A 48523-nucleotide genomic window follows, 5' to 3' on the forward strand; every position below is an offset into this window, starting at 1 on the left:
CGGCAAGGGCATTACCGGGAAAGCCTCTGCCGAGCATGGCTCGGCACAAACTGATGCTGTACGGGGAGAGCCTCTGCCGAGCATGGCTCGGCACTACCGGGCCTCAGAACGACAAACCTTCAGCGCTGGCCTCGGCCGCTTCGATCGTGTTCTGCATCAGCGTGGCCACCGTCATCGGGCCAACGCCACCCGGTACCGGGGTGATCCAGCTGGCCCGCTGCGCTGCTGCCTCAAAGCCGACATCGCCAACCAGCCGGCCATCTTCCAGACGGTTGATGCCAACGTCGATCACCACCGCGCCCGGCTTCACCCATTCACCTGGAATCAGCTGCGGAATACCCACCGCCACGACCAGGATGTCAGCGTTGCGCACAGCCTGTTCCAGCACGTCCTTGGGGGTGAACTTGTGGCAGCTGGTCACCGTGCAACCGGCGATCAACAGTTCCAAGCCCATCGGCCGGCCGACATGGTTGCTGACCCCGACGATAGTGGCGTTGCGGCCGCGTACCGGCTGGTCGGTATGACCGAGCAGCGTGGTGATGCCACGCGGCGTGCACGGGCGCAGGCCGAACTCGCGCAGCACCAGATGACCGACATTCTGCGGGTGGAAGCCGTCCACGTCCTTGCGCGGGTCGATGCGCTGGATCAGGCGGTTGGCATCGGGGATGCCCGGCAGCGGCAGCTGGATCAGGATGCCGTGGATCTTGGGATCAGCATTGAGCTGATCGATCAGATCCAGCAACTGCGCCTCACTGGTGCCTTCCGGCAGGTCGTAGTCGAAGGCTTCAATGCCTACCTTCTCTGCCGCGCGGCGTTTATTGCGCACGTACACCGAGGACGCCGGGTCGCCGCCCACCAGCACCACCGCCAGACCGGGACGGGTACCGCCAGCGGCCAGGCGGGCGTCGACGCGCACCTTCAAATCGTCGAGCAGTTCCTCGGCGATACGGCGGCCATCAAGGATGCGGGAGGTCTGCAGGGAGGCGTCGGCGAGGACTGTCATGGGGTATGGCGGTGAACACGGGGGCAGCTATTGTCCCTGATTCCGGTCAGCGCCACACCTTGTCATGACCCTGACGCTCCAGCTGAATCGGCAGCAGCGGGCTCCCCTGCCCCGGCAATGGCATCAGGATTGAGCGGACGCGCTTCACGCCGCGGCGTCGTGAACGGTGTCGGCGTCGGTGCTCCGGGCGTATTGCGATACATCAGGCCGGTGTCGGCCTGCAGCCCGCCGCCCGCCATTTCCAGCTCGAAGCGCTCAGCGTCACGGCGGCGGATTTCGCGCGCGACCACGTCGGCCTCGTCTTCATCCACACCCAGCTGCATCAGTGCTGCGCGACCAAACTCCACCGCCGACTCGAAGGTCTCGCGGATCTGGAAATCCACCCCCGCGTGTATCAGCGACAGCGAATGCTCGCGGTCAAACGAACGCACCAGCAACTTGGCCAGCGGGAACTCATGCCGCACCAGCTCCACGATACGATCAGCTGCGACACGATCATCCACGCAGACGGCAATTGCGCGAGCGGTTTCAGCACCGGACGCGCGCAGCACATCCAGTCGCGTGCCATCGCCGTAATAGATCTTGAACCCGAACCGGGTGGCGCTGCGGATCATGTCGATATCGTTGTCGATGATGGTCACGTCAACATCGCGCGCCAACAGCGACTGGCTGGACACCTGACCAAAGCGCCCGAAGCCGATCACCAACACGCTACCAGTGAGCCCATCGGCTGCATCCACGTCATCGGTGGAAACCTGCCCTTCCTTCACCAACAGCCGGTAAACCAGCATGCACAGCGGCGTCAGCGCCATCGACAGCACCACGACGGCGGTGAGGTTGGCGTTGACCTTGGCATCGATCACACCAGTGGTCGCAGCGGCGGCAAACAGCACGAAGGCGAACTCACCGCCCTGTGCCATCAGCACACCCCGATCCAGCGCCTGGCGATGATCACTGCCCATCACCCGCGCCACGCCGTAGATGCAGACCGCCTTGGCCAGCATCATCGCCGGCACCAGCAGCGCGATCACCTTCCAGTTGGCCGCCACCACCGACAGATCCAGCGCCATACCCACGCTGAGGAAGAACAGACCCAACAGGATGCCGCGGAACGGCTCGATATCGGCTTCGATCTGATGGCGGAAGGTGGATTCGGACAGCAGCACACCGGCCAGGAACGCGCCCATCGCCATCGACAGCCCGCCGAGCTGCATCAACAGCGCCGCACCCAACACCACCAACAACGCCGCCGCCGTCATCACCTCACGCGCCTTGGCAGCAGCAAGAATGCGGAACAAGGGATTGAGCAGGTAGCGCCCGACCAGCACCAGGCCAACGATGGCGCCAGCACCGATGGCGATGCTCGTCCAACGCGAGCCTTCGTGCGCGCCGATCTGTGCCGGTGCCATCCACGCCACTACCGCCAACAGCGGCACGATCAGCAGGTCCTCGAACAGCAGAATGGAAACAATCTTCTGCCCGGATGGCAGGGTCAGGTCGCCGCGCTCACCCAGCAACTGCATCACCACCGCGGTGGAGGTCAACACGAAACCAGCGGCGGCGATGAAGGCTATCTGCGGGCGGTAACCGAAAAGGATGGCGACGCCGGTCAGCACCAGCGCACAGGTCACGATCTGCGCCGTACCCAGGCCAAAGATCTCGCCGCGCAGGCTCCATAGGTGCGACGGCCGCATTTCCAGGCCGATCACGAACAGGAACATCACCACGCCCAGCTCGGCCACATGCAGGATGGCCTGCGGATCGGAGAACCAACCGAAGCCGAACGGGCCGATGGCCAAGCCGGCAACGAAGTAGCCCAGCACCGAGCCCAGCCCAAGCCGCCTGAACAAGGGCACAGCCACCACCGCAGCGCCAAGCAGGGCAACTACCTTTACCAGTTCCTGTGAGGATTCCGCCGCCATGCCGCACCGCCTTGTAGTCGTGTAGGCGCACGATAAAGCAAAAAACCCGCAGAACCGCTCATTCCCCTACGCTTGTTCAACTCAAGTGGAATGCGAACAGAATGCGGCGTAATCGATATAGCCGGGGAATGGCACGCCGGGCGCGCACAACGGGCAGGCCGGATCGGCATGCACGCGGGTTTCGCGGAAGCGCATTTGCAGGGCATCAAAACGCAGCAAACGTCCCGTCAACGGTTCGCCGATATCCAGCAGCAGCTTCAACACCTCGGTCGCCTGCATCACCCCCGCCAGCCCCGGCAGCACGCCCAGCACACCGGCCTCGGAACAGTTGGGGGCGAATTCAGGCGGCGGCGGCTCAGGGAACAGGCAGCGGTAACACGGCGCCACGCCGCGCTGGCGGCCCGCATCAAACACGCTGACCTGCCCATCGAAGCGCTCGATGGCGGCATAGACCAAGGGCTTGGCGTGCTTGATGCAGGCATCGTTCAGCAGGTAGCGCAGTGGGAAATTGTCCGAACCATCCAGCACCACGTCCACGTCCTGCAGCAGGACATCGATATTGGCCGAGGTGACCCGCTCGGCAACCGCTTCGACGTCGATATGCGGATTCAAGGCCAACAGGCGGTCCCGCGCCGAGTACACCTTGGCTGTGCCCAAGGCCGCTTCGGTATGGACGATCTGCCGTTGCAGGTTGCTGCGCTCGACCACGTCGTCATCGACGATGCGCAGCCTGCCAACCCCCGCTGCGGCGAGATAGAACGCTGCCGGAGCGCCAAGCCCACCCGCACCCAGCACCAGCACCCTGGATTGTTGCAAACGGCGCTGGCCAGCTTCGCCCACCTGCGGCAGCAGCAGATGGCGCGAGTAGCGGTCGTAGAAGTCGCGCTCTCCTGCATCCAGCATGGGCTGGACCAAGGGCAAACCCGCAGTCCGCCAGGCAACCGTGCCACCACATACCGAAGACAGGTCGGTGTAGCCGGCATCCTGCAGCGCCAGCGCGGCGTCGGCCGAGCGCTTGCCGCTCTGGCAGATCAGCAGGATTTCGCGTTCGGGGGCTGACAGGTGCTGCGCAGGGCTCGCAAGCAGCTCCGCCTTTGCTATGCCGATTGCGCCTTCGGCCATGCCACCTGCGCGCTCGTGCGCCTCGCGCACGTCGATCAGCAATGCGCCACCTGCGTGGCGGGCACGGGCCTGTTCCGGGGTCAGTTCGCGAATGCTCATGGCTGGATTATCGGCCAAACGGGAGCCAAGGGAGGAACGGCTTTGGGCTTTGGGCTTTGGGCTTTGGGCTTTGGGCTTTGGGCTTTGGGCTTTGGGCATTTTTTAGCTCGTCATTCCCGCGCAGGCGGGAATGACGAAATCACTTAGTGGGAACGTCGGCCGAATCGAACGCCCTACCCCACTCAATACACCAAAAACAAAAGCGGCCTTTCGGCCGCTTTTGTCTACATCACCCAGTACGCTTGAACCGCGCCCCTGGCATGAATCACTTCCTGCCCTTGACGTGCTTCATCAGACGCCGCTTGGCCTTGACCTGACGGTCCGTCAACACGTTCTTCTTGCCCTCGTACGGGTTGGCACCCTCACGGAACAGGAAGGTCACCGGCGTACCCACCAGCTTGAAGCGCTTGCGGAAGAAGTTCTCCAGGTAACGCTTATACGAATCCGGCAATTCCTTCAGGCGCGTACCGTGCACGATGAAGGTCGGTGGATTGCTGCCGCCCGGATGCACATAACGCAGCTTGGAAACGTGACCACGGATGCTCGGCGGCGGGTTGGTCTCATAAGCCACTTCCAGCGCCTTATTGACCTCGGCCGTACTGAACTCATGCGTCGCCGAGGCATGCGCCCGGTGAATCGCCTTGAACAACTCGCGCAGGCCCGAACCATGCAACGCGGAAATCCGCACGTTCTCGGCCCACGGCACGAAGCCCAGCTTCAGCGACAACAGGGTTTCAGCCTGTTGCTTGTCGTACTCGCTCAAGCCGTCCCACTTGTTGATCGCAATGACCAGGGCGCGGCCAGCATCCAGCACTGCACCCAGCACGCTGGCGTCCTGATCGGTCACGCCTTCATGGGCGTCCAGCATCAGCACCGCCACCTGGCACTGCTCGATCGAGCGCAGCGTCTTGACCACGCTGAACTTCTCGACCACTTCGTCCACGCGCGACTTGCGGCGCAGACCGGCGGTATCGATCAAACGGTACAACTGGTCATCGCGCTCCAGATCCACCGCGATCGAATCGCGGGTGGTGCCAGGCACTTCCGAGGCGATCATCCGCTCCTCACCGAGGATACGGTTCACCAGCGTCGACTTGCCCACGTTGGGGCGGCCAACGAAGGCAATGCGGATGCGGTTCGGATCGTTGTCCAAGGTCTCGGCCGTGCCTTCTTCCGGCAGGCGGCCGACAATCTCTTCAACCAGATCATCGATGCCCTGCCGGTGCGCGGCGGAGACAGTCAGCATCTCGCTGAAACCATAACGGGAAAACTCCGAACGAACGGCATGTTCGTCCGTACCGTCGATCTTGTTGATCAACAGCAGGGTAGGCCGCGCAAGCTTGCGCAGCCAAGACAGGATCTCGTCATCCAGGGCCGACGTGCCATCACGCGCGTCAACAACAAATACGATCAGATCCGCCTCACCGGCGGCGGCACGGGCTTGGCGCGCAGTGGCGCCAGCCAGCCCTTCCTCTTCACCGGCGATACCACCGGTATCGACGATCAGGAAGGGATTGTCCTCATCTAGACGGCAAACACCGTAATTGCGATCGCGGGTAACACCCGGCTGGTCGTGCACCAGCGCATCGCGCGTACGGGTCAACAGATTGAAAATGGTGGACTTACCGACGTTCGGTCGTCCAACCAGGGCGACCAAAGGCAGCATCGCTATGACTCCTTATTGGGCCAACCGGAATGCGGTCAGCTTTCCATCAACGTTCTGCACCAGCAGGATGCCGTCAGCGACGACCGGCTGCGCCAGCAGAGCATCACCACCGCTCTTCTCACGCGCTGCCAGTTCGCCATCGCTCAACCGCAGCCAATGCAGATATCCCTTGTAGTCCCCCACCACGGCATAGTCACCCTGGATGGCGGCACCGGTCAGCGAGCGGCGCGCCAGCGCCTGCTGTGACCACATTGCCGAGCCGGAGGTCTTGTCCAGCCCGTACACCACGCCCTTGCCATCGGTGACCACGACATTGCCCGAGGACACCGCAACACCACCACCACCGCCGTGGTCACGCGACCACATCGGGCGACCGGTCGGGCCTTCAATGGCCATGGTTTCGTTCTTGAAGCTGGTCACAAACAGCGTATTGCCTTCCAGCACCGGTGCGCCATCGATGTCAGCCATGCGCTCCAGTTCGGTACGGCCTTCCGGCGTACCCACCATCTGTTCCCACAGCGGACGACCATCCTGCATCGACAGTGCGGCGACGGTGCCGTCGTCATTGCCGATGAACAGCACGCCTGGGCCGGTCACGACCGGCGCGTTGCCGCGCACGGTCAAGGACGGCAGTTCCTGCGAATTGAACCAGCGCTGTTCGCCGGTAGCTGCGTCCAGCGCGGTGGTGCGGCCATCGTTGCTGCGCACGAACACCAGGCCCTGGCCAACGGCCGGCGCGGCAATCACTTCGCCGGTGACCTTGGACTTCCACTTTTCGCTGCCATTGGCCGCGTCCAGCGCAATCACCTGCCCGTCCAGCGTGCCGATAACCACCAGGCCATCGCCAACACCCGGACCACCGGAAAGGCGCAGCTTGGGCTTCTTCTTTTCCTTGGCCGGGCTGTACTCCCAGACCTGCTTGCCAGTCTGCAGATCCAACGCATGCACGCCACCCTGCACTGCAGCCGCGTATACGCGACCATCTGCCACCACCGGCGCCTGACGCAGGCCGATACGGCCCTCGCCCTTGCCAACGTTTGCCGACCAGATCTTGTTGACCTTGGCCGTCGGCTCGAACTTGGTCAGCTCAGCCGGCTCCAGTGCCTTCTTGGCCTCTGCATCCTTGCCCGCAAACCAACCCTTGACCGTCGAACAGCCGGTCAACGCCATTGCCATCAAGGCGATGCCTGCAACTTGCTTGAACTTCATCAATTCTTCTCCGCTGCAGGATCAGCCACGGTGCCGCCGGCGTCCATCAATTTGGTTTCCAGCAAGCGGCGCTGCGGTGCAGCCACGTCCAGCTTGGCCAGCGCTTGGGTGTACAGCTCGCGCGCTTCATCACGCTTGTTCTGCGCCATCAGGGCGTCAGCACGGATCTCCAGACCCGCGCTGTCGTCAGCCTTGCCCAGCAGGGCCGCTGCGTCCTGCGGTTTGCCGGTTTCAATCAGCAGGCGTGCAATGCGCTGGTCGATCAGGGCCTTGAATTCACCCTCGGTCTTGAGCGCGCGCAAGGTCTTGATGGCGTCGTCATACTTGCCCGCTTCAACCTGGGCCTTGGCCAGTTCCAGCGAGGCCAGGTCAGCATAGATGCTGGCCTTGCTACCACCCAGCGCTGCAACCTCCTTGGCCGCCTCGTCCAGATTCTTGGACTGGAGGCTGCGAGACACGGCTTCGTAACGGACGTTGGCATCGGCAAGCTTGCCGACCTGCTCTTTCTGCCACCACTGCCAACCGGCAATAGCACCAATGCCGAGAACTACTCCGCCGATAATCCCGGCGCCATTCTTGCGCAGCCACGTGCGGACACGTTCGCTTTGTTCGTGCTCGTCGAGCAGGTCGTCAATCGCCATGCGTACTCTCGCTCACCCTGGCGGGGAGCCTTGTTGTTTTGTTCGACGCCTGGTTTCAGTGCGAAACCGGCGCCACGGAGCCTTCAGAGGATACCGTAAAGCGGGCCACATTGCCGCGCTTGTACGGCGCCAGGTCGACGTTACCCGTCGCCTGCTGAACCTCGACCTCGGCCGCATTGCCCAGCACCATGCGCCCCACCTGACCTGCTGTGAAGCTACGACTCTCGCCAGCGCGTATCAGGGCTTTTTCGACGGTTGTGCCGTCCGGGGCGGAGATTTCCACCCAGCTGTCGCCCTTGAAATTCAGGGTCAGCGCCGACGGGGCGGCAGCAGCAGCCGGACGCGCCATGGGGGCCATGGAGGCGATGTAAGGGCCGGCATCTGCGACCGGCGCCGGCGCCGCTACCGGCGCCTGAACAGGCGCCACTGACTGGCCAGCGGCAGCGGCGGCAGGAACCGGTACCGCATCCAGCGAAGCCGTACTCGGCGGGGCACTATTGGAATTGCCACTGATCACATACCAGACAGGCACCGCCAGTACGGCCGTTATCACCACATACACCGCACGACGCCCGATATTTTCGGCCGCACGCTTCAACCGCGGGGTATGGGTATGACTGACCAGCTTGGGCGGCTCGACCGGCGCGATCCGCGCCTGTTCCAGCAAGCCGCCCAGATCAACCTTCAGCAGGCGCGCGTAACTGCGCAACTGACCGCGCACGAATACCGATGCACCCAAGCGCGACCATTGCTCGGCTTCGAGCGCAGCAACCACCTGCTGCGGCATGCGCAACTGGGCGGCAACCTGATCCAACGACAAACCGGCAGCCTCTCGCGCCCTGCGCAGCTGCTCACCACAACCCACTACACCATCTAAAGCATTTACACCCGGATCATTGATCACAATGCGTCAGCCTTGGGGATTCGAGGTTGCTGGCGAAGGAAACTCTTCGCGCAACCGCTGCTGGAACCGACCGGCAGCCGTCCTGTCGCCGAGTCGCTCTTCAATCTGAATGGCAAGTTGTAACACGGAAACCGTGGCCGGCGCAGCCGCCAAACGCCGCTGGTAGAAGGCTCTGGCTTCAAAATAACGACCGTGCAGCACTTCATTACGGGCCATGGCCTCCAGCGCATAGGCATTGTCAGGCGCCAATTCCAGTGCCTGGCGAAGATTGTCCTCGGCACGTTCGCGCTGCCCGGCATCCAGTGCGCAGCCGCCAGCATTTGCCAGGGCATCGGCACGCCCGCCATAGCTCGGATCAGCCAAGGCCCGATCAAACCAGACCAAGGCCTCTGCCGGGTGACCACTGCCACACAGCCAGGCCCCGTAGTTATTGAGCACATCGCCCTGCTGCGGAGCCAGATCGACGGCCTTGCGGTAAAGCGCACCTGCCGCCTCGGCGTTGCCCTTCTGCCCCTCGATCACCGCCTGCATGGTGTAGGCGTCAGGCAATCCAGACTCCAGCTTCTGCGCTGAGCGCGCGAACTGCAGCGCCTCGTCCAGCTGGCCGCGCCCCAGGCGATCACCAGAAAGGCGCAGAAGCTCCTGGTAACGCATCCGCTTGTGCGCGGTTTTGTCCTGCTTGACGCTGTAGTCCGGCGCCATGATCTGCGGGCGGTCGATCGTGAGTTTGTCCGGCACGCACCCTGCACTGAGCAAGAGCAGGACCAACAGCAGCAGCCAGCGATCAGGCGACCGCATCACCGCCATCCTGTTCCTGCAGCAGGCGATTGAACTCAGCTTGGCGACGGGTGCGATCCATCACCTGGCCCTTGAGCTGGCCACAGGCGGCGTCGATGTCGTCGCCACGGGTACGGCGCACCATCGTCAGCACCTGCGAGTCAAGCAGGATCTTCTGGAAGGCGCGGATCTGTTCCTCGCCCGAGCGCTCATAGCGCGTGCCGGGGAACGGATTGAACGGAATCAGATTGACCTTGCCCGAGTCCTTGGCCTGCACGGCGTTGTCGAACTGACGCATCAGCCGCGCCAGCTGGCGGGCGTGCTCAGGCTGGTCGTTGATGCCCTTCATCAGCGTGTATTCGAAAGTCACCGAGTCGCGCTTCTTGTTGCCGCGCAGGTAACGCGCGCAGGACGCCATCAACTCGGCAATCGGGTATTTCTTGTTGAGCGGCACCAGCGTCTCGCGCAGCTCGTCGTTCGGCGCATGCAGCGACACCGCCAGCGACACATCGCTCTCCACCGAGAGACGATCGATCTGCGGCACCAGGCCCGAGGTGGACAGGGTCACGCGCTTGTTGGCCAGGCCGTAGCCCAGGTCATCGCGCATGATGCTCATGGCGCGGATGACGTTGTCGAAATTCATCAGCGGCTCGCCCATGCCCATCATCACCACGTTGGTGAGACGGCGCATCTGGTGCGGCACATTGCCCAGGTGACGCGCAGCGATCCACACCTGGCCGATGATCTCGGCGGTGCTCAGGTTGCGATTGAAGCCCTGGGTAGCGGTTGAGCAGAACGTGCAGTTCAGCGCGCAACCAACCTGCGAGGACACGCACAGCGTGCCGCGGGTTTTGTCCGGGATATAGACGGTTTCGATGGCGTTCTTGCCATCCACGCCCATCGCCAGCAACCACTTGTGGGTGCCGTCGGTCGAGGGCTTGTCGAACACGATGTTCGGGACGACGACCTCGGCATGCTGCTGCAGCTTTGCGCGCAGCGACTTGCCGAGGTCGGTCATCTGGTCGAAATCGGTGACGTAGCGATGGTGGATCCACTTCATCACCTGATGGGCACGGAACTTCTGCTCGCCAAGGGTTTCGACGAAGAACTTTTCCAGGCCCGCGCGATCAAGGTCGAGCAGGTTCTGCTTGCCAGCGGTGGCTGCCGTTTTCGGCAACGGCTGGATGGCGGGTGTCTGTACGACCTCGTTCACGACTTCAACCTCTGATTAACGCGAAACCACTTCGGTGGCAGCAAAGAAGTAAGCGACTTCATTGGCTGCGTTCTCGACCGAATCCGAACCGTGCGCGGCGTTGGCGTCGATCGAATCAGCGAAGTCAGCGCGGATGGTGCCCGGCGCTGCGTCCTTCGGATTGGTGGCGCCCAGCAGGTCGCGGTGGGCCAGGACGGCGTTCTCGCCTTCCAGGGCCTGGATCATCACCGGGCCGGAGATCATGAACTCGACCAGTGCGTTGAAGAACGGGCGCTCGCGGTGAACGGCGTAGAAGCCTTCGGCTTCACGGCGCGACAGCTGCTTGTACTTCGCGGCCACGACCTTCAGGCCGGCCTTTTCGAAGCGGGCGTAGATTTCGCCGATCACGTTCTTGGCAACGGCGTCGGGCTTGATGATGGAAAGAGTGCGCTCGAGCGCCATGGGAATTCTCCGGTAGTGGGCCGGTCGGCCCGAGGGTACATGAAAAAACCCGCGTGCGGACGCGGGCTTAGCCTGAATTGCGGTGGCTAATTCTACCGGGTGACCCCGACGTTTGCACAGCGGCAGATGAATGATGCTGCGGCGCAGCATGACCTGAACGACCAGCCGGGCGTAGGATCCAAACAATCGTTTGATTGATTGAGCCAGCCATGGGCAAACCCGCCAGCTTCTCCACCAAGGACCGCATCCTCGGCGCGGCCGAGGAACTGTTTGCCCAGTACGGCTTTGCCGGCACTTCATTGCGCCAGGTAACCAGTCACGCCGATGTAAACATTGCTGCGGTCAACTACCACTTCGGGTCCAAGGACAACCTGGTCAATGAAGTGTTCCGCCGCCGCATGGACGAAATGACCGCCGCCCGCCTGGGCCAGCTGGAGCGGGCGCGCAGCAGTCAGCCCGGCGACCTGCGCGCGGTTTTGGCCGCCTTCGTCGAGCCCGCCCTGGCATTGGCCCAGGACCGCCAGAGCGGCGGTGCCTTTGTCCGCGTCATCGCCCGCGCCTATGCGGAGAAGAACGACAACCTGCGCAAGTTCCTGTCCGATCACTACGGCCATGTATTGCGCGAGTTCGGCAAGGCCATCGACGCCTGCATCCCGGGCCTGAGCAAGGAAGAGCTGTACTGGCGGCTGGATTTCCTCGCCGGCTCACTGACCTACGCCATGGCCGACTTCGGGCTGATCAAGCGCCCGCACAACATCAGCGAGGCCGAGCACCGCAGCAAGGCCGCGCAGGAATTGATCCATTTCGCCGAAGCCGGGTTCCGCGCCAGCGTGCGTAATCCGACCTCCCCCGTCGTTCCCTGATCCAACCGTCATCGCAGACCAAAGGTTTATCGATATGTCCAATTCCCTGCTTGTCCGCCGCGCCGCCGTACTTGGCGCAGGCGTCATGGGTGCGCAGATCGCCGCCCACCTGACCAATGCCGGCGTCGACACCGTGCTGTTCGACCTGGCCGCCAAGGAAGGTCCTGCCGACGGCATCGTGCTCAAGGCCATTGCCAACCTCGGCAAGCTGAGCCCGGCCCCGCTGGCCAGCAAGGTGCTGGCCGAAGCCATCACCCCGGCCAATTACGACTCCGGCCTGGAGCAGCTGCGCGACTGCGACCTGATCATCGAAGCCATCGCTGAACGGATGGACTGGAAGCAGGACCTGTACAAGAAGATCGCGCCGTTCGTGAACGAACACGCGGTACTGGCTTCCAATACCTCGGGCCTGGGCATCAACAAGCTGGCCGACGTGCTGCCGGAAGAACTGCGCCATCGCTTCAGCGGCGTGCATTTCTTCAACCCGCCGCGCTACATGCACCTGGCCGAGCTGATCCCGGCCAAGACCACCGACAAGTCGGTGCTGGAAGGTCTTGAGACCTTCCTGACCACCAACCTGGGCAAAGGCGTGGTCTACGCCAAGGACACCCCGAACTTCATCGGCAACCGCATCGGCGTGTTCTCGATCCTCTCGACCATCCACCACACCCAGCAGTTCGGCCTGGGCTTTGACGAGGTGGACGGCCTGACCGGCCCGCTGGTCGGCCGCCCGAAGTCGGCGACGTATCGCACCTCCGACGTGGTCGGCCTGGACACCATGGCCCACGTCATCAAGACCATGGGCGACACCCTGCCCGACGACCCGTGGCACAAGTACTTCAACGCGCCGGCATGGCTGGGCGCGCTGATCGGCAAGGGTGCATTGGGCCAGAAGACCGGCGCCGGCATCTTCCGCAAGGTTGGCAAGGACATCATGGTCGTCGACCTTGAGAAGCAGGACTACCGTCCGGCCGATCGCGTTGCCGCACCGGAAGTGGTCGAGATCCTGAAGATCAAGAACCCGGCCGAGAAGTTCGCCAAGCTGCGCGAAAGCCAGCACCCGCACGCGCAGTTCCTGTGGGCGACGTTCCGCGACCTGTTCCATTACAGCGCCTACCACCTGGCCGACATCGCCGAAACCGCGCGCGACGTCGACCTGGCCATCCGCTGGGGCTACGGCTGGTCGCTGGGCCCGTTCGAAACCTGGCAGGCTGCCGGTTGGAAGCAGGTGGCGCAGTGGATCGCCGACGACATCGCCGCCGGCAAGAGCATGAGCAATGCGCCGTTGCCGGCCTGGGTGCTGGACGGCCGTGACGGCGTGCACGCCGCCGAAGGCAGCTACAGCCCTTCGCAGAACGCACTGGTGCCGCGCTCGTCGCTGCCGGTCTACCAGCGCCAGCGCTTCCCGGACGCACTGCTGGGCGAGAAGTTCGCGCAGGGCAAAACCGTGTTCGAGAACGACGGCATCCGTCTGTGGACCGACGGCGACGGCATCGGCGTCATCAGCTTCAAGACCAAGATGAACACCGTTTCCGACCAGGTGTTGGACGGCATCCAGCACGCCATCGGCCTGTCCGAGAAGCAGTTCAAGGGCGTGGTGATCTGGCAGAACAAGGAGCCCTTCTCCGCAGGTGCCGATCTGTCCGGCGCACTGGGCGCGTTGAAGGCTGGCAAGTTCGCCGAGTTCGAGGCGATGGTTGCCAACTTCCAGCGCACCAGCCAGCGCATCAAGTACGCCACCGTGCCGGTTGTCACCGCGGTGCGCGGCCTGGCTTTGGGCGGCGGCTGTGAATTCCAGATGCATGCGGCCAAGTCGGTTGCGGCGCTGGAAAGCTATATCGGCCTGGTTGAAGCCGGCGTCGGCCTGCTGCCGGCCGGTGGTGGCTTGAAGGAAATCGCCGTGCGCGCCTCGCAGGCAGCTGGCCCGGACGGCGACGTGTTCGCCGAACTGAAGAAGACCTTCGAAACGGTTGCCATGGCCAAGGTCTCCAACTCGGCGGTCAACGCCAAGGAACTGGGCCTGATGCGCGGCACCGACAAGGTCGTGTTCAACAGCTTCGAGCTGCTGCACATCGCCAAGGCCGAAGTCACCGCGCTGGCCGAAGGCGGCTACCGTCCGCCGATGCCGGCACGCCGCATCCGCGTGGCCGGCGACGTTGGCATTGCCACCTTCAAGATGATGCTGGTCAACATGCTGGAAGGCCGCTTCATCAGCCCCTACGACTACGAAATCGCCGAGCGCATCGCCACCGTGTTGTGCGGCGGCAAGGTCGACCGCAACAGCGTGGTCGACGAAGAGTGGCTGCTGACCCTGGAGCGCAAGCACTTCGTCGAGCTGGCCCAGCAGGAAAAGACCCAGGCCCGCATCGCGCACATGCTGACCACCGGCAAGCCGCTGCGGAACTGAGTGAGCGTGCCTCGGGGTGGCGCTGCCAGCGCCGCCCTCGCCCGCCCTCACGCTCACACCTATTGAAGAGATCACTGCAATGACCAAGCAAATCCAGGACGCCTACATCGTCGCCGCCACCCGCACCCCGGTTGGCAAGGCGCCCAAGGGCATGTTCCGCAACACCCGTCCGGACGACATGCTCGCCCACGTACTCCGCTCCGTGGTCGCACAGGCCCCGGGCGTGGACGTCAACCGCATCGACGACGCCATCATCGGCTGCGCCATGCCTGAAGCCGAGCAAGGCATGAACGTGGCGCGCATCGGCGTGCTGCTGGCAGGCCTGCCCAACACGATCGCCGCGCAGACGGTGAACCGCTTCTGCTCGTCCGGCCTGCAGGCCGTGGCGATGGCCGCTGACCAGATCCGCCTGGGCAACAGCGACCTCATGCTGGCCGGCGGCACCGAGTCGATGTCGATGGTGCCGATGATGGGCAACAAGATCGCGATGGCACCGAGCGTGTTCGACAACGACCACGTCGCCATCGCCTACGGCATGGGCATCACCGCCGAGAAGGTCGCCGAGGAATGGAAGGTCTCGCGTGAAGAACAGGACGCTTTCGCCCTGGCCTCGCACCAGAAAGCCATCGCCGCGATCCAGAACGGCGAGTTCAAGGACGAGATCAGCCCCTACGACATCGTTTCGCACTTGCCTGACGTGGCTGACGGCAAGCGCATCATCACCCGCAACAAGCTGGCCGATACCGACGAAGGTCCGCGTCTGGATTCGTCCATCGAAGGCCTGGCCAAGCTGCGCCCGGTGTTCCGCAACGGTCAGTTCGGCGGTTCGGTGACGGCAGGCAACTCCTCGCAGATGAGCGATGGTGCCGGCGCAGTGCTGCTGGCCTCCGAGCAGGCGATCAAGGACTACGGCCTGACCCCGCTGGCCCGCTTCGTCAGCTTCTCGGTCGCCGGCGTGCGCCCGGAAGTGATGGGCATCGGCCCGATCGCGGCGATTCCGAAGGCACTGAAGCAGGCCGGCCTGAGCCAGGACCAGCTGGACTGGATCGAGCTCAATGAAGCCTTCGCCGCACAGTCGCTGGCGGTGATCCGCGATTGTGGCCTGGACCCGTCCAAGATCAACCCGCTGGGCGGCGCCATCGCCCTGGGCCACCCGCTGGGCGCTACCGGTGCGATCCGTACGGCCACCCTGCTGCACGGCCTGCGCCGTCGCCAGCAGAAGTACGGCATGGTGACCATGTGTATCGGTACCGGCATGGGCGCTGCGGGCATCTTTGAATCGCTGTAAGCGGTTTGCTGTTGCGCTGATTGAAGAAGGCGGCCTTATGGCCGCCTTCTTCTTTTGTTCATCGTGAAGAGCCCTCCTCTCCCCAACCCCTCTCCCGCACAAGGGGAGAGGGGCTTGAAGCGCTGCGAGCGCCAGCATTCCTGCCAACTGCAGCTGTACCCCCTCTCCCCCTGCGGGAGAGGGGTTGGGGAGAGGGGTAGCTCTTCGCATGGACTCCCAGCATCACCAAAAAGCAGAAAGGCAGCCTTCCGGCTGCCCTTCAAACCCACAACGCTGACGAACAGCATCAGCGCCGACGATGCTGGTCGGTATTCACTCCGCCAACATCTTCTGCATCATCTCGCGGGCCGGTCCAGCCAACTTCTCGTTCTCCAGCGCAAAGCGCACGGTGGCCTCGACGAGACCCAGGTGCGTGCCGCAGTCAAAACGCGTGCCTTCGAAGCGATACGCATCCACCTGCTCAGTCTTGAGCAACTGTGCAATCGCATCGGTCAGCTGGATCTCGCCACCCGCGCCGGTGCCGGTTGCTTCCAGCAACTCGAAGATTTTCGGGCTGAGTACATAGCGGCCAACCACCGCCAAGTCGCTCGGCGCATCTTCCGGCTTCGGCTTCTCGACGATTTGGGTGATATGCCCTTTGCGGCCATCGAATGCGTCAGTTGCAACGATGCCGTAACTGCCGGTCTTCTCATGCGGCACGTCCTCCACCGCAATGACGCTGGCGCCACTGGCCTGATTCAGGTCAGCCATCTGCTTCAGCGCACCTTCGCCACGGTTCCAGATCAGGTCGTCCGGCAACAGCACCGCGAACGGTTCATCGCCAACGATCGCCTTGGCACACAGCACGGCATGGCCAAGCCCAAGCGCTTCGGCCTGGGTCACGAACACTGCACGCACGCCCTTGGGCAGAACGTGGCGAATCAGTTCCAACTGCTCCTGCTTGCCAGCTCGCTCGAGCTTCTGCTCCAGCTCATAGGCCTTGTCGAAGTAATCGGCGACTGCATGCTTGTAGCGATTGGTGATGAAGATCAAGGTGTCGCAACCGGCCTCGATCGCCTCGTCAACCGCGTACTGGATCAATGGCCGGTCGATGATCGGCAGCATTTCCTTCGGCACAGTTTTTGTAGCTGGCAGGAATCGCGTTCCAAGCCCGGCAACGGGGAATACCGCTTTTTTGATTCGACCGTGCATCAGTGACTTCTTCCAGCTTCTTTGGTGGTGGGAAACGGAACGATGTTGGCAGTACCCGCCTGTCTCGCCGCATCTTCGGCAGACATGAACTCGGGAATGGTTGTCGCAAGGATAGTGCGCATCGCCTCGATGTCATAGGCCATAACAGCTTTCCTGAGGGCCGTCACGTTGTTCAAGACCAGCTCGGGAGAGAACTCACGCACCCCGGCCGCCATTACCTTCGGGTGCGCCGTCGGCTGGCAGTTCTCATCTGCGTAGAACAACCTCTCGTGCAGCTTCTCACCTGGACGCAAGCCGGTGTAGATAATTGGAACATCGATTCCTGGCTGCTTACCCGCCAGCCGGATCATCTGTTCGGCAAGGTGACGGATGAGGACAGGCTCACCCATGTCCAGCATGTAGATCGCACCGCGTGAAGACGATGCCGCTGCCTGCAGAATCAGCAGACAAGCCTCGGGAATCGTCATGAAATAGCGCGTTACATCAGGATGCGTGACGCTGATCGGGCCGCCCTTGCGGATCTGCTCACGGAACATCGGCACCACGCTCCCCACCGACCCCAATACGTTGCCGAAGCGGACAGTGACAAACCGGGTGTGGGCGCTGCGCCGATTCAAACTCTGGCAGATCATCTCGGCGTAGCGCTTGGTTGCGCCCAATGCATTGGCCGGATCAACTGCCTTGTCGGTTGAAATGAAGACGAAGTTCTCTACCCGCGACTCAATGCAGGCGGTGGCGACACATTCGGTCGACAAGGTGTTGTTGCGCACTGCTTCGCGCAACTGTGCCTCCAGCAGGGGAACCTGCTTGTAAGCCGCAGCATGGAACACGGTATCGGGGTTGTAGCTGCGCAGCGCATGGCGGATCACCGCTGGATCGCCACAATCGCCCAGCACGCCATGGACCTCCAGATCAGGGAAGCTCCTGCTCAGCTCCGCCTGGATATTGATCATCAGAAGTTCGCTGATTTCCAGGACCACGATGCGGGATACACCGTGCCGCGCACACTGGCGACAAAGCTCCGAACCAATGGAGCCACCACCGCCAGTCACCAACACGGTTCGCCCGCGCAGCCAGCTGCGCAGCAGCTCCCAGTCCGGCAGGATTGGTTTGCGCCCCAGCAGATCTTCGATGGCGACTTCCTTGAGCTGACCCGGCAGCGAGCTGCCCTCCAGAATATCGGTCAGACGCGGAACCGTGCGGAACGGCAAACCGGTGCTCTCACAAAGTGCTACCACGCGCTGCATACCCGCTGCATCAAGCGTCGGAATGGCGATGACCAGGAGTTTTGCGCTGGTTTCCTTGGCAACCACCGCAACCTCGTCCAGGGTGCCGAGAATCGCCGCGCCGTGCAGCCAAGCACCCTGCAGATGCGGCGAATCATCCAGCAAGCCCACCGGCTCATAGTCGCCGGAACGACGCAGATCCTTGATCAGTGATTCGGCGGCCTGGCCGGCCCCTAACACCAGCACGCGTCTGGCGCGGGCGTCCGAATGCTGCGCCTGGTAGTCCTTCCAGGCACGGTAAAGCAGACGAGGGCCACCCAGCATCGCCGACAACGCGAACGGGTAGACCACCAATACAGAAATGGGTATGCCTTCCAGACGGCGGTAGGAGAACACCATGACTATCGCCAGCAGCCCGATGAAGCTGGCCTTGAAGATGTTGATCAGGTCGGCAACCGACGCAAATCGCCACAGACCGCGGTACAGCCCTACCTTCCAGAACGCGAGCGCCTGAATCGCAATGACTGCAGCAACGTCAAGCGAGAACCAAGGATGCACGGGACCTGCATCCAGTAAGGCAAAGCGCGCCATCAGCAGTAATTGCCAGCACAACCACACCATCACCAGGTCGTGCAGCATTACCGCGTAGCGTGGGCCACCACCTACAAAGCGCTCGAACCAAGACGCCATAAAGAACTCTGTCCTTAATTAAGTGCCTTAGCACGCAGAAGGGCCCATGCCAGTGCCGTAGCAACCAGCCAGGTAACACCCCCTGCCCACCCCCAACCTAGGGGAAGCCTTGAAAATTGCGCTGCAAGTGTAAGCCCCACAACGCTGAAGATCGAATACCCAAGCGTAACAGCTGCGTGACTGCATTCACGTTTCACCAAGCGCTGATAGAGATGCTGGGTGTGCGGCTGCATCCAAGGCTCGCCTTTCAGCATTCGTGACAACAGCGTGAAGCCCGAATCGGCTAGAAATGCCGCTGGAAGCATCAACCACAGTACCGGCGCGCTGTCAGTAGCACTCAGCCCAAGCGCCAGCAGACCAGCCACCAGATAGCCAAGCGCGCCACTACCCACGTCACCCATGAAAATCCGGGCCCGGGGAAAGTTGAACGGCAGGAATCCCGCACAGCCAGCTGCCAGCACCAAGCCGGCCAACGCATAGGGCGCCGGCAGCATCCATGCCGAGCCAAGCCCGACCAGGATGGCCTGGGTAGTGGCCAAGCCATTGATGCCATCCATGAAGTTCCAGATGTTCACCAGCGACACGGTCAGCCCAAGACAGAACACCGCCTTTATCAGGCTACCAGTACCCAGCCACACCAATACCGCCAGCATCAGCCCGGCCAATACATGAACGCACAAACGCGGCAATGCGGGCAGCGAACGGTGATCGTCCCACCAGCCGATTCCCGCGACGATCAACAGGCCAAGCGCGAACACCAGCAGGGCGAGTGCATGCTCCGGCAACCACACAGCCCCCAGCACACAGGCCAGCAGCTGCGACACCACAATACCGACACCCCCGCCACGGGGGGTCGATACGACGTGACTGCGACGCTCGCCAGGCTGGTCGATCAACTGCTGCCAGCGCGCATAGCGGATCGCCAGCCAGGTAAAAGCCGCTGCAGTACCCAGTACCAGCAGCACCAGCAAGTAATGCGGTTCCAGCACTCAGAGCACCGCGAAGTTCAATAGCGGTTTGACCGTACCCCACTCCTTGCAGCTGGGACATTGCCAGTGGTGCGTGCGCGCACCGAAGCCGCAGCGCGTGCAGCGATAGGCTGGATTGCGGACCAGCAATTGATCGGTGATGTGCTTCAGGTCCTGCAAAGTGGCCACCGGATCAGCGCCTTCGGCCAAGGTCAGATCGATCAAGGCGGACTCGCCGCGCACCGATGGCCGATCCTTGAGCTGGCGCCCCAGATAGGCGCGCGCAGGCGCCGGCCCTTCCTGCTCTTCCATCAATCGGGTGAGCGCCAGTACCGGCGCGATGCCGCGGTAGTGTTCGGTCATTTCAGCCAGGAACGCGCGCGCGCCGGCGAGATCACCCACATTGCGGTAGTTCTTCAGCAACTGCGGCAGGATCTCGGGCAGGTAGTCCGGATCATTGCGTGCCGCCCGCTCAAACGCGCGCACGGCCGCTTCGTCATTGCCGAAGTCGCTCTCCAGGCGGCCTTCGATGATGCCAGCGCGCACGCTCATCGCATCGGCGACATTGGCACGATTGATCGCCGCGCGTGCGTCGTCCAACCGCCCCGCCGCGCGGTAGCGCTCGGCCAGTTCGCATTCGAACTGCCCGATCAGCTTGCCCATCGGCTCATCGGTGACCGCTTCATAGCGGGTTGCATTCTCGATGGCTTTTTCCCAATCACGCTCGGCCTGATAGATCCCGATCAGATGCTTCAAGGCCTGCGGGGCGCGTTGGTCGAGCTGCGCCAACTCGGTGAATACGGTTTCGGCGCGATCCAGCAGGCCGGACTTCATATAGTCCTCACCGAGCGCGAGCAATGCCTGCACGCGCTGCGTGTCACTCAGATCGTTGCGATTGACCAGACCTTGATGCAGGCGGATCGCCCGGTCCACTTCACCGCGGCGGCGGAACAGATGCCCCAGCGCAACCTGGGTTTCGAAAGTCTCCTTGTCCAGCTCTGCAATATGCAGGAACAACTCGATGGCCTTGTCCGGCTGCTCGTTGAGCAGATAGTTCAAGCCACGGAAATAGGTACTGGAAAGACGGGTGACCTGATTCTCGCTATGGCGTTGACCACTGCGGCGACCAATCACCCAGCCGCCGATCGCGGCAACCGGCAGGCACAGGAAAAACCAGAACCACTCACTGATGAAGGCCATCGTTGCTCAGCGTCCGTCAAAGGGAGAGGGCGTCTGCGCGACAGGCGCAGCAGGCTCTGATGCCGTCAGGGCGGCGGCTTTATTGGCGCGACGCAGCTTGGTGTACATCGGCACCACCAGCGCCGCCATCACCATTCCGCCACCGACCAGGGCACCGAGCAACAGCGACGCGATGATTGCGATACCCGAGGTGGTCTTGAGCACCCAGAACGCAAGGCTGATTTCGATGGGCTGCGAGTTGAGCGAGCCGATCACCAGACCGCCTATCAACACCGCCAGCAGAATCACTAATCGAACGGTCTTCATGCGCCGGCTTACTCCTGTAACAAGAGCCCGTAGCTTACCGTTCAGCGGGAGAAATGGCAGCAGTCAATCTGCTGCGCAACACCCAGCCAGGACCACTCAGGCAGGGTCGCTTTCCAGCGGCACCACCGAACTGACGCGCTCGCGCAGCTCCTTGCCCGGCTTGAAATGCGGAACATGCTTGCCCGGCAGCGCAACCGACTCACCCGTCTTCGGGTTACGGCCCAGGCGCGGCGGACGGTAGTGCAGGGAAAAACTGCCGAAACCGCGGATCTCGATGCGGTCGCCGGAGGACAGCGCCCCACCCATCATTTCCAGCAACGACTTCACCGCCAGATCGACATCATCAGCCTTCAGGTGCGCCTGGTGGCGCGCGAGGATTTCGATCAATTCGGATTTGGTCATTGCGTACTCGTCAATGGCAGGGTCTTACCCTGAAACGGCCCGGACTGATGTCCGGGCCGCCAGGTCAAATCTACAACAGGAAGCCGATTACTCGGACTTGTTGCCGTTCAGCTGTGCACGCAGCAGTGCGCCCAGCTGGGTGGTGCCGCTGGATGCCGAAGAGGACTGGTATTCCTCCAGCACTTCGCGCATTTCGGCATCGTCCTTGGCCTTGATCGACAGCTGCAGGGTACGGCCCTTGCGGTCCATGCCCACGAACTTGGCTTCGACCTTGTCGCCGACCTTCAGGAACTGGGTCGCGTCGTCGACGCGCTCGTTGGCGACGTCACGTGCCGAAACGTAGCCTTCGATGCCGTCAGCCAGCTCGATGGTTGCGCCCTTGGCATCAACTTCCTTGACAACGCCTTCGACCTTCGAACCCTTCGGGTTGGCAGCCATGTACTGACCGAACGGGTCCTGCTCAAGCTGCTTGACGCCCAGCGAGATGCGCTCGCGCTCCGGATCGACGGCCAGGACCACTGCGTCCAGGGTGTCGCCCTTCTTGAAGTTGCGAACCACGTCTTCGCCGGTGGTGTTCCAGCTGATGTCCGACAGGTGAACCAGACCGTCGATGCCGCCGTCCAGACCGATGAAGATACCGAAATCGGTGATCGACTTGATCTGGCCGGAAACCTTGTCGCCCTTCTTGAAGATGGCGGCGAAGGTTTCCCACGGGTTGGCAGCAACCTGCTTCATGCCCAGCGAGATACGACGACGCTCTTCATCAACGTCCAGCACCATCACTTCGACTTCATCACCAACCTGGACAACCTTGGACGGGTTGACGTTCTTGTTGGTCCAATCCATCTCGGACACGTGCACCAGGCCTTCCACGCCCGGCTCGATCTCAACGAACGCGCCGTAATCGGTCACGTTGGAGACCTTGCCGAACACGCGGCTGTTGGCCGGGTAACGACGTGCGATGTTGTCCCACGGATCCTCGCCCAGCTGCTTCAGGCCCAGCGAAACGCGGTTGCGCTCGCGGTCGAACTTCAGCACGCGCACGTCCAGCTCGTCGCCGACGTTCACGACTTCGGACGGATGGCGCACGCGCTTCCATGCCATGTCGGTGATGTGCAGCAGGCCGTCGATACCGCCCAGGTCCACGAATGCGCCGTAATCGGTCAGGTTCTTGACGACACCCTTCAGGATTGCGCCTTCCTGCAGCTTGTCCATCAGCTGCTCGCGCTCTTCCGAATGCTCGCTCTCGACAACTGCACGACGCGACACGACCACGTTGTTACGCTTGCGGTCCAGCTTGATGAGCTTGAATTCCAGCTCCTTGCCTTCCAGGTAGGCCGGGTCGCGCACGGGGCGCACATCGACCAGCGAACCAGGCAGGAATGCGCGGACATCCTTGATGTCCACGGTGAAACCACCCTTGACCTTGCCGCTGATGCGGCCGGTGATGGTTTCGTTCTTCTCCAACGCTTCTTCCAGCTCGTCCCACACCATGGCGCGCTTGGCTTTCTCGCGCGACAGGATGGTTTCGCCGAAGCCGTTTTCGATCGAGTCCAGTGCAACCTTTACCTGGTCGCCCACGCCCACATCGATTTCACCAGCGTCGTTACGGAACTGTTCGATCGGCACGATGCCTTCGGACTTCAGGCCGGCGTTGATCACGACCACGTCGCCGCGGACTTCAACGACGGTACCGATAACGATGGCACCGGGCTTCAGCTTGGCCAGATTGGCCTGACTGGCTTCAAACAGTTCTGCAAATGATTCGGTCATTAGATTTACTCAGTTGAACATATGGACAGCGGATCTGTTGCGAAAACCCGTACTGTCCAGCCTGTTGGACGACCCCATGGCAGCGGCCGAATGTGAATGAAAAAGCCCACCACGCACCATTGCGCAGCGGGTTGTTGCAACATCTTTGGTGCGACTGCGATCGATCAACTGATCGCACTCAACGCTGCGAGGATCAGGCTTCCTTGGAAACCAGACCCAGCACCTTGGCAACGACGTCGTCGATGCCAATACCGCTGGTGTCGATGAGGATGGCGTCGTCGGCCGGCCTCAGGGGCGCCACTGCGCGCTGTGCATCACGGGCGTCGCGGGCCATGATCTCACGCAGGAGGTCTTCAAAGTTAACCGAAACCCCTTTTTCTTTCAACTGTTTATGCCGCCGCTCGGCCCGCTCCTCGGCACTGGCTGTCAGGAAAACCTTGAATGGGGCGTCCGGGAAGATGACGGTGCCCATATCGCGACCATCGGCCACCAACCCGGGCAAAACCCTGAATGCGCGCTGACGCTCCTTCAGCGCAGCCCGCACCTCCGGAATGGCGGCGATAGCCGAAGCCAGCGCACCAGTAGTCTCCAGGCGCAGCTCATCGGTGGCATCGGTACCATTGACCAGTACCCGCAGGCTCTCGCCCTGCTCCACGAACTGCACCTTGGTATCAAAGGTGCAGCGCACCAGCGCCGAGGCGTCGGAGGTGTCGATATCGGCCCAACTTGCAGCTACGCCTACCGCGCGATACAGCGCGCCGGAGTCCAGGTAATGCCAGCCCAACTGACGGGCAATGATGCGACTGACGGTACCCTTGCCAGCCCCGGACGGGCCATCAATGGTGAGAACGGGAGGCAGCTGGCTCATTTAAACGCCTGTCTGGAACGAGAATCGGGCTATTCTAACGCCCCGCGCCGCCCTGCTCGCACCCATTTGCACGCAAGCACTTGAACTGGCGCGGAAATACCCGGTAGAATGGCGGGCTTGAACGGGCGTTATCCTGCATATCCGCGGCCACGCTCCTAAGATCTCCTTACCAGTATCCGCCGAGGTATGTCATGAAAGTTCTGTCCTCCCTGAAGTCGGCGAAGACCCGTCACCGTGATTGCAAAGTTGTGCGCCGTCGCGGCAAGATCTTCGTGATCTGCAAGTCGAACCCGCGCTTCAAGGCTCGCCAGCGCTGAGCCAACTGGCGCAAGCCAGGGCTTGATCCTCAAGGATCAGGCAACGCCAAAAAGCCGCCTTTCCGGGCGGCTTTTTGCGTACCGGGCCAGGCACCGCGATGACGCATTGCTGAGTGCATGCAGCAACAACGACGCAGGACTGCACTTTCCTCGTCATTTTTTGCTGTAATCCCAACCTGTCCTCTGGGGAGATGTGACCATGAAGCACGCATTCAAGATTCTGAGCCTGATCGCCGTACTGGCTACCGCACCGGCAGTGCACGCTGACACCTTGTTGATCGAGCGCGCGCAGGAAAAGCCTGCCCAGGCCATTCCAGCCCGTGGCCAGAGCATGGCCGAGGTGGAAGCCCGCTTCGGTGCACCCAGCGAACGCATGGACCCGCGCGGCGGCCAGAAGCGTCAATGGCCGACCATCAACCGCTGGGTTTATCCGGCCTTCACCGTGTACTTCGAGAAGCAGCGCGTGATCGACGTGGTCGCCCGCCAGGCCAGCCCGGATGAAATCGGGCCCAAACCGCCGATCCGCTGACTTCCTTCCAGGCGGCTGGCCCTGGCCTGCCGCTCCAACGCCCGACCGGGCCGAACGCATCCGAGAAGAATGAACGAAACGCTCCGCTTTCCAGCCGAATGGGAAACCCAGTCCGGCGTATTGATCGCCTGGCCGAATGCCGACACCGACTGGGCCGAGCGCCTGGCCGAGGTTGAGGAAACCTACATCGCCCTGGTCAGCGCCATCACCCGCTACCAGCCGGTACTGATCTGCGTGGCCGATGACGACATCGAGACCTACGCGGAAATGCGCCTGCGCTCGAACCGCGTGGACATGCAGCGCGTACAGTTCGTCACCGCACCTTACGACGATACGTGGCTGCGCGATTCCGGCCCGATTACCCTCAAGCGCGCCGACGGCAGCTTCCAGCTGCTGGATTTCCGCTTCACCGGCTGGGGCGGCAAGTTCGAAGCCAGCCTCGATGACCAACTGGTCGGCGTGCTCGACCAGGCACAGGTGTTCAACAACGCACAGGTCCGCAGCATTCCGTTCGCACTGGAAGGCGGCGCGATCGACACCGACGGTGCCGGCACCTTGCTGACCACCTGGAAGTGCCTGCACGAACGCCACCCTGAGCGCGAGCGCGATTCACTCAGCGCCGACATGGCCAGCTGGATGCAGCAGGACCGCGTGCTGTGGCTGGACCATGGCTACCTGGAAGGCGACGACACCGACGCCCACATCGACACCCTCGCCCGCTTTGCCTCGGTTGACAGCATCGTCTACCAGAACTGCGACGATCCGCAGGACACGCATTACGCCGAGCTGCAGGCGATGGGTGCAGAGTTGGCCGCCCTGCGCACCAACGACGGCAAGCCCTATCGCCTGTTCCCGTTGCCGTGGGCCGAACCGGTGCTCGACGAAGGCCGCCGCCTGGCAGCGTCGTATGCCAACTTCCTGATCGTCAACGGCGCGGTGCTGATGCCGGCCTATGGCGACGCCGCCGATGATGCAGCGCGTGATGTACTTGCCCAGGCCTTCCCGGACCGCGAAATCGTGCAGGTCCCCTGCCGCTCGCTGATCTGGCAGAACGGCAGCCTGCACTGCATCACCATGCAGCTGCCAGCCGGCCTGCTAAAAAACTAAACGCCGCACCTGTAGTGCCGAGCCATGCTCGGCAGAGGCTTTACAAGCGAAAAGCCCCCTCACCCCAACCCCTCTCCCGCAAAGCGGGAGAGGGGCGCAAGCGTAGTGCCGAGCCATGCTCGGCAGAGGCTTTACAAGCGAAAAGCCCCTCACCCCAACCCCTCTCCCGCAAAGCGGGAGAGGGGCGCAAGCGTAGTGCCGAGCCATGCTCGGCTGCCTTTCGCCCAGTACCGTGCAATCCGGATCTGCTACGTACATGTTCAGCCGAGCATGGCTCGGCTCTACCGGAGAGAAGCGCAGGCAGTCGCATGCGCGCCGCAGCCCCCTCCGTTCAGCCCAGACCGCATTGCCAACCCGCATCCGCGTTAACATGCGCGTTTTCCCACGCAGGATCGCAGCATGAACTCGCGCAGCCCTCTTACCGTCGCCCTGGTGCAGGAGCGAAACCACGGTGATGCCGCCGCCAACCTGGCCGTGATCGACGCACGCGTCGCCGAGGCTGCCGCGCAGGGCGCGAAACTGGTGCTGCTGCAGGAACTGCACAACGGCGCGTACTTCTGCCAGCACGAGTCGGTGGACGAATTCGACCTGGCCGAGCCGATCCCCGGCCCCAGCACCGAGCACCTCGGCGCACTGGCCAGGAAACATGGCGTGGTCATCGTGGGCTCGCTGTTCGAGCGCCGCGCCGCCGGCCTGTACCACAACACCGCCGTGGTCTTCGAAAAAGACGGCAGCTTGCTGGGCAAGTACCGCAAGATGCACATCCCCGACGACCCGGGCTTCTACGAGAAGTTCTACTTTACCCCCGGCGACATCGGCTTCAAGCCGATCGAGACCTCGGTGGGTCGCCTCGGCGTGCTGGTCTGCTGGGACCAGTGGTATCCGGAAGCCGCCCGCCTGATGGCGCTGGCCGGTGCCGAACTGCTGCTCTACCCGACCGCGATCGGCTGGGACCCGGACGACGTGCAGGACGAGAAGAACCGCCAGCGCGATGCCTGGGTGCTTAGCCATCGTGGCCATGCCGTCGCCAATGGCGTGCCGGTACTGAGCTGCAATCGTGTCGGTCATGAAGCCTCGCCGCTGGGCGCGTCCGGCATCAACTTCTGGGGCAACAGCCACGTGCTGGGCCCGCAGGGCGAATTCATTGCCGAAGCCGGCACCGACGCGACCCTGCTGGTCTGCGACGTCGACCTGCAGCGCAGCGAGCACGTGCGCCGGATCTGGCCGTTCCTGCGGGACCGCCGCATTGATGCCTACGGCGACCTGCTCAAGCGCTACATCGACTGACCGGACCTGACATGAGCCTGCAGCTGCGCACCGCCACACCCGCTGACATCCCGGCCATCACCGCGATCTACGCGGTGGAGGTGCGCGAGCTGGTCAACACCTACGAGTACGAAGTTCCCGCCGCGTCCGAAATGGCGCAGCGCATGCAGGACATCACCGCACGCGGTTTCCCCTATTTCGTTGCCACCATCGACGGCGAGGTAGCCGGTTACGCCTATGCCAACAGCTACCGTGCCCGCATAGCCTATCAATGGACCGTTGAGAACTCGGTCTATGTTGATGGCCGCTTCCAGGGCCAGGGCGTTGGCAAGGCCCTGATGCAGGCCTTGATCGACGAATGCACCGCACGCGGCTTCCGGCAAATGATCGCGGTGATCGGCGAACCGACCAATACCGCGTCGATCAAGTTGCATGAGCGTTTCGGTTTCGAGCTGGTTGGCGTGTTCCGCGGCCTTGGCCGCAAGCACGGGCGCTGGCTGGACACGGTACAGATGCAACGCGCACTCGGCGAAGGTGCCGACAGCGCCCCATCCAATGAATGAAGCAATGACTGACTCCTCGATTGAAACCGGCGGCGAACTGCTGGCCGGCCAGCCCGTGCGCGTGGTTGAACGCGACGGCGTGCGTTACACCTTGCTGGGCACCGCCCACGTATCCGCCGCCAGCGTACAAGCTGTCGAGCAGGCAATCGCCAGCGGTCAGTACGACGCAGTCGCGGTCGAGCTGGACCCGCAGCGCCTGCAGGCACTGACCAATCCCAATGCACTTGCCCAGCTGGACCTTGTTGAAGTGATCCGCAAGGGTCGCGTGGCGCTGTTTGCCGCCAACCTCGCCCTGGCCGCCTATCAACGTCGCCTTGCCGAGCAGCTCGGCATCGAACCCGGCGCCGAACTCAAGCGCGCGGTGGAACTGGCCAAGGCCAACGATCTGCCAGTGCACCTGATCGACCGCGATGTCGGCCTCACCTTCCGCCGCGCCTCGCAGAGCCTGGGCTTCTTCGGCAAGCTGAAGCTGGTAATGGGCTTGGGTGCGGGCCTGTTCTCGTCCGAGGATGTGGGCGAAGAAGAGATCGAGAAGCTCAAGCAAGGCGACATGCTGGAGTCGAGCTTCGGTGAGTTCGCCAACGAAAGCCCGGAGCTGTATCAGGCCATCATCGGCGAGCGCGACCGTTACATGGCAACGCGCCTGCGCGAGGAGCACAACAGCGAGCAGCGCAACGTGCTGGCCGTGGTTGGTGCTGGTCACCTGGCAGGTCTGGCGCGTTACCTGGAAACCGATACCGACGCGCCCGGCCCGCTGCGCGAGCAGCTGGAGTTGGTGCCGAAGAAGCGCAACATCCCGTGGATCACGCTGGGTATTCTGGCGATCGTGCTGGGTGGTATTGGGTTTGGCTTCTGGAAGGGCGGCATGGGCATGGGTGCCGACATGCTGCTGACCTGGGCGATGTTCACCGGCGGCTTGGCTGGCCTTGGCGCACTGCTTGCCGCCAGCCATCCGCTGAGCATTCTGACCGCGATTGTTGTTGCACCTTTCAAGCCTTTCCGTTTGAGCATTCCCACCGGCGCGTTTTCGGCGTTGGTGGAGACGCGGCTGCGCAAGCCGACATATCAGGATTTCCTGCAGCTGCGTGATGATGCGCAGAGCGTGAAAGGCTGGTACCGGAATCGTGTCACCCGCATCGTGCTGACTTTCATGCTGACCAATCTGGGCAGCATGCTGGGCCTGTGGCTTACCGGCTTCAGTGTCTATGGAAAGTTGGCTGGGTGAAGCTTTGGCTTTGAGGCTTTGGCTCTGAGGCTTTGGCTTTGAGGCCTTGGCTTTGAGCTTTGGTTTAAAAGCTGTAAATGCTTTAAAAGCTCAGAAGCGCCCTCACCCCTACCCCTCTCCCGCATGCGGGAGAGGGGGCTAGCTCTCACGCGTTTTCCTTTGCTGCTGCATCGTCGGCTTCGGCAGCGCGAAAGCCTGATCGCCAGCTTTGGCTGTTGCTTCGGCCTTTGATCCAGCCTTTGCCTTGGCTGTCCCCTCTCCCGCATGCGGGAGAGGGGTAGGGGTGAGGGCAGCTCTTGCTTCAGCTGTTGATATTGCCTTCGCATTTCCCAGCAGCTACAGCCGCCCTGCCCTCCAAGCAATCAACCCTCTGCAACAGCCGCATGTTCCACCGGCGGCAAGCCACGCGCGCGCCGCACCAACCGCGCCGTGCCCGTGCGCAGATCATCCAACAACGCATAGATGGTCGGCAGGAACAGCAGACTCACCACCGTCGAGAACGCCAGACCACCCGCAATCGCACGCGCCATCGGGTAGTACGGCGGCATGCCATCAGCCGTGGTCGTGTTCAGGGCAATCGGCACCATCGCCAGGATCGCCGTGCCCATCGTCATCATGATCGGCCGCAGACGCTCACGGCTGCCCTCGATCAAGGCCTCCGTGCGCGACACACCACGTCGGCGCAGGTTGTTGATGTGCTCGATCATCACGATGCCGTTGTTCACCACCACGCCCATCAGCACCAGGATGCCGATCACCGCCATGATGTTCATCTCGGTGCCGGTCAGCCAGAACAGCCAATACACACCGTAGATCGAGAACAGCACGCAGGACATGATCGCGGCCGGGAACAACAGCGACTCGAACACCGCCGCCATGATCACCACCATCAGGATCAGGGCGATGAAGATCGCACTCACCATCTGATCCATGCCGTCGAAGTTGATGTTGAAGCCGGCGCCATTGAAGGTATAGCCATAGCCCGGCGGGAACTGCACGCGATCCAGTGTCTCCTCGACGGACTTGCGCGCCTGGTCCATCGGCACGTCCTTGGCCAGGCCGGCCTCGATACGCAGCATGGTCTGCCGGTTCAGGCGCTGGATGGAATTGGCCGCCGGATTGACGTTGACGTCCACCATCGCCAGCAGCGGGATCTCCTTGCCACTGGAGCTGCGTACCATGAACGAAGACAAGTCCTCGATGCTGTAGTTCTCCGAGCCCGAGAAGCGCACGTTGACCGGAATCTCGACGTCATCACGGTGGAAGTCACGCAGCGATGAGCCACGCAACGCCATGCCAACGAACTGCGCCACCTGCTGGGCACTGAAACCATACGACGCCGCGCGCTCGCGGTTGACCCGCACCGCCAGCTCGGCATTGGCATCACCCACGTCCACGCGCACATCACGCAACTTGGAATTGCGCGCCAGGATCGGCACGATGTCGTCGGCCAACTCCCGCAGAGTCTGGCTTGAATCACCGACCAGACTGAAACGCAGACCCTGCCCTTCGCTGCCCATGCCACCCGGCCAGCCGATACCTATCTTGGCACGCGCCGACTGTGGCAGCCCCTTGCGCACCTCTTCCTCGATCTTCTTGCTTTGCTCGCGGTCGTCAACGGTCAGGTACAGGCGCGTCTGCGCCCAGCCCTGTTCGGCGAAACGGCTGTACACGCGCTTGATCTTGAACTCGTCGCGATTGGCGTTGACGAAGTCCTCGACCCGCTGCACTTCCTTACCCATCTCTTCCTTGGAATAGGAGCCCTTCCATTGGTAGAAGATGTTGATCTCATCCGGATCATTGTCATCGCCACCACCGGTGGTATGGGTCATCGGCCACACGCTGAGCACCGACACCAGCACGATACCGGCTACGCTCCAGCCACGGTTCTGCAAGGTCCAGCGCAGTATCCGCGCATAACGCTCCTGCAGACGGCTGATGAACGGCGACTTCAATGCCGGCGGGGTCTTCATCCGTGCCGACAGCATCGGGATCAGGCTCACCGCCACCAGCCACGAGGCCAGCAACGAGAACGAGATGGTCAGCGCCAGCTGGGTCAGGTAGATGGTGATGATGTTCTTCTCGCCGAACATCATCGGCAGGAACACCACGCAGTGGCACAAGGTGCCGGCCGACAGTGCGATCGCCACATGGCGGGTACCGATGATGGATGCCATCTCCGGTTTGCCGGGGTATTTCTCGCGCTCCTGGTAGATGCTCTCCACCACCACCACGGCGTTATCCACCAGCATGCCCACCGCCAGCAACAAGCCCATCATCGAGATGATGTTCAGGCTGATGCCGGTGAAGTACATGAAGCCCAGCGTCATGATGAAACAGATCGGGATCGCCATTGACACCATCAGCGTTGACGGCCAATGGCGCAGGAAGGCGTACAGCACGATCACCGATAACAGCAGGCCGATCGCACCGGCCTCGGCCAGCGCAAGCAACGAACTTGTGACCGCCTTGCCGGAATCCCAGGCGATCTCGATGTCGACACCGCGCAACGCCGGATCCTCGCCCAGCAACGCGACTTCCTTGGTCACAGCGCGCGACAGGTCCACCAGGTTCGCCGAGCGCTCCTTGTAGATGTCCACGCCCACGCTGGGCTTGCCTTCCATGCGTCGCACATAGCTCATACGCTGCGGCTGCAGGCTGACCTCGGCGATGTCGGACAGGCGGGTACCGCGGTTGTTGACCGGCAGGTCGCGCAGCTCCTGCACTTCCAGCAGCTCGCCCTTGGGTTGCACGCGCAGGCGCCGACCGTCCTCGGTGATCTGTCCGGCCGATACCGCGAAGTTGGCCGCCTGCAGCTTCTGCACCAGATCATTCAGGGCCACGCCGTGCGCGCTGATGCGGTCCTTGTCCAGCGCGATCAGAACTTCCTGCTTGGCAACGCCTTCCACTTCAACACGGGCCACGCCGGGCAGACGCTCCAGGCGCTGCTTGATGGCACGCTCGATCATGTCGGCGCGCGCGGTCAGGTCCTCGGCACTGTTCAGACGCAGGCTGATCGCTTCCTGGTCACTGGTGCTCCAGCGCTGCACGTAGTAACGACGGAAGTCGTCCGGCAACTCGTCACGCACCGCGTCGATACGCTCACGCGCTTCGGACGCGGCCATGGCGATATCGCGGTTCCAGTCACTGAATTCGACCTGGATCTGCCCGCCTTCGGCGTTGGCGCGCGAGTTCATCGTCTTGATGCCGGGCATCGTGGCGATGGCCTCTTCAACCGGCCGCAGCAGGTTGCGCTCCACTTCTTCCGGGGTCGAACCCGGGTACGGCAGTGCGATGAAGAAGAACGGGATCGATGCTTCCGGTTCGGACTCCAACGGCAGCTTGAACGCAGCAATCAGGCCGATCACCACCATCGACACAAACAACATGATGGTGGTGACAGGGCGGCGGATGGACAGCTCGGTGATATTCATCCGCTCAGTCCTTGATGCCGCCGATGGGATCCTGCTCATGGCTCAGCACCTGCTCGGCCTGGGCCATCGCCTGGCGTGCACGACGGCCGCGCTCGGCGTAGTACTCGTCCGGTTTGCGGTCCAGCAGGTCATACACCACCGGGATCACCAGCAGGGTCAACATGGTCGAGACCAGCAAGCCGCCGATCACCGTGATCGCCATCGGCGAGCGCACTTCGGCACCTTCACCGAAGGCCAGGGCCAGCGGCAGGAAGCCGAACACCGCGCACAGCGTGGTCATCATGATCGGACGCAGACGCGAACGTGCGCCCTCAACCAGGGCCTCACGCTTGGCAACGCCCTCTTCGCGCAGCTGGTTGACCTTGTCGATCAGGATGATGGCGTTCTTCACCACCAAACCGACCAATAGAATCAAGCCGATGAACACCACCACCGAGACCGGCGAACGCGCCAGCAGCAAAGCTGCCACAGCACCAACCAGTGCGAGCGGAATGGTGAACAGAATCACGAAGGGATGCAGCAGCGATTCGAACTGCGATGCCATCACCAGGTAGACCAGGAACACCGCCAATGCAAAGGCAAACAGCAGCGAGCGGATCGACTCGCCCAGCTCCTGGCCCTGGCCACCGATGTGCATGCCTACGTCGGTGCCCAGCGGGTTCTTGGCGACCATGCTCTGCACTTCGGTGATGGCCTTGCCCAGGTCGATATCGCGCAGGTTGGCCGAGACAATCGCCACGCGACGCTGGTCAGCGCGGTGGATCTCGCTCGGACCGGTGGTGGCGATGACGTCAGCCACCGAGCCCAGCTCGATTGACTTGGCACCGGTCGGGTTGACGATCAGGCGGCGGATGTCGTTCACCGACGAACGTTCCGACTCCTGCACACGCACCAGCACGTCGATCTTGCGATCACGGAAGCTGTAGCGGGTGGCGACATTGCCCTTGACCTTGTTGACCACCGCATCGGCGATCTGACGTGTGGTCAGGCCCAGTGCCGCAGCACGGTCCTGATCGAACACCACCTGGATTTCAGGGAAGCCCTGCTCCACCGTCGACTTGACGTCGGCGTAGTGCGGGTTCTCGCGCAGCATGCCGGCCAGGCGATTGCCGGCGACGCGGATGTCTTCGAGATTATTGCCCTCGATTTCGATTTCCAGCGGCGGCGACAGCGCGAACAGCTCCGGGCGGGCGAAATCCACCTGTGCTGATGGCCAGGCCTTCATGGTTTCGCGCAGCTTCTCGGTCAGTGCCGGCTCCAGCTTGGTGTCATTCATCACCACCGACAGCTTGCCGATGTTCTCGCCACTCTCGGTCGGGCTGGCATCCAGGCGGGTACCGGTACCGGAGACGCCGTACAGCAGGCGCACACCCTCTTCGCCAGCATGCTTGCGCTGTACTTCGCGTACCAATGCATCGGTCTGTGCCAGCGGCGTGCCGGGCGGCAGCTTGGCAGTCATCTCGAAGCGGTCCTGGGCCAGCTGCGGCAGCAGGTCCACGCCCAGCAACGGCAACGCTGCCAAGGTCAGGCCAAAGGCCAGGGTTGCAAAACCGAGGATCGGCCACGGACGCTTCAGTGCTGCCGGCAGCGCGCGCAGATAGCCAGCCTCAGCGCGGCCATACGGCGCCATCGCCAGGTCACTTGCCTTGCGCATCACCGGGCCGACCACCGCGGCGATGCCACGGAAGATCCGCACCACGCTCCAGGCCAGGAAATAGAAGCCATAGCGGAACATCGCGCCGATGCCACGGCCTGCATAGGCAGCCGGCTTCTTCCAGCGGCTTTGCGGACGCCACGGCTCACGCGGGTCTTCGGCCGGGAACTCCAACGGCGGACGGCCCTTCAGCGCGCTCAGCATTGGAATCAACGTCATCGACACCACCAGCGACACCGCGATGGCGATCGACACGGTCAAGGCCTGGTCACGGAACAACTGGCCGGCGATGCCTTCGACGAATACCAGCGGCAGGAACACCGCGATGGTGGTCAGGGTCGAGGCAACCACTGCCATGAACACTTCACGGGTGCCCTTGATCGCCGCTTCCAGGATGCCCATGCCGCGCTCGCGCGCCTTGGCGATGGACTCCAGCACCACGATCGAGTCATCCACCACCAGGCCGGTGGCAAGCGCCAGACCGCCCAGCGACATCACGTTCAAGCTCAGGCCGAGCTGGCCCATGAAGAAGAACGTGGCGATGATCGAGATCGGCAGCGACAGCGAGATCACGAAGGTGCTCCAACCATCGCGCAGGAACAGGAAGATGATCAGCACCGACAGCAAGCCGCCGATCACCGCATCGATCTTGACGTCCTTGATGGCGTGGCGGATGAAGACCGACTGGTCCTCCACCATCGTCATCTCGATGTCCTTGGGCATTTCCTTGCGGATGGTTTCGAGCTTGGCTTCCAGTGCATCGGCAGTGGAAACGGTATTGGCGTCGCCTTCCTTGTAGACCGCGAGTTCGACCGCTTCATGGCCGGCAGCGCGGATCACCGCTTCGCGCTCCTTGTAGCCCTGGCGCACCTCGGCCACGTCCTTCAAGCGCACGCTGGGCGCGCTGCTGCTGCCATCACTGCGCATCGCCGCGATCACATTGGGATCGCTGCTGCCGAGGATGGCCGACATCAGCTGGCGGTTCTCACCGGTCGAGCTGGCAGTGCTGGAGCCGCTGGCCGTGGTCAGCAGCATCTCGCGCATCTGTTCGACGGTGGCGAACTGGTTGACGGTACGCACCAGGTAACGCTGCGAACCTTCTTCCAGACGACCGCCGGACAGGTTCACGTTCTCCTGCTGCAGGCGCTGGATCACCGTGTCCAACGACAGACCGAGCGCAGCCAGCTTGCGCTGGTCGATATCGACCTGGATCTCGTCTTCCAGACCACCGCCGACCTTGACCGCAGCCACACCGCTGACCGGCTCAAGCTTGCGCTTGAGATCTTCATCGGCATAGCGTCGCAGTTCCATCAGGCGACGCACGGCATCGGCGTCGTTGCCTGCTTCCTGCTTGGACGACAGCGCCAACCGCATGATCGGCTGGGTCGAGGGATTGAAGCGCAGCAGCACCGGCGGCTTGGCCTCCAGCGGCAGCTGCAGCGTCTCCATCTTGTCGCGCACGTCGAGCCCGGCCTGCTGCATGTCCGTGCCCCAGGCGAACTCCAGCACCACGTCGCTTTGACCGGTGCGCGAGATCGACTTGAGCTTGCGCAGGCCCTTGACGATGCCCAGCGCTTCTTCGGCCGGCTGCGAAATCAGGGTTTCCACCTCGGCCGGCGCCGCACCTTCGTAATCGGTACGCACGGTCAGGGTGGGATAGCTCAGGTCCGGCAGCAGTTCGACCTTCAGGCTGGACAGCGAGATCAGGCCAAACAACACCAGGGTCAGCGTCATCATCGCGATGGTGACGCGGCGGCGGGTGGCGAACTCGATCAGATCGAAGCCACCGCCGGAAGCCGACGGTCCGTGGTCACTCATTGTTTGGTCGCCTGTGCAGCTGCCGGCGCCTTGGCCGCCGCTGCGACCGCCTTCTCCTTGCCGATCACCTGCACCGCACTGCCTTCACGCAGTGCTGCCTTGCCGGCGATGACGACTTCATCACCCTGCTTCAGACCGTTGCGTACTTCGATGAAGCCAGCGTCGTCGTAACCCAGGGCCAGCTCGGTACGCACGGCCTTGCCGTCACGCACCACGTAGACCGCCGGCTTGCCACCGTCTTCCAGCAGTGCGGTACGCGGCACCACCAGTGCATCGGCGCGCTGGTCGTAGTTGATGCTCAGGCGACCGAACATGCCGGCCTGCAGTGCTTCTTCGCCGGTGAAGGTGGTCACCACGCGGAACGTACCGGTGCCGTTGTCGACCACCGGCGCAACGCGATCCACAGTACCGGTGAACGGCTTGCCAGGCAGCGCATCTACCTGCAGCGACACGGCCTGGCCCGGCTTGAGCTTGGCGATCTCGCGCTCCGGCACATTGAGGGTGGCTTCCAGCTGCGCGCTGTCGACGATGCGGATGATCGGCGAGTTGATCTGCACGAAGTTGCCCGGCTTGATGTCACGCGAGGCGACCACGCCCGAGATCGGCGCGACCACCGTCGTGTAGGACAACTCCAGCGTCGCCATCCGGTACATCGCCCGCGCGTTCTCCAGGTCATAGCGCAACTGGTCCACATCGGCGGCACTGACCAGCTGTTGCTGCACCAGCTTCTCGGCGCGGTGATAGCTGTTCTCCAGCTTGCGCATCTGCGCTTCGCTCTGTGCCACGCTCAGGCGCGCGCGGTCCGGGTCCAACCGAACCAGCGGTTGCCCAGCGCGTACCAGCTGGCCTTCTTCGACCAGCACCGCCAGGGCCACGCCGGAGGTCTTGGCGACCACCTGCGATTCAGCGCGCGGCTCCAACGCCGCGGTACCGGTATAGCTGGCGGCAATGGCACGGCGCTCGGCCTTGGCCACTTCCACCGGCACGGCATCACTGGCCTTCTGCTCATCCGGCGTCTTGGCCTTGGCTTCCTCGCCACCGGCTTTGCAACCGCCAAGCAACAGGGAAGTGGTGATCAGGAGTGCAGCAGCACAGCTTCCGGTGCGGGCGTGCAGAGTGAAAAGTCGCGACATCGTCTTGTCCCTGGGGATGCGTAGGCAGGTGTTGTAGCAAAGTATTGCACCACCCCACATCAACACCATGCCCCGAAAGTCATGGGTACCTGCACCTTATGGTTCCACCTACCGCATTGCAGCATCCAAGTGCCTGTTCCGAACGGGTAAATACGCGGGCTATACTCGGCCCGTTCCGTATCCCACGGCGGAACCCCAGACCCGCTTACCGGATAAGGAAACCATGCGCTCGCAGCCGCTCGCCGCTTGTTTCGCTCTGGCTTTTGCCCTGACCTTCGGGGCCGCCCAAGCTGATCCGCAGTCTGCTCCACCCGCCGTCGCCCCCGCCACTGCTGCCCCCGCCGCCACACCAGCAGCGGCCAGCACAGGCAATGCCGCCACCGGCCGGACCCTGGCCTATACCTGCCAAGGCTGCCACGGCATCACCGGCTACAAGAACGCCTACCCCAGCTACCGCGTGCCGAAGATCGGTGGGCAGTCGCCGCAATACCTGACCCAGGCGCTGACCGAGTACCGCGAAGGCAAGCGCAAGCATCCAACGATGCAGGCGCAATCGATGAGTTTCAGCCCGCAGGACATTGCTGATCTCTCCGCCTACCTGTCCACCCTCAAATAAGCGCCGACCATGACGAAAGCCACGCACGCACTGCGTTTGTCCATCGCCCTGTTCGCCGCCATGGGTCTGGCTGCCTGTACGCAGTCGCAGGTCGAGTCCAGCGGCAAATCCGCGGCCGACCCCGGCCATGCCAGCGGTGAACACGGATCCAGTTCCTCCGCTGGCCTGCCGGCCGGCCGCATCGCCGCCGGTGAGCACCTGGCCGCTGCCAAGGGCAAGGCCACCGGGCAGAGTTGCATCGACTGCCACGGCGCCGACGGCAACAATCCGATCGACCCGACCTACCCCAAGCTCGGCGGCCAGTACGGCGACTACCTCGCCCACGCGCTGCAGGCCTACCGTGCCAGCACCCGCGACCACATGCTGATGACCCCGCAGGCGCAGAACCTGAGCGATCAGGACATCGCGGACCTCGCAGCCTACTTCGGCTCACGTCCCAGCCAGTTGCGCGACCTGCACGGCGTGGACTGACAACAGCCATCGCAGCACCACACTGAAACAACAAAGCCGCCCTTGGGCGGCTTTGTTCTCAATACGCTTCGCACTGTTTGTGGAAGCGGCGGCAGCCGCGAAGCTGACATTGTTGGAGCACCACTCATTTATGCCATCTGAAGCGCCACCTGCTTCGCGGCTTACGCCAGCCCCACAACGGATACCTGATCGCACATGCCACTTTATCGATGCTTGATCTGCGGCGAAAACTTCCCAGGCGCCCTTTTGGGCAAGCTCGAGCCCATCGGCTTCTACGCAACCCGCTTTACAGAGGCAGCAACTCCGGGCGAGGCAGAAGCACAGGTTCTGGATCTGTTACGGAACGAAGATGTGCTGAATATTCCTGCTGAACTACGCAACGAAGACGCCAGGGTTTTCTTCGAGGAGATCGCGGAGGTCAGCGCCGACAACGAGCGCGTGCCGAACTCCGGTTTCACATTCTTCGTCATGGGCAGCTGAATTCCGGAAGACAAAGGCAGCTGCAGCTGTGCATCAACAGCCCCAGGTGCGCTGTGCTTACCTGAGCTACGTTGTTTGGTCTGCACGCACGATGCACCAAGCACCGCCTGTGGGAGCGGTGTAAGCCGCGAAGCGGGCATTGCCGAAACCTCCAGCATCTGCGGCATCTGATTGGCTATGTGCTTCGCGGCTTACGCCGCTCCCACAAACACGTTGAAAGGATGCGACACACGGCACGCCGCGATCCAAGTTTCAGCGGCTGCCGTTGTCTTCCTGCAGCTCTTTCTTGAACGGGATATCCGGTGGCGGCCTTGCTTCCGCCGGCTGCTCCTGCATGTTCGGGTTGGTCAAGCCGCAGCCGCCGCCGAATTGCAGCATCGACACCACACAGGAAATCTTGCTCTTTGAGCCGGGGATCGGGATCTCCACGCTCTTGATGCCCTTGCGTACCCACTCGGCCAGCAAGGACTCGTTCGGGGCCCAGTACTTGTCGAACGAGGTTGGTGTGTAGTCATACGGCGGGCGCTTGAGCCAGGTGCCGGACTCGGCAATGCGCTCGCGGCTCCAGCTATCGGCATCACCACCCGGTGCGCCACGCTTGGCGGCGTCCTGCGCCTGCCCCTCGTTGCCACCCAGCTTTACGCTGCCATCGGCATTGAACAATCCCGTACCCCTGTCAGCCTGACCGCCAGCGCTACCGGCAACCTGTCGCTGCGCGGCACCCCAATCATCGCCACGATTTGGCGCCGCCCAACCGCCGCTGCGATCCAGCGGCTTGGGACCTGCACCTGTGCTGGTTCCAGCGCGCGGACTTGGATTGGCCGCCGCCTGCCCGCCAGTGCGCGACGGGCTGGTCGATGCACTTGCTGCCGGTGTACCGGTTGATGCCTGCGTCGCAGCAGCTGCAGACGTCGCCGCGTGCGCGGCGGGCTTGTCCGGCACCCCGGGTACCGCACGCTCACGCACTGCCATCGTCGGCGCCTTTACTTGTACCTGGGCAGCGGGCACTGGCAGCGCCGCCATCGCCACCGATTCCTGCGTTGCGGTTTCAACCTGACGTTCGCGCACACCAAACTCAGGCGTGCGAATCTGCACCTGCGTTTCTCGCGCACGCGGCTGAACTACCGCTACTGGTTGCTGCGTGGCCACTTCGATCTGGCGTTCGCGGACCTGCACCTGGGTCGAACGCAGCTGCACTGCAACTTCCGTGGGCTGGCGTAGCGCCGGGGTTGGCTGCGGACGATCAACCGCGGTTTCGATCGTGCGTTCGCGCACCTGGGCTTGGCTGCTGCGCAACGCAGGCGCAGTGACCGTGGCTGGAGGCACCACGAACTCACTGGTCGGCCGGCTTGTCTCTGTCACCTGCAGCGGCTGCTCGCTGGCGGTTGGCGGCTCCGGCACTGGCTTGGATGCATCAATCTGCATCCACTCAGGCTCGAATGTTGGCTCAGCAGACGCCGCATTGGCCTGCGCAGCGCTTGCAGCCGGGGCTTCAACCGATTCCTGTGCTGTTGGCGCCGATGACTCAGCCGCAGCAGCCCCAGACTGCGCTGCAACTGCCGCCTGCGCACCCGCCGCCTCGGCAGCCTGCGGGGCACCACCGCCCTCTTCGTCCGGCGTACCGCGCCCGATATATTCCACCTGCACGCGCTCGCCTTCTTCGGCGTCCGGTTCCGGCACATTGCTGCGCACCAGCGCCACCCACAGCAACAGCAGCGCGAACAGCACATGCAGGCCGGCACTGAAGAACCCGGCAAACCAACGCAGGCCGCGCTGATCGCGCGGCGGCGGTTCACCCCCATTCCAGAACAGCAACACGATGTGTTGCCACAATGGCAACGGCGCAGCTGCAGCCTCGCGTGGTCGCGGCGGTCGAGCTGCCATGGCATCGGCAGCATCGGCATCGACAAACGCGGACAGCCCCTTGGACACACGCGTGCGCAGCCAGTTGCTCCAGCTGTACGGCATGCCGGTACGACGATCGTGCAGGATGCTGGTCTGCCGGCGCGAGGCCAGCAGATTGATCAGCTCGGTAACCGATGTCACCGGCATGCGTGGTAGCGGCTCAGCCCGCGCCGTCGCGCGGAATATACGGGGCCTGACCGGTTTCGTGGTCGGTGGCGTCACGCACGGCGGTGATGCCCGGCACCCGGCCCATCAAGGTCTTCTCGATCCCCTGCTTCAAGGTCACATCCGCCATGCCGCAGCCGTGGCAGCCACCACCGAAGCGCAGCAGCACCACGCCATCGGCTGATACTTCCTGTACTGCGACGCGGCCGCCATGCGATGCCAGCTGCGGATTGATTTCGTTTTCAATCACCCAACGCACACGCTCGACGATGGACGCTGCATCACCGGGGGCTTCGCCTTTGATCTTGGGCGCCTTGATGGTCAGCTGCTGGGTGCCGGCCGCCTGGGTGACGAAATCGATCTCGGCGCCGTCCAACCACGCCACGCTGGTGGCAGCGATATACAAAGTGAAGCCATCGCAGTCCACGGCCCATTCGTCACCGAGCAGGTCAGCCGGCTCGGCAAATTCAAGGCGCGCATCCGCGCTTGGGGTGCCCGGGTCCATCGCGCTGAGTCGCACGCCCATCCCGGGCACGGCCTCGCGTTCGATCAACTTGCGGAAATGCGTTTGGGCGGTATCTGAGATCTGGATCATGCGGGTATTCTAGCCGTGTCTTGGTTGCCATCGATGGGACAGTGATTCCAACGTCGGCACAGTTCAGTCACCTGTTATGGAGGTATGCATGGCCCCTGATCTCATCCCGCTGGCACAAGCGCACTGCAGCCCGCGCCGGGGCAGCGAATATCGCCTCAGCCAGGCCCGCGTCGCCGAGCTGCTGCCGCAGGTCCCGGGTTGGGAGCTGGCCGAGAACGGCCAGGCCCTGACCCGTACATTCCGCTTTGACAACTACCACGGCACCATGGCATTCGTGAACGCGCTTGCCTGGGTTGCGCACCGCGAAGACCACCACCCCGACCTGGGCGTGCACTACGACCGTGCCGTTGTGCGCTTTTCCACCCACGATGTAGGCGGCCTGAGCGAGAACGACTTCATCTGTGCCGCCAAGGCATCCGCATTAACGGAGCAATGACATGAAACTGCGTCTGCTGTTCGCTGCATTGGGCACCGTGGCCGCCTTGAGCGCCTGCAACTCCTCCGACCAACCGGCGGTGCCGACCGTCGCCCCGACCGAAGTAGCCGCCGTGCAAACCCCGCCACCGGACTATCCGGCCGAACTGGCCTGCACCGGCGTTGGCGGCAAGAGCGTGCTGCGCGTGGTGGTTGGCCCGCAGGGCACGCCTACCGAGGTGTCGCTGGTCACCAGCAGCGGCAACAGCCAGCTGGACGACTCCGCCGCGCGTCGCGTGCGCGAGTGGAAATTCAACCCAGCCACCCGTAACGGCCAGCCGGTGCCGACCACCATCCAGGTACCGGTCAGCTTCAACCCGCCGGACCCGAAGCCGAATGAGTGCTTTGCCATCGAAGAACGCGCGCGTCGTGGCGGCTGATCGCGACTGATGCATCCAGTTACCCCCGAAAATCTATGGATGGCCTTCGGGCTGACCCTGGCTGCCGGCCTGGCTACCACCGTCGGCAGCCTGATGGTGGTGTTCTCCAGGCGGCCCAACCCGCGCCTGCTGGCCTTTGGCCTGGCCTTTGCCGGCGGCGCGATGGTCTATGTGTCGCTGTCGGAGATCCTGAACAAGTCCGTGGCTTCTTTTGCACTGGCATACGGCGACCGTCTCGGCTTCACCTACGGCACGCTCTGGTTCCTGGGCGGCGTGCTGCTGGTCGTATTGATCGACCATTTCGTGCCCAACCCGCACGAAACCCTGGACAAGCAGGACCCGGCATTCAAGGAAAAGACCCGCAGCAACATCCGCCGGGTCGGCCTGCTCAGCGCGGTGGCGATTACCGCACACAACTTCCCGGAAGGCCTGGCAACCTTCTTCGCCACGCTGGAAAGCCCGTCGGTCGGCCTGCCACTGGCCTTCGCCATCGCCATCCACAACATCCCGGAAGGCATCGCCATCGCCGTGCCGGTGTACTTCGCCACCGGGCGCAAGTCCTATGCGGTTTTCGCCAGCCTGCTGTCGGGGCTGGCCGAGCCAGTTGGCGCCGCCATTGGCTATTTCGCCTTGGCCGGCTCGCTGTCCCACGCCACCTTCGGCGCGGTGTTCGGGCTGATCTCGGGCATCATGGTGTTCCTGGCCCTGGATGAACTACTGCCGGCGGCCAAGCGTTACGCCAAGGGCCATGAGACCGTGTACGGACTGGTGATCGGCATGGCCACGATCGCGGTGAGTCTTGTGTTGTTCAAGTGGTAGTGAGGCAGGGAGCGACACGCAACCCTGCCAGATCCGGAACCGGTTCCTTTGTGGGAGCGGCGTAAGCCGCGAAGCCCACACACCATCAGATATCCGGGATGCGAGAGGCTCCAAGCAAGGTCAGCTTCGCGGCTCACGCCGCTCCCACAAACCCTTGCCCCCAATCCCGGCTTCAGGCCTTCAAAGCCTGTTCATCGCCTCAACCAGATCCTGCGGCAGCGGCGCATTCAATACATAAGGTGTCTTGCCGCCATCCAGCGCGAACTCCAGCGAGGCCGCGTGCAGGAACAGGCGTTTCAGCCCGATCTGCTCACGAAAGCGCTTGTTGACTGCAGGATCGCCGTATTTGTCGTCACCGGCCACCGGATGGCCGATGTGCTGGGCATGCACGCGGATCTGGTGGGTGCGGCCGGTTTCGATCCGGACTTCGCAGTAGGATTGCCCGCCGCGACGTTCCAACACCTTGAAATGACTCAGCGACGGCTTGCCGATCGCATTCACCTGGACATGGCGCTCGCCGCCCTGACGCAGGCCGACATGCAGCGGCGCGTCCACACTCATCACGCCATCGGGCATACGCCCGGCCAGCAAGGTCAGGTAGCGCTTCTGGATGCCGCCATGGTCTTCACGCAGCAAGGCCTGCAGCTCGACCAGGGCCGAGCGCTTCTTGGCCAGGATCAGCAGACCAGAAGTATCCCGGTCCAGCCGGTGCACCAGCTCCAGGTTCATGTTCGGGCGTAGCGCCCGCATGGTCTCGATCGCACCGTGGCTGATGCCGCTGCCGCCGTGGCTGGCCACTCCGGTCGGCTTGTTGATCACCAACAGCTTCGCATCCTCGAAGACGATGGCTTCTTCCATACGCTGCAGGAAGCTGCTCGGTGGCGGCGCCTTGTCTCCAATCTCATTGAGATTGACCGGCGGGATGCGCACCTCTTCACCGCCGTCCAGCTTGCGGTCGGCCTTGGCACGGCCGCCATTCACACGAACCTGGCCACTGCGGACCAGTTTGTAGACCAGGCTGCGTGGCGCGCCCTTCAGCTGACCCAACAAAAAGTTGTCCAGTCGCTGGCCTGCCCTGTCTTCGGGCACTTTGATCATGCGCACGCTGCTCTTGGCGGCAGGCGGTGCGTGGGGCTTGTCGGAATCAGTCATCGGCCTATTTATTCTGCTACACTCGGGGGGCGATATAAGGGTTTGATTTCGTTGGAAGTTGGTCAGGGCCAGAAGCCCCGCTCCCTACGAATCCGGCACAGTGCGCGGCCACCGCCCCCGGGGCGGCCATGTTAGCGGCTCGTCGGCGTTCCCGGCCATCGCCGGATGCCAAAAAGCATCCGAGCTGGACGAAACCCATGTCCCGCGCGACGCCATCGGCCACGGCCGCGGGCGGACGCCGGCCCTGAAACACCTAAAACAAGAAAGAAGCGCTCCCGCGGCCTGCCGTGGTGTCGTAGCGCTGGAAACCCAAGCCGCCCTACCCGCGCCTGCGCGAATGGGCGGTGAACCGTGTCCAGAGGCGAAACCCCATGGCGTTCCGCGCGGTAGCAGCGCGCGAGGAACGCACAATGAAGCGAATGCTGATCAATGCCACGCAGGCTGAAGAACTGCGCGTGGCCATCGTCGACGGGCAAAACCTGTACGACATCGACATCGAGCAACCGTCCAAGGAACAGAAGAAGTCCAACATCTACAAGGGCCGCATCACCCGTCTTGAGCCGTCGCTCGAGGCCGCCTTTGTCGAGTACGGCGGTGACCGCCATGGCTTCCTGCCGCTCAAGGAAATCTCCCGCGACTATTTCCAGGCGGGCGTGGACCACAACAAGGCCTCCATCAAAGAACTCCTGCGCGAAGGCCAGGAAATCGTCGTGCAGGTCGACAAGGAAGAGCGTGGCAACAAGGGCGCCGCCCTGACCACCTTCATCTCCCTGGCCGGCCGCTACATGGTGCTGATGCCGAACTCTCCCTCAGCCGGCGGCGTGTCCCGTCGCATCGAGGGTGAAGACCGCGCCGCCCTGAAGGAAGCGCTGGACAAGCTCAACATCCCCGACGATATGGGCGTGATCATCCGCACCGCCGGCGTCGGCCGCGATGCCGAAGAGCTGCAGTGGGATCTGGACTATCTGCTGCAGGTCTGGCGCTCGATCGCCGAAGCCGCACTGACCAAGCCGGCCCCGTTCCTGATCTACCAGGAATCGCGCCTGATCGTGCGCGCCCTGCGCGACTACCTGCGCTCGGACGTCGGCGAGATCCTGGTCGACACCGAAGAGCTGTACGAGACCGCACGCGACTTCATGCAGCAGGTGATGCCGCAGACCCTGCGCAAGCTCAAGCATTACAAAGACGATATCCCGCTGTTCAACCGCTTCCAGATCGAATCGCAGATCGAGGCGATCTACGAGCGCAACGTGCGCCTGCCGTCCGGCGGTTCTATCGTGGTTGACCAGACCGAAGCGCTGACCGCGGTCGACGTCAACTCTGCCCGCTCCACCAAGGGCAGCGACATCGAAGACACCGCCTTCCAGACCAATCTGGAAGCGGCCGAAGAAGTCGCCCGCCAGCTGCGCCTGCGCGACCTGGGCGGTCTGGTGGTCATCGATTTCATCGACATGTCCTCCAGCAAGCACCAGCGCGAAGTCGAAAACCGCCTGCAGAATGCGCTGAAGTACGACCGCGCCCGCGTCCAGCTGGGCCGCATCTCGCGCTTCGGCCTGATGGAAATGAGCCGCCAGCGCCTGCGTCCGAGCCTGGGCGAATCCAGCCAGATCGTCTGCCCGCGTTGTGACGGCCAAGGCCGCATGCGCAGCATCGAGTCGCTGTCGCTGTCCATCATCCGCGTTGCCGAAGAGCATGCGATGAAGGAGAACACCGGACAGGTTCTGGTCCAGGCCCCGGTCGAGATCGCCAACTACCTGCTCAACGAGAAGCGCAGCGCCCTGCGTGAAATCGAGCAGCGTCACGACGCGCCCATCGTCATCGTTGCCGATGAGCAGTTGCACACCCCGCACTACGAAGTCACGCGCCTGCGCGACAACGAGCTGGGTGAAGAGTCGAGCAAGCCCAGCTACCAACGCGGTACCCCGCGCAAGCTGCCGGTGCATGCACTGACCAAGGCCCAGCTGAACATCCCGGCCCCGGCCGTGACCCACGTCAAGCACAGCCAGCCTGCGCCGATCCGTGAAGTCGTCGAAGCCGCCCCGGCTCCGGCACCGGTTGCCGCACCCGTCGCTCCCGCCGCTGGCGGCGTGATGGGTTGGCTGAAGCGCGTGTTCGGCGGCGAGCCGGCCCCGGCCGCACAGCCGGCACAGCCGCAGCGTCAGGACAACGGCCGCAACAACCGCAACGAGCGCGGCAACCAGCGCCGTGACGGCCGCAACGGCCAGCAGGGTCGCGGCGGCAACGGCAATGCAAATGCGGGTGGCAACGCCAACGGCAACCGCCGTGATGAGCAGCGCCGCGAAGATCGTCGCCAGAACGCCGAAAAGTCGCAGCAGCAGGCCCAGCCGCAGGCGCAGAACAACGCCCAGCAGCAACCCAAGCAGCGCAATGAGCAGCCGCGCGGAGAGCAGGCACAGCAGCAGCCCAAGCAGCAGCGCAACAACGAGCAGCAGCAGGCCAAACAACCCAAGCAGCCGAAGCAGCCCAAGCCGCAGCAGGACGCCGACAAGCAGGCACAGCAGCAGAACGTGCAGGGTGAGAAGCCCGCACGCCAGCAGCAGCCACAGCAGGAAGCCGCTCGCGCAGCTGCACCGGCCGTCGCAGCACCAGTCGTTGCCGCAGCAGCGATTGTTGCCAACGAAGCCGTTGCCAACACCGATGTCGTGGTGAAGGAAAACACCATTGCTGCCGAGATCGCCAAGCCGGCGGTCGTCTCCGAGGAGCAGCCGGCAGTAGCCGTGATCCTCGACGAGAACGGCAACCCGGTTGTTGCAGGCGAAGAAGCTGCCGGTGAAGCCGGTGGTCGCCGTCGTCGCGGTCGTCGCGGCGGTCGCCGTCGTCGTCGTGGCAACGGCGAAGGCGCCGCCAGCGGTGAGAACCTGGGCGCTGACGAGGACGGCCTGGAGGGTTTTGATGACGCCGATGGCGAAGTCAATGAAGCCCCGGCCAAGCCCGCCAGCAGCCAGCCCGAGTTCGAGTTCGACGACGAGCCCGCAACCCCGGCCGCGCCAGTGTCCGCTCCGGTAGCAGCAGCCAAGCCGGTTGTTTCCGCGCCCGTGCACGCCGCCGCTATTGTTACTGCAGCACCTGTCGCTGTTGTCGAAGCAGCTGCATCGGCACCGGTTACTGAAGCCCCGGTCGCTGAAGCCGTTGTCGCAGCAAGCGCACCGGCTCCAGTCGCTCCGGTCGAAGTGGCAGCTGCCGCTGAGCCGGTAGTCGTCAAGGCCGAGCAGGCGATCAGCGCTCCGGTGGAAACCGTCGCTGAAGCAGTCGTCGCAGCACCGGTGATCGCCACCGTGGAAGCGCCTGTCGCTGCCCCGCTAGTTGTCAGCGCACCGGCAGAAGTCGTCGCTGCACCGATCGTCCCGGTCGCCGCTGCTGAACCGGTCAACGCCGCACCAGCTCCGGTCAGCGTCCCGCAGCCGGAACCGGCCGCAGTGGTGGTTGCACAGCCTGCAGCTCCAGAAAACGGGCAGCTGTTCGCCCAGGCCCCGGCTGTTGAAGAAACGGCTGATAAGCCGGCCGTTGAAACTGCAGCACCAGCCGCCGCAGCTGCACCAACGCCTGTCGTTGTCGCTCCTGCCGTAGACGCGGAACGCGTCGCAGCAGAGGCGAATGCCGAAGCCAAGAAGCAGGAAGACGATCAGCCGCGCAGCGTCTGATCCAACCAAGCAGCTTGAAAGCAGAAAGCGGCCTCAGGGCCGCTTTCTGCTTTTCTGGGCCACGCATCACAGCGGCGAATGTTCCCCTTGTAGGAGCGGCGTGAGCCGCGAAGCACGTAGATCATCAAGGGGCACGGACCTTTGGCGCTTCAGCAACGCCAGCTTCGCGGCTTACGCCGCTCCTACAACACCGGGGTCGGCGTCTGATTTTTTGTAGGAGCGGCGTGAGCCGCGAAGCACATAGATCATCAGATGGCATAAGGCTTGGGGGCTTCACTAACGCCAGCTTCGCTGTTCACACCGCTCCCACAAACACACGGTCGCCCAATCATTCGCGCGCTCAAACAAAAAGAGCACAGCGCTATCGCTGTGCTCTTTTTGATTCGACTGCATTCGAAGGACGCTGTTCCGCAGAACGATGCCTGCAAGAAATGCTCTCGGCTCAAATCGCCTTGGTCGGATCACCAAGGGCGTGTCCGATTTTTTGTGTGTGAGGCGGTTTAGTCCGGAAGTCTCTTTCAGCGAGCCAGCGTGAATCGGTCTTCGTAGATTATCGCGAACTGGTTCATCGCCGCCTTC

General features: G+C 63.1%; 40 protein-coding genes. 16 read left to right on the forward strand and 24 right to left on the reverse strand.

Annotation, left to right across the window (positions count from 1 at the left end; all coding sequences use genetic code 11):
- Window positions 1-103: 103 nt before the first annotated feature.
- From folD to ndk, 10 genes are all read right to left on the reverse strand, one after another.
- On the reverse strand, window positions 104-1003 hold the full coding sequence (gene folD, locus ACVOLS_RS14630) for a bifunctional methylenetetrahydrofolate dehydrogenase/methenyltetrahydrofolate cyclohydrolase FolD (protein WP_481546196.1): 900 nt from the start codon (window positions 1001-1003) through the stop codon (window positions 104-106).
- 62 nt (window positions 1004-1065) lie between these two features.
- On the reverse strand, window positions 1066-2925 hold the full coding sequence (locus tag ACVOLS_RS14635) for a monovalent cation:proton antiporter-2 (CPA2) family protein (protein WP_481546197.1): 1860 nt from the start codon (window positions 2923-2925) through the stop codon (window positions 1066-1068).
- A gap of 81 nt (window positions 2926-3006) precedes the next feature.
- The gene (moeB, locus tag ACVOLS_RS14640) at window positions 3007-4146 is read right to left on the reverse strand and encodes a molybdopterin-synthase adenylyltransferase MoeB (RefSeq protein WP_481546198.1); all 1140 of its coding nucleotides are present in this window, start codon (window positions 4144-4146) and stop codon (window positions 3007-3009) included.
- A gap of 265 nt (window positions 4147-4411) precedes the next feature.
- Window positions 4412-5812: a ribosome biogenesis GTPase Der gene (der, locus tag ACVOLS_RS14645; protein ID WP_481546199.1), complete on the reverse strand. Its 1401-nt coding sequence runs from the start codon at window positions 5810-5812 to the stop codon at window positions 4412-4414.
- Between the two features lie 12 nt (window positions 5813-5824).
- Window positions 5825-7021: an outer membrane protein assembly factor BamB gene (gene bamB / locus ACVOLS_RS14650; RefSeq protein ID WP_481546200.1), complete on the reverse strand. Its 1197-nt coding sequence runs from the start codon at window positions 7019-7021 to the stop codon at window positions 5825-5827.
- The gene (locus ACVOLS_RS14655; RefSeq protein ID WP_481546201.1) at window positions 7021-7662 is read right to left on the reverse strand and encodes a YfgM family protein; all 642 of its coding nucleotides are present in this window, start codon (window positions 7660-7662) and stop codon (window positions 7021-7023) included. The genes bamB and ACVOLS_RS14655 overlap by 1 nt, the downstream gene beginning before the upstream one ends.
- 55 nt (window positions 7663-7717) lie before the next feature.
- Window positions 7718-8566, reverse strand: coding sequence for a helix-turn-helix domain-containing protein (locus tag ACVOLS_RS14660; protein ID WP_481546202.1), 849 nt, complete (start codon window positions 8564-8566; stop codon window positions 7718-7720).
- Window positions 8567-8572: 6 nt separating this feature from the next.
- Entirely contained in the window at window positions 8573-9364 is a 792-nt protein-coding gene (pilW, locus tag ACVOLS_RS14665; RefSeq protein WP_481546203.1) for a type IV pilus biogenesis/stability protein PilW, read from the reverse strand.
- The gene (rlmN, locus tag ACVOLS_RS14670) at window positions 9351-10556 is read right to left on the reverse strand and encodes a dual-specificity RNA methyltransferase RlmN (RefSeq protein WP_481546204.1); all 1206 of its coding nucleotides are present in this window, start codon (window positions 10554-10556) and stop codon (window positions 9351-9353) included. Before rlmN ends, pilW begins: the two co-directional genes overlap by 14 nt.
- Window positions 10557-10571: 15 nt before the next feature.
- A complete protein-coding gene (gene ndk / locus ACVOLS_RS14675; RefSeq protein ID WP_057628193.1) occupies window positions 10572-10997 on the reverse strand; it encodes a nucleoside-diphosphate kinase in 426 nt (141 codons plus the stop codon).
- 209 nt (window positions 10998-11206) lie between these two features.
- On the opposite strand from ndk, the gene ACVOLS_RS14680 reads away from it, so the two are divergent.
- The 3 genes from ACVOLS_RS14680 to ACVOLS_RS14690 all read left to right on the forward strand — a co-directional run bounded on the left by ACVOLS_RS14680 (window position 11207) and on the right by ACVOLS_RS14690 (window position 15555).
- Window positions 11207-11860, forward strand: coding sequence for a TetR/AcrR family transcriptional regulator (locus ACVOLS_RS14680; protein ID WP_481546205.1), 654 nt, complete (start codon window positions 11207-11209; stop codon window positions 11858-11860).
- Window positions 11861-11894: 34 nt separating this feature from the next.
- A complete protein-coding gene (locus ACVOLS_RS14685; protein WP_481546206.1) occupies window positions 11895-14267 on the forward strand; it encodes a 3-hydroxyacyl-CoA dehydrogenase/enoyl-CoA hydratase family protein in 2373 nt (790 codons plus the stop codon).
- A 79-nt stretch (window positions 14268-14346) separates the two neighbouring features.
- On the forward strand, window positions 14347-15555 hold the full coding sequence (locus ACVOLS_RS14690) for an acetyl-CoA C-acyltransferase (RefSeq protein WP_303749719.1): 1209 nt from the start codon (window positions 14347-14349) through the stop codon (window positions 15553-15555).
- 312 nt (window positions 15556-15867) lie between these two features.
- On the opposite strand, the gene galU is transcribed toward ACVOLS_RS14690, so the two are convergent.
- The 8 genes from galU to cmk form a co-directional block, all read right to left on the reverse strand.
- Window positions 15868-16746: a UTP--glucose-1-phosphate uridylyltransferase GalU gene (gene galU / locus ACVOLS_RS14695; RefSeq protein ID WP_481546207.1), complete on the reverse strand. Its 879-nt coding sequence runs from the start codon at window positions 16744-16746 to the stop codon at window positions 15868-15870.
- A complete protein-coding gene (locus ACVOLS_RS14700) occupies window positions 16746-18662 on the reverse strand; it encodes a polysaccharide biosynthesis protein (protein ID WP_481546208.1) in 1917 nt (638 codons plus the stop codon). Before ACVOLS_RS14700 ends, galU begins: the two co-directional genes overlap by 1 nt.
- 14 nt (window positions 18663-18676) lie before the next feature.
- The gene (locus ACVOLS_RS14705) at window positions 18677-19633 is read right to left on the reverse strand and encodes an MraY family glycosyltransferase (RefSeq protein WP_481546209.1); all 957 of its coding nucleotides are present in this window, start codon (window positions 19631-19633) and stop codon (window positions 18677-18679) included.
- 18 nt (window positions 19634-19651) lie between these two features.
- Window positions 19652-20830: a lipopolysaccharide assembly protein LapB gene (gene lapB, locus ACVOLS_RS14710; RefSeq protein ID WP_481546210.1), complete on the reverse strand. Its 1179-nt coding sequence runs from the start codon at window positions 20828-20830 to the stop codon at window positions 19652-19654.
- A 6-nt stretch (window positions 20831-20836) separates the two neighbouring features.
- Entirely contained in the window at window positions 20837-21136 is a 300-nt protein-coding gene (locus ACVOLS_RS14715) for a lipopolysaccharide assembly protein LapA domain-containing protein (RefSeq protein WP_481546211.1), read from the reverse strand.
- 96 nt (window positions 21137-21232) lie between these two features.
- On the reverse strand, window positions 21233-21538 hold the full coding sequence (locus ACVOLS_RS14720; protein ID WP_057628209.1) for an integration host factor subunit beta: 306 nt from the start codon (window positions 21536-21538) through the stop codon (window positions 21233-21235).
- A gap of 87 nt (window positions 21539-21625) precedes the next feature.
- A complete protein-coding gene (gene rpsA, locus ACVOLS_RS14725) occupies window positions 21626-23311 on the reverse strand; it encodes a 30S ribosomal protein S1 (RefSeq protein WP_481508286.1) in 1686 nt (561 codons plus the stop codon).
- Between the two features lie 193 nt (window positions 23312-23504).
- A complete protein-coding gene (cmk, locus tag ACVOLS_RS14730; protein WP_481546212.1) occupies window positions 23505-24179 on the reverse strand; it encodes a (d)CMP kinase in 675 nt (224 codons plus the stop codon).
- A 191-nt stretch (window positions 24180-24370) separates the two neighbouring features.
- Here cmk and ykgO point away from each other — a divergent pair, with 191 nt between their 5' ends.
- The 6 genes from ykgO (at window position 24371) to ACVOLS_RS14760 (ending at window position 29186) form a co-directional block, all read left to right on the forward strand.
- Window positions 24371-24496 (forward strand): type B 50S ribosomal protein L36, encoded by a 126-nt coding sequence (ykgO, locus tag ACVOLS_RS14735; RefSeq protein ID WP_057628212.1) that lies wholly within the window; start codon window positions 24371-24373, stop codon window positions 24494-24496.
- A 199-nt stretch (window positions 24497-24695) separates the two neighbouring features.
- Window positions 24696-25025, forward strand: a complete 330-nt coding sequence (locus tag ACVOLS_RS14740; RefSeq protein ID WP_481546213.1) for a hypothetical protein — start codon at window positions 24696-24698, stop codon at window positions 25023-25025.
- A gap of 69 nt (window positions 25026-25094) precedes the next feature.
- Window positions 25095-26132 (forward strand): agmatine deiminase family protein, encoded by a 1038-nt coding sequence (locus ACVOLS_RS14745; RefSeq protein WP_481546214.1) that lies wholly within the window; start codon window positions 25095-25097, stop codon window positions 26130-26132.
- 399 nt (window positions 26133-26531) lie between these two features.
- Window positions 26532-27419 (forward strand): carbon-nitrogen hydrolase, encoded by an 888-nt coding sequence (locus ACVOLS_RS14750; protein WP_481546215.1) that lies wholly within the window; start codon window positions 26532-26534, stop codon window positions 27417-27419.
- An 11-nt stretch (window positions 27420-27430) separates the two neighbouring features.
- Window positions 27431-27961: an N-acetyltransferase family protein gene (locus ACVOLS_RS14755; protein ID WP_481546216.1), complete on the forward strand. Its 531-nt coding sequence runs from the start codon at window positions 27431-27433 to the stop codon at window positions 27959-27961.
- On the forward strand, window positions 27954-29186 hold the full coding sequence (locus ACVOLS_RS14760; protein ID WP_481546217.1) for a TraB/GumN family protein: 1233 nt from the start codon (window positions 27954-27956) through the stop codon (window positions 29184-29186). Before ACVOLS_RS14755 ends, ACVOLS_RS14760 begins: the two co-directional genes overlap by 8 nt.
- A 362-nt stretch (window positions 29187-29548) precedes the next feature.
- Here ACVOLS_RS14760 and ACVOLS_RS14765 read toward each other — a convergent pair whose 3' ends face one another.
- The 3 genes from ACVOLS_RS14765 to ACVOLS_RS14775 are packed head-to-tail and all read right to left on the reverse strand — an operon-like array spanning window position 29549 to window position 37225.
- Window positions 29549-32620 carry an efflux RND transporter permease subunit gene (locus ACVOLS_RS14765; protein ID WP_481546218.1) on the reverse strand — a complete coding sequence of 1024 codons (3072 nt, stop codon included), beginning with the start codon at window positions 32618-32620 and terminating at the stop codon, window positions 29549-29551.
- A 4-nt stretch (window positions 32621-32624) separates the two neighbouring features.
- Window positions 32625-36092 (reverse strand): efflux RND transporter permease subunit, encoded by a 3468-nt coding sequence (locus ACVOLS_RS14770; protein ID WP_481546219.1) that lies wholly within the window; start codon window positions 36090-36092, stop codon window positions 32625-32627.
- Window positions 36089-37225 (reverse strand): efflux RND transporter periplasmic adaptor subunit, encoded by a 1137-nt coding sequence (locus ACVOLS_RS14775; RefSeq protein WP_481546220.1) that lies wholly within the window; start codon window positions 37223-37225, stop codon window positions 36089-36091. The genes ACVOLS_RS14770 and ACVOLS_RS14775 overlap by 4 nt, the downstream gene beginning before the upstream one ends.
- A 223-nt stretch (window positions 37226-37448) precedes the next feature.
- Between ACVOLS_RS14775 and ACVOLS_RS14780 the strand changes: the two genes are divergently transcribed.
- The 3 genes from ACVOLS_RS14780 (at window position 37449) to ACVOLS_RS14790 (ending at window position 38792) form a co-directional block, all read left to right on the forward strand.
- Window positions 37449-37841: a c-type cytochrome gene (locus ACVOLS_RS14780; RefSeq protein ID WP_481546221.1), complete on the forward strand. Its 393-nt coding sequence runs from the start codon at window positions 37449-37451 to the stop codon at window positions 37839-37841.
- Between the two features lie 9 nt (window positions 37842-37850).
- Window positions 37851-38312, forward strand: a complete 462-nt coding sequence (locus ACVOLS_RS14785) for a c-type cytochrome (RefSeq protein ID WP_481546222.1) — start codon at window positions 37851-37853, stop codon at window positions 38310-38312.
- Window positions 38313-38507: 195 nt separating this feature from the next.
- Window positions 38508-38792: a hypothetical protein gene (locus tag ACVOLS_RS14790; protein WP_481546223.1), complete on the forward strand. Its 285-nt coding sequence runs from the start codon at window positions 38508-38510 to the stop codon at window positions 38790-38792.
- A gap of 252 nt (window positions 38793-39044) precedes the next feature.
- On the opposite strand, the gene ACVOLS_RS14795 is transcribed toward ACVOLS_RS14790, so the two are convergent.
- The gene (locus tag ACVOLS_RS14795) at window positions 39045-40844 is read right to left on the reverse strand and encodes a hypothetical protein (RefSeq protein WP_481546224.1); all 1800 of its coding nucleotides are present in this window, start codon (window positions 40842-40844) and stop codon (window positions 39045-39047) included.
- A 13-nt stretch (window positions 40845-40857) separates the two neighbouring features.
- Window positions 40858-41457: an NfuA family Fe-S biogenesis protein gene (locus ACVOLS_RS14800; RefSeq protein WP_481546225.1), complete on the reverse strand. Its 600-nt coding sequence runs from the start codon at window positions 41455-41457 to the stop codon at window positions 40858-40860.
- A gap of 88 nt (window positions 41458-41545) precedes the next feature.
- Between ACVOLS_RS14800 and ACVOLS_RS14805 the strand changes: the two genes are divergently transcribed.
- From ACVOLS_RS14805 to zupT, 3 genes are read left to right on the forward strand one after another with little or no spacing between them, the layout of a single operon-like run.
- Window positions 41546-41893, forward strand: a complete 348-nt coding sequence (locus ACVOLS_RS14805; RefSeq protein WP_481514891.1) for a 4a-hydroxytetrahydrobiopterin dehydratase — start codon at window positions 41546-41548, stop codon at window positions 41891-41893.
- 1 nt (window position 41894) lies between these two features.
- Window positions 41895-42311, forward strand: a complete 417-nt coding sequence (locus tag ACVOLS_RS14810; RefSeq protein ID WP_481546226.1) for an energy transducer TonB — start codon at window positions 41895-41897, stop codon at window positions 42309-42311.
- Between the two features lie 9 nt (window positions 42312-42320).
- A complete protein-coding gene (gene zupT, locus ACVOLS_RS14815) occupies window positions 42321-43130 on the forward strand; it encodes a zinc transporter ZupT (protein WP_481534962.1) in 810 nt (269 codons plus the stop codon).
- 180 nt (window positions 43131-43310) lie between these two features.
- On the opposite strand, the gene ACVOLS_RS14820 is transcribed toward zupT, so the two are convergent.
- The gene (locus tag ACVOLS_RS14820) at window positions 43311-44282 is read right to left on the reverse strand and encodes an RluA family pseudouridine synthase (RefSeq protein WP_481546227.1); all 972 of its coding nucleotides are present in this window, start codon (window positions 44280-44282) and stop codon (window positions 43311-43313) included.
- Between the two features lie 410 nt (window positions 44283-44692).
- On the opposite strand from ACVOLS_RS14820, the gene rne reads away from it, so the two are divergent.
- Window positions 44693-47944 (forward strand): ribonuclease E, encoded by a 3252-nt coding sequence (gene rne, locus ACVOLS_RS14825; protein WP_481546228.1) that lies wholly within the window; start codon window positions 44693-44695, stop codon window positions 47942-47944.
- The last annotated feature ends 579 nt before the right edge of the window (window positions 47945-48523 follow it).

It is taken from the genome of Stenotrophomonas sp. STEN038, from assembly GCF_056759895.1.

What these genes read in the sequence shown, in the direction of transcription:
- folD (WP_481546196.1), bottom strand. Translation starts at nt 1,003, where the DNA reads ATGACAGTCCTCGCCGACGCCTCCCTGCAGACCTCCCGCATCCTTGAT.
- ACVOLS_RS14635 (WP_481546197.1), bottom strand. Translation starts at nt 2,925, where the DNA reads ATGGCGGCGGAATCCTCACAGGAACTGGTAAAGGTAGTTGCCCTGCTT.
- moeB (WP_481546198.1), bottom strand. Translation starts at nt 4,146, where the DNA reads ATGAGCATTCGCGAACTGACCCCGGAACAGGCCCGTGCCCGCCACGCA.
- der (WP_481546199.1), bottom strand. Translation starts at nt 5,812, where the DNA reads ATGCTGCCTTTGGTCGCCCTGGTTGGACGACCGAACGTCGGTAAGTCC.
- bamB (WP_481546200.1), bottom strand. Translation starts at nt 7,021, where the DNA reads ATGAAGTTCAAGCAAGTTGCAGGCATCGCCTTGATGGCAATGGCGTTG.
- ACVOLS_RS14655 (WP_481546201.1), bottom strand. Translation starts at nt 7,662, where the DNA reads ATGGCGATTGACGACCTGCTCGACGAGCACGAACAAAGCGAACGTGTC.
- pilW (WP_481546203.1), bottom strand. Translation starts at nt 9,364, where the DNA reads ATGCGGTCGCCTGATCGCTGGCTGCTGCTGTTGGTCCTGCTCTTGCTC.
- ndk (WP_057628193.1), bottom strand. Translation starts at nt 10,997, where the DNA reads ATGGCGCTCGAGCGCACTCTTTCCATCATCAAGCCCGACGCCGTTGCC.
- ACVOLS_RS14680 (WP_481546205.1), top strand. Translation starts at nt 11,207, where the DNA reads ATGGGCAAACCCGCCAGCTTCTCCACCAAGGACCGCATCCTCGGCGCG.
- ACVOLS_RS14685 (WP_481546206.1), top strand. Translation starts at nt 11,895, where the DNA reads ATGTCCAATTCCCTGCTTGTCCGCCGCGCCGCCGTACTTGGCGCAGGC.
- ACVOLS_RS14690 (WP_303749719.1), top strand. Translation starts at nt 14,347, where the DNA reads ATGACCAAGCAAATCCAGGACGCCTACATCGTCGCCGCCACCCGCACC.
- galU (WP_481546207.1), bottom strand. Translation starts at nt 16,746, where the DNA reads ATGCACGGTCGAATCAAAAAAGCGGTATTCCCCGTTGCCGGGCTTGGA.
- ACVOLS_RS14700 (WP_481546208.1), bottom strand. Translation starts at nt 18,662, where the DNA reads ATGGCGTCTTGGTTCGAGCGCTTTGTAGGTGGTGGCCCACGCTACGCG.
- lapB (WP_481546210.1), bottom strand. Translation starts at nt 20,830, where the DNA reads ATGGCCTTCATCAGTGAGTGGTTCTGGTTTTTCCTGTGCCTGCCGGTT.
- ACVOLS_RS14715 (WP_481546211.1), bottom strand. Translation starts at nt 21,136, where the DNA reads ATGAAGACCGTTCGATTAGTGATTCTGCTGGCGGTGTTGATAGGCGGT.
- ACVOLS_RS14720 (WP_057628209.1), bottom strand. Translation starts at nt 21,538, where the DNA reads ATGACCAAATCCGAATTGATCGAAATCCTCGCGCGCCACCAGGCGCAC.
- rpsA (WP_481508286.1), bottom strand. Translation starts at nt 23,311, where the DNA reads ATGACCGAATCATTTGCAGAACTGTTTGAAGCCAGTCAGGCCAATCTG.
- cmk (WP_481546212.1), bottom strand. Translation starts at nt 24,179, where the DNA reads ATGAGCCAGCTGCCTCCCGTTCTCACCATTGATGGCCCGTCCGGGGCT.
- ykgO (WP_057628212.1), top strand. Translation starts at nt 24,371, where the DNA reads ATGAAAGTTCTGTCCTCCCTGAAGTCGGCGAAGACCCGTCACCGTGAT.
- ACVOLS_RS14740 (WP_481546213.1), top strand. Translation starts at nt 24,696, where the DNA reads ATGAAGCACGCATTCAAGATTCTGAGCCTGATCGCCGTACTGGCTACC.
- ACVOLS_RS14745 (WP_481546214.1), top strand. Translation starts at nt 25,095, where the DNA reads ATGAACGAAACGCTCCGCTTTCCAGCCGAATGGGAAACCCAGTCCGGC.
- ACVOLS_RS14750 (WP_481546215.1), top strand. Translation starts at nt 26,532, where the DNA reads ATGAACTCGCGCAGCCCTCTTACCGTCGCCCTGGTGCAGGAGCGAAAC.
- ACVOLS_RS14755 (WP_481546216.1), top strand. Translation starts at nt 27,431, where the DNA reads ATGAGCCTGCAGCTGCGCACCGCCACACCCGCTGACATCCCGGCCATC.
- ACVOLS_RS14760 (WP_481546217.1), top strand. Translation starts at nt 27,954, where the DNA reads ATGAATGAAGCAATGACTGACTCCTCGATTGAAACCGGCGGCGAACTG.
- ACVOLS_RS14765 (WP_481546218.1), bottom strand. Translation starts at nt 32,620, where the DNA reads ATGAATATCACCGAGCTGTCCATCCGCCGCCCTGTCACCACCATCATG.
- ACVOLS_RS14770 (WP_481546219.1), bottom strand. Translation starts at nt 36,092, where the DNA reads ATGAGTGACCACGGACCGTCGGCTTCCGGCGGTGGCTTCGATCTGATC.
- ACVOLS_RS14775 (WP_481546220.1), bottom strand. Translation starts at nt 37,225, where the DNA reads ATGTCGCGACTTTTCACTCTGCACGCCCGCACCGGAAGCTGTGCTGCT.
- ACVOLS_RS14780 (WP_481546221.1), top strand. Translation starts at nt 37,449, where the DNA reads ATGCGCTCGCAGCCGCTCGCCGCTTGTTTCGCTCTGGCTTTTGCCCTG.
- ACVOLS_RS14785 (WP_481546222.1), top strand. Translation starts at nt 37,851, where the DNA reads ATGACGAAAGCCACGCACGCACTGCGTTTGTCCATCGCCCTGTTCGCC.
- ACVOLS_RS14790 (WP_481546223.1), top strand. Translation starts at nt 38,508, where the DNA reads ATGCCACTTTATCGATGCTTGATCTGCGGCGAAAACTTCCCAGGCGCC.
- ACVOLS_RS14795 (WP_481546224.1), bottom strand. Translation starts at nt 40,844, where the DNA reads ATGCCGGTGACATCGGTTACCGAGCTGATCAATCTGCTGGCCTCGCGC.
- ACVOLS_RS14800 (WP_481546225.1), bottom strand. Translation starts at nt 41,457, where the DNA reads ATGATCCAGATCTCAGATACCGCCCAAACGCATTTCCGCAAGTTGATC.
- ACVOLS_RS14805 (WP_481514891.1), top strand. Translation starts at nt 41,546, where the DNA reads ATGGCCCCTGATCTCATCCCGCTGGCACAAGCGCACTGCAGCCCGCGC.
- ACVOLS_RS14810 (WP_481546226.1), top strand. Translation starts at nt 41,895, where the DNA reads ATGAAACTGCGTCTGCTGTTCGCTGCATTGGGCACCGTGGCCGCCTTG.
- zupT (WP_481534962.1), top strand. Translation starts at nt 42,321, where the DNA reads ATGCATCCAGTTACCCCCGAAAATCTATGGATGGCCTTCGGGCTGACC.
- ACVOLS_RS14820 (WP_481546227.1), bottom strand. Translation starts at nt 44,282, where the DNA reads ATGACTGATTCCGACAAGCCCCACGCACCGCCTGCCGCCAAGAGCAGC.
- rne (WP_481546228.1), top strand. Translation starts at nt 44,693, where the DNA reads ATGAAGCGAATGCTGATCAATGCCACGCAGGCTGAAGAACTGCGCGTG.